Source organism: Streptomyces sp. NPDC093085, assembly GCF_040683935.1.
Classification (GTDB): Bacteria; Actinomycetota; Actinomycetes; order Streptomycetales; family Streptomycetaceae; genus Streptomyces.
The window spans coordinates 114,692-171,148 of sequence record NZ_JBFBFB010000016.1 but is presented as its reverse complement, the minus strand read 5'-3'; the positions used below and the strand labels follow the sequence as shown (position 1 = coordinate 171,148).

47 protein-coding genes and 2 tRNA genes (1 of these 49 running past the window's edge) are annotated in these 56,457 nt (G+C 70.2%); 18 read left to right on the top strand and 31 right to left on the bottom strand.

Annotated features, from left to right (window positions below; translation table 11 throughout):
- Positions 1 to 260 precede the first annotated feature (260 nt).
- Positions 261 to 989 carry a hypothetical protein gene (locus AB0O07_RS31935; protein WP_365639936.1) on the top strand — a complete coding sequence of 243 codons (729 nt, stop codon included), beginning with the start codon at positions 261 to 263 and terminating at the stop codon, positions 987 to 989.
- A 59-nt stretch (positions 990 to 1,048) separates the two neighbouring features.
- Here AB0O07_RS31935 and AB0O07_RS31930 read toward each other — a convergent pair whose 3' ends face one another.
- The 5 genes from AB0O07_RS31930 to AB0O07_RS31910 form a co-directional block, all read right to left on the bottom strand.
- Entirely contained in the window at positions 1,049 to 1,981 is a 933-nt protein-coding gene (locus AB0O07_RS31930; RefSeq protein ID WP_365639934.1) for a hypothetical protein, read from the bottom strand.
- A 556-nt stretch (positions 1,982 to 2,537) separates the two neighbouring features.
- A complete protein-coding gene (locus AB0O07_RS31925; protein ID WP_365639932.1) occupies positions 2,538 to 3,755 on the bottom strand; it encodes a hypothetical protein in 1,218 nt (405 codons plus the stop codon).
- A gap of 130 nt (positions 3,756 to 3,885) precedes the next feature.
- Positions 3,886 to 4,308 carry a hypothetical protein gene (locus AB0O07_RS31920; protein ID WP_365639929.1) on the bottom strand — a complete coding sequence of 141 codons (423 nt, stop codon included), beginning with the start codon at positions 4,306 to 4,308 and terminating at the stop codon, positions 3,886 to 3,888.
- A gap of 67 nt (positions 4,309 to 4,375) precedes the next feature.
- On the bottom strand, positions 4,376 to 6,151 hold the full coding sequence (locus tag AB0O07_RS31915; protein WP_365639927.1) for a ParB N-terminal domain-containing protein: 1,776 nt from the start codon (positions 6,149 to 6,151) through the stop codon (positions 4,376 to 4,378).
- A 174-nt stretch (positions 6,152 to 6,325) separates the two neighbouring features.
- Positions 6,326 to 7,048: a DUF2786 domain-containing protein gene (locus AB0O07_RS31910; RefSeq protein ID WP_365639924.1), complete on the bottom strand. Its 723-nt coding sequence runs from the start codon at positions 7,046 to 7,048 to the stop codon at positions 6,326 to 6,328.
- 564 nt (positions 7,049 to 7,612) lie between these two features.
- On the opposite strand from AB0O07_RS31910, the gene AB0O07_RS31905 reads away from it, so the two are divergent.
- Both AB0O07_RS31905 and AB0O07_RS31900 read left to right on the top strand, forming a co-directional pair.
- Entirely contained in the window at positions 7,613 to 8,062 is a 450-nt protein-coding gene (locus AB0O07_RS31905) for a hypothetical protein (protein ID WP_365639922.1), read from the top strand.
- Positions 8,052 to 8,687 (top strand): HNH endonuclease, encoded by a 636-nt coding sequence (locus AB0O07_RS31900; protein WP_365639920.1) that lies wholly within the window; start codon positions 8,052 to 8,054, stop codon positions 8,685 to 8,687. The genes AB0O07_RS31905 and AB0O07_RS31900 overlap by 11 nt, the downstream gene beginning before the upstream one ends.
- Positions 8,688 to 8,804: 117 nt before the next feature.
- Here AB0O07_RS31900 and AB0O07_RS31895 read toward each other — a convergent pair whose 3' ends face one another.
- Both AB0O07_RS31895 and AB0O07_RS31890 read right to left on the bottom strand, forming a co-directional pair.
- Complete coding sequence (locus tag AB0O07_RS31895; protein WP_365639918.1) at positions 8,805 to 9,350, bottom strand: GNAT family N-acetyltransferase; 546 nt, start codon at positions 9,348 to 9,350, stop codon at positions 8,805 to 8,807.
- Positions 9,335 to 10,594 carry a hypothetical protein gene (locus AB0O07_RS31890; protein ID WP_365639916.1) on the bottom strand — a complete coding sequence of 420 codons (1,260 nt, stop codon included), beginning with the start codon at positions 10,592 to 10,594 and terminating at the stop codon, positions 9,335 to 9,337. The genes AB0O07_RS31895 and AB0O07_RS31890 overlap by 16 nt, the downstream gene beginning before the upstream one ends.
- Before the next feature lie 231 nt (positions 10,595 to 10,825).
- Between AB0O07_RS31890 and AB0O07_RS31885 the strand changes: the two genes are divergently transcribed.
- The 3 genes from AB0O07_RS31885 (at position 10,826) to AB0O07_RS31875 (ending at position 12,492) form a co-directional block, all read left to right on the top strand.
- Entirely contained in the window at positions 10,826 to 11,050 is a 225-nt protein-coding gene (locus tag AB0O07_RS31885; protein WP_365639913.1) for a hypothetical protein, read from the top strand.
- A 163-nt stretch (positions 11,051 to 11,213) separates the two neighbouring features.
- Positions 11,214 to 11,420 (top strand): hypothetical protein, encoded by a 207-nt coding sequence (locus tag AB0O07_RS31880; protein WP_365639912.1) that lies wholly within the window; start codon positions 11,214 to 11,216, stop codon positions 11,418 to 11,420.
- 292 nt (positions 11,421 to 11,712) lie between these two features.
- The gene (locus AB0O07_RS31875) at positions 11,713 to 12,492 is read left to right on the top strand and encodes a class I SAM-dependent methyltransferase (RefSeq protein ID WP_365639910.1); all 780 of its coding nucleotides are present in this window, start codon (positions 11,713 to 11,715) and stop codon (positions 12,490 to 12,492) included.
- 52 nt (positions 12,493 to 12,544) lie between these two features.
- Here the strand turns inward: AB0O07_RS31875 and AB0O07_RS31870 are convergent, their stop codons facing one another.
- From AB0O07_RS31870 to AB0O07_RS31855, 4 genes are all read right to left on the bottom strand, one after another.
- On the bottom strand, positions 12,545 to 13,504 hold the full coding sequence (locus tag AB0O07_RS31870) for a D-alanine--D-alanine ligase (RefSeq protein ID WP_365639908.1): 960 nt from the start codon (positions 13,502 to 13,504) through the stop codon (positions 12,545 to 12,547).
- A 31-nt stretch (positions 13,505 to 13,535) separates the two neighbouring features.
- On the bottom strand, positions 13,536 to 14,843 hold the full coding sequence (locus AB0O07_RS31865) for a PLP-dependent aminotransferase family protein (protein WP_365639906.1): 1,308 nt from the start codon (positions 14,841 to 14,843) through the stop codon (positions 13,536 to 13,538).
- Between the two features lie 686 nt (positions 14,844 to 15,529).
- On the bottom strand, positions 15,530 to 17,395 hold the full coding sequence (locus tag AB0O07_RS31860; protein WP_365639903.1) for a site-specific integrase: 1,866 nt from the start codon (positions 17,393 to 17,395) through the stop codon (positions 15,530 to 15,532).
- A 104-nt stretch (positions 17,396 to 17,499) separates the two neighbouring features.
- Positions 17,500 to 17,572 (bottom strand) — tRNA-Ala (locus tag AB0O07_RS31855).
- A 186-nt stretch (positions 17,573 to 17,758) separates the two neighbouring features.
- Here AB0O07_RS31855 and AB0O07_RS31850 point away from each other — a divergent pair.
- Together AB0O07_RS31850 and AB0O07_RS31845 are read left to right on the top strand one after the other, a co-directional pair.
- Positions 17,759 to 18,307: a DNA-binding protein gene (locus tag AB0O07_RS31850; RefSeq protein WP_365639901.1), complete on the top strand. Its 549-nt coding sequence runs from the start codon at positions 17,759 to 17,761 to the stop codon at positions 18,305 to 18,307.
- Positions 18,308 to 18,468: 161 nt separating this feature from the next.
- Positions 18,469 to 20,058 carry a serine/threonine-protein kinase gene (locus tag AB0O07_RS31845; RefSeq protein WP_365639899.1) on the top strand — a complete coding sequence of 530 codons (1,590 nt, stop codon included), beginning with the start codon at positions 18,469 to 18,471 and terminating at the stop codon, positions 20,056 to 20,058.
- 85 nt (positions 20,059 to 20,143) lie between these two features.
- Here AB0O07_RS31845 and AB0O07_RS31840 read toward each other — a convergent pair whose 3' ends face one another.
- The 11 genes from AB0O07_RS31840 to dnaA form a co-directional block, all read right to left on the bottom strand.
- Positions 20,144 to 21,460: a hypothetical protein gene (locus AB0O07_RS31840; protein ID WP_365639961.1), complete on the bottom strand. Its 1,317-nt coding sequence runs from the start codon at positions 21,458 to 21,460 to the stop codon at positions 20,144 to 20,146.
- Positions 21,461 to 21,796: 336 nt separating this feature from the next.
- A complete protein-coding gene (locus AB0O07_RS31835; protein WP_003958712.1) occupies positions 21,797 to 21,931 on the bottom strand; it encodes a DLW-39 family protein in 135 nt (44 codons plus the stop codon).
- A 190-nt stretch (positions 21,932 to 22,121) separates the two neighbouring features.
- Positions 22,122 to 22,195: transfer RNA gene (locus AB0O07_RS31830), tRNA-Ile, on the bottom strand.
- Positions 22,196 to 22,255: 60 nt separating this feature from the next.
- Complete coding sequence (locus AB0O07_RS31825; RefSeq protein ID WP_365639897.1) at positions 22,256 to 22,951, bottom strand: DUF3566 domain-containing protein; 696 nt, start codon at positions 22,949 to 22,951, stop codon at positions 22,256 to 22,258.
- A 294-nt stretch (positions 22,952 to 23,245) separates the two neighbouring features.
- Positions 23,246 to 25,795: a DNA gyrase subunit A gene (gyrA, locus tag AB0O07_RS31820; RefSeq protein WP_365639959.1), complete on the bottom strand. Its 2,550-nt coding sequence runs from the start codon at positions 25,793 to 25,795 to the stop codon at positions 23,246 to 23,248.
- 206 nt (positions 25,796 to 26,001) lie between these two features.
- Entirely contained in the window at positions 26,002 to 28,116 is a 2,115-nt protein-coding gene (gene gyrB / locus AB0O07_RS31815; protein ID WP_365639895.1) for a DNA topoisomerase (ATP-hydrolyzing) subunit B, read from the bottom strand.
- An 810-nt stretch (positions 28,117 to 28,926) separates the two neighbouring features.
- The gene (locus AB0O07_RS31810) at positions 28,927 to 29,580 is read right to left on the bottom strand and encodes a DciA family protein (protein ID WP_365639892.1); all 654 of its coding nucleotides are present in this window, start codon (positions 29,578 to 29,580) and stop codon (positions 28,927 to 28,929) included.
- A 62-nt stretch (positions 29,581 to 29,642) separates the two neighbouring features.
- Positions 29,643 to 30,803 carry a DNA replication/repair protein RecF gene (gene recF, locus AB0O07_RS31805; RefSeq protein WP_365639890.1) on the bottom strand — a complete coding sequence of 387 codons (1,161 nt, stop codon included), beginning with the start codon at positions 30,801 to 30,803 and terminating at the stop codon, positions 29,643 to 29,645.
- Between the two features lie 54 nt (positions 30,804 to 30,857).
- Entirely contained in the window at positions 30,858 to 31,745 is an 888-nt protein-coding gene (gene gnd, locus AB0O07_RS31800; protein WP_365639888.1) for a phosphogluconate dehydrogenase (NAD(+)-dependent, decarboxylating), read from the bottom strand.
- A 77-nt stretch (positions 31,746 to 31,822) separates the two neighbouring features.
- Positions 31,823 to 32,953, bottom strand: coding sequence for a DNA polymerase III subunit beta (gene dnaN, locus AB0O07_RS31795; protein ID WP_365639885.1), 1,131 nt, complete (start codon positions 32,951 to 32,953; stop codon positions 31,823 to 31,825).
- Positions 32,954 to 33,855: 902 nt separating this feature from the next.
- Entirely contained in the window at positions 33,856 to 35,625 is a 1,770-nt protein-coding gene (gene dnaA, locus AB0O07_RS31790) for a chromosomal replication initiator protein DnaA (RefSeq protein ID WP_365639882.1), read from the bottom strand.
- A 401-nt stretch (positions 35,626 to 36,026) separates the two neighbouring features.
- Here dnaA and rpmH point away from each other — a divergent pair, with 401 nt between their 5' ends.
- The 9 genes from rpmH to AB0O07_RS31745 all read left to right on the top strand — a co-directional run bounded on the left by rpmH (position 36,027) and on the right by AB0O07_RS31745 (position 42,678).
- Positions 36,027 to 36,164: a 50S ribosomal protein L34 gene (gene rpmH, locus AB0O07_RS31785; RefSeq protein WP_003975051.1), complete on the top strand. Its 138-nt coding sequence runs from the start codon at positions 36,027 to 36,029 to the stop codon at positions 36,162 to 36,164.
- 26 nt (positions 36,165 to 36,190) lie between these two features.
- On the top strand, positions 36,191 to 36,562 hold the full coding sequence (gene rnpA, locus AB0O07_RS31780; RefSeq protein ID WP_365639880.1) for a ribonuclease P protein component: 372 nt from the start codon (positions 36,191 to 36,193) through the stop codon (positions 36,560 to 36,562).
- The gene (yidD, locus tag AB0O07_RS31775; RefSeq protein WP_329822809.1) at positions 36,559 to 36,918 is read left to right on the top strand and encodes a membrane protein insertion efficiency factor YidD; all 360 of its coding nucleotides are present in this window, start codon (positions 36,559 to 36,561) and stop codon (positions 36,916 to 36,918) included. The genes rnpA and yidD overlap by 4 nt, the downstream gene beginning before the upstream one ends.
- Positions 36,919 to 36,921: 3 nt before the next feature.
- The gene (gene yidC, locus AB0O07_RS31770) at positions 36,922 to 38,211 is read left to right on the top strand and encodes a membrane protein insertase YidC (RefSeq protein ID WP_365639878.1); all 1,290 of its coding nucleotides are present in this window, start codon (positions 36,922 to 36,924) and stop codon (positions 38,209 to 38,211) included.
- A 14-nt stretch (positions 38,212 to 38,225) separates the two neighbouring features.
- Positions 38,226 to 38,738, top strand: a complete 513-nt coding sequence (locus AB0O07_RS31765) for a R3H domain-containing nucleic acid-binding protein (protein ID WP_365639875.1) — start codon at positions 38,226 to 38,228, stop codon at positions 38,736 to 38,738.
- 107 nt (positions 38,739 to 38,845) lie between these two features.
- Positions 38,846 to 39,562: a 16S rRNA (guanine(527)-N(7))-methyltransferase RsmG gene (gene rsmG / locus AB0O07_RS31760; RefSeq protein ID WP_365639873.1), complete on the top strand. Its 717-nt coding sequence runs from the start codon at positions 38,846 to 38,848 to the stop codon at positions 39,560 to 39,562.
- A gap of 270 nt (positions 39,563 to 39,832) precedes the next feature.
- Complete coding sequence (locus tag AB0O07_RS31755) at positions 39,833 to 40,909, top strand: AAA family ATPase (RefSeq protein WP_365639870.1); 1,077 nt, start codon at positions 39,833 to 39,835, stop codon at positions 40,907 to 40,909.
- Positions 40,906 to 42,015 (top strand): ParB/RepB/Spo0J family partition protein, encoded by a 1,110-nt coding sequence (locus AB0O07_RS31750; protein WP_365639868.1) that lies wholly within the window; start codon positions 40,906 to 40,908, stop codon positions 42,013 to 42,015. The genes AB0O07_RS31755 and AB0O07_RS31750 overlap by 4 nt, the downstream gene beginning before the upstream one ends.
- A 45-nt stretch (positions 42,016 to 42,060) precedes the next feature.
- Positions 42,061 to 42,678, top strand: a complete 618-nt coding sequence (locus AB0O07_RS31745; RefSeq protein WP_365639865.1) for a GNAT family N-acetyltransferase — start codon at positions 42,061 to 42,063, stop codon at positions 42,676 to 42,678.
- Between the two features lie 105 nt (positions 42,679 to 42,783).
- On the opposite strand, the gene trxA is transcribed toward AB0O07_RS31745, so the two are convergent.
- The 7 genes from trxA to AB0O07_RS31710 form a co-directional block, all read right to left on the bottom strand.
- The gene (trxA, locus tag AB0O07_RS31740) at positions 42,784 to 43,113 is read right to left on the bottom strand and encodes a thioredoxin (RefSeq protein WP_365639862.1); all 330 of its coding nucleotides are present in this window, start codon (positions 43,111 to 43,113) and stop codon (positions 42,784 to 42,786) included.
- A gap of 43 nt (positions 43,114 to 43,156) precedes the next feature.
- Complete coding sequence (gene trxB, locus AB0O07_RS31735; protein ID WP_365639860.1) at positions 43,157 to 44,128, bottom strand: thioredoxin-disulfide reductase; 972 nt, start codon at positions 44,126 to 44,128, stop codon at positions 43,157 to 43,159.
- A 117-nt stretch (positions 44,129 to 44,245) separates the two neighbouring features.
- Entirely contained in the window at positions 44,246 to 45,268 is a 1,023-nt protein-coding gene (locus tag AB0O07_RS31730) for a hypothetical protein (RefSeq protein WP_365639858.1), read from the bottom strand.
- Positions 45,265 to 45,969, bottom strand: a complete 705-nt coding sequence (gene sigM / locus AB0O07_RS31725) for an RNA polymerase sigma factor SigM (protein WP_365639856.1) — start codon at positions 45,967 to 45,969, stop codon at positions 45,265 to 45,267. Before sigM ends, AB0O07_RS31730 begins: the two co-directional genes overlap by 4 nt.
- A gap of 26 nt (positions 45,970 to 45,995) precedes the next feature.
- Complete coding sequence (locus AB0O07_RS31720; RefSeq protein ID WP_365639853.1) at positions 45,996 to 47,696, bottom strand: protein kinase family protein; 1,701 nt, start codon at positions 47,694 to 47,696, stop codon at positions 45,996 to 45,998.
- Positions 47,697 to 47,815: 119 nt separating this feature from the next.
- The gene (gene murJ / locus AB0O07_RS31715; protein ID WP_365639852.1) at positions 47,816 to 49,957 is read right to left on the bottom strand and encodes a murein biosynthesis integral membrane protein MurJ; all 2,142 of its coding nucleotides are present in this window, start codon (positions 49,955 to 49,957) and stop codon (positions 47,816 to 47,818) included.
- A gap of 45 nt (positions 49,958 to 50,002) precedes the next feature.
- Positions 50,003 to 52,504, bottom strand: coding sequence for a DUF6049 family protein (locus AB0O07_RS31710; protein WP_365639956.1), 2,502 nt, complete (start codon positions 52,502 to 52,504; stop codon positions 50,003 to 50,005).
- 202 nt (positions 52,505 to 52,706) lie between these two features.
- On the opposite strand from AB0O07_RS31710, the gene AB0O07_RS31705 reads away from it, so the two are divergent.
- Complete coding sequence (locus AB0O07_RS31705) at positions 52,707 to 54,176, top strand: CCA tRNA nucleotidyltransferase (RefSeq protein WP_365639849.1); 1,470 nt, start codon at positions 52,707 to 52,709, stop codon at positions 54,174 to 54,176.
- 62 nt (positions 54,177 to 54,238) lie between these two features.
- On the opposite strand, the gene AB0O07_RS31700 is transcribed toward AB0O07_RS31705, so the two are convergent.
- Both AB0O07_RS31700 and AB0O07_RS31695 read right to left on the bottom strand, forming a co-directional pair.
- Positions 54,239 to 55,501 carry an MFS transporter gene (locus AB0O07_RS31700; RefSeq protein WP_365639847.1) on the bottom strand — a complete coding sequence of 421 codons (1,263 nt, stop codon included), beginning with the start codon at positions 55,499 to 55,501 and terminating at the stop codon, positions 54,239 to 54,241.
- Between the two features lie 178 nt (positions 55,502 to 55,679).
- Positions 55,680 to 56,457: the 3' portion of an inositol-3-phosphate synthase gene (locus tag AB0O07_RS31695; RefSeq protein WP_365639844.1), read on the bottom strand. It continues 305 nt past the right edge of the window; 778 of the gene's 1,083 nt are visible here — the last part of the coding sequence; its start codon lies beyond the right edge, outside the window; it ends in the stop codon at positions 55,680 to 55,682.

Below are 56,457 nucleotides of genomic sequence, written 5' to 3'. Positions count from 1 at the left end.
CGGCGTCCAGGCTCGCGAAGCGACCGCGCAGCGGCCCGGCCTGGACGCCGCGCCCGGGTTCCTGGTACGCCCCTTGGGGTGTCCGACCGAGGAGGGAACCCCGCCCTCACCAGCACCACAACGCCCCCGCACCCGACCAACAAGCCCCCACCCCCTCCGAGAGAGGACCCGCCGGAGGCACACAATCGCCAGTAACAGCTCTGCATCACTTTCACACGACAGGGTGGAGTTGATCCCATACGGAGGGTTATAACCTTGTCATGACACCAGGAACAGAACGATTACTAGTGACATCAAGCATCGCCACCAACATCGCCGCAGTGGCCACTTTTCTCGCCAGCATCGGAAATTCAATTCCTGCCCGATACTTGCCAATCGCGGTATCGGTATTCGGCCTCACCGGCCTTTTCTTACTGCACCGGTTCCTGGCGCCCCAAAGCATTGCGGCCGCCCAACGGGTAGCACTCGCGGCGGCACTGACTCTCGTCTTGGTAGCTGTGTACTGGGCTTCGAACATTGCCTGGCCTGACACTTTCCCTCTGGGACAACCCAGAAAGGCAGCGAACGAACCGACTGCCCACCTCAAAGTGACTTCACCCAGGCCGAACGAATTGGTTGGATACTGTGTCACCATCAGAGGTACAGGAAAAATTCCGCCGGGATATCAGGTATGGTTCGCCCATCTCAAAACTTTGAAAAACAACAAAGCCGACGAGAGGAAATTGTATAATCTCCAGCCAGCGTCTCAGTACGATGACGATACCTGGGGCCTGCAATTTTCCCACTTAGGCAACCCCAAGCCGGGCCAGGGTGAGATTTATTTCCTCTACGCGTATCTGCTGCCAAATAGCGCTGGCAGTCTCATCAGCGGGCTTGAATACGGGAATCAATATGATCCGTTCCCTAACAAGAATGGAGTGCTCACCGGAAAGAAAATTGCAGAGATTCCGGTAGAGCGGACTGACGATAACGCAGATTGCCCCGCATGATCCTGGAATGAAACCGACTTCGTGAGCTGAGCCTGATCCATCACACGCCAGCCCAGCGGTCACCACAGGGCAGGCTGCTCGGCCGAGTACCGACGCGCAAACCGAATGCCCCCGGCCGGCACCGTCTCACCGGAGCCAGCCGTCAGCGCGGGAACGTCCGCTCCGGGGCAGTGACCGCCTTCTTCCTCCCACCGTTCGACGGCTTCGCGCTCAGCGCGCTCGTGCTGTTGGACAAGCGTGACCGGCCTCCGGTAGAGGTTCCGTGCCGTGGAGTTGAGCGCCGGAAGCCGGTGGGCGGCGGCCTTCTGGTCGTCGCGGCGTTTGTGGCGTCGACGGACCTTGGCAAACCGCGCCTCGTAGGCGGCCTGGTCGGTGCCGTACAGCGCAGCCGGGTTGAGGCGCACGAGTTCAAGAGCGACGTGGCCCATCGGGCTGAGGGCAAGTACGCGGGCGCCGTCCTCCTGGCGGACGGCGACGAGGAACCGGGCGGCGAACAGTGCCTGCGTCCGCTCGCGGCTGATCCGGCGGCCACCGTTCCACACACCGTGGCGTGCTGCCTGCCGGGCGCGCCCATCTCGCCAGTAAAGGCGCCCTGACTCGGCCGCCTCCAGCACGCGGACGTGTCCGGCGGTCCAGCAGAGATCGGCAACGAACTCATCGGCGAGATGCCGGTTCCTCACAACGCGGTCCCGGTTCTCGGAGTCCATGCCGGTGGCCGCCCGCTCCTGGGCTTCCTGCTCGGCTTCCCAGCGGCGGCAGGCGCTTTCCCGCTCGGCGTACTCGGCCACCGTCAACCTGCGCTCCAGCTCGGGTCGCAGGTCTGCGGCGGTCGCCTCGACTCCGGCCGCCTTCTGGGCACGAACGGCGTGGTCGACGGCCTTACGGGCGCAGTACACCAGGGCGCCGCTCGGCATGGTGGGATCGGCTGCGTACTGCTCTGCTCGATCGGCGTACCGCTCGGCCTCGACGGCCTCCTTGTGGGTCTCGTGCATGATCGCCTCCAATCGGGAGGTGGCTCCGGACCGGGCACGGCACACGGCGGTCATCGTGTCGTCTGCTGCGGTGGCGGCGAGAAGAGCTGCCTGCCTGGCGACCTGGAGACAGGTCTGCGGAGTTGGGTCTCCGGCCGTTCCACTGTGGGGATAGGTGGCGTACGCGTTCTCGGGCATGGGGTGTCCCTCGTAAGTGTCTCGGTGGTGCGGACGGCGACGTGCCGTCCTCGTGGTGGGTGTGCCGCCCGTGGTCGCGCGGAGCGCGACAGGCAGTGCCGCCGTGCCCGCAGGGCACGTCCTTTGGCCCGGCGTCCGGACGGGACGGGAGGGCCGCCTGCGGCCCGGACGTTCCGGCCGGCTGCGAGCCGGGCCATGCTGAGCCATCCCGAAGGGATGTCCTTCGCACGGCAGCCGGTCAGCGGGGCCGGCCGCCGACGCGGGCGGCCCCGCTCTGCGGTGGGCGGCGCGTGGGGCGGGCGGCTCGATGCCGCCCACCCCACGGCCCCGGCGGCCGGGGGTCCGGCCGGACGGCGACTCCCCGCCCGGCCGGGCTCTGTTACGCGGCGACCGGCTCGCGCTCGGAGACGCGGCACCGGGTGAGTACGGTCTGCGCGATCTCGCCGTACATGCTGTGGTCCTTGACCGTGCCGGTCAGCTCGACCTCGTCGCCCAGGTCGGGGACGGTCCCGGCGCTGCTGAACCAGACGAACACGTTCCCATCGGCGTCCTGGAACTTCACCAGGCGGCGGCGCTGCGTGTGGTAGCCGTACGTCCGGCCCTCCAGCTCGATCACGGTGGTGACGGTGGCGTTCGTGGTGATGCGCTCGCCCACGGATCCCTGCGGCCGGGAGAGCAGGGCGGCGCGCTCGCTGGCCTCCTTCTCCTGGTCGCGGTACCAACCCGCGATGGCCGATACCAGAGTGGGAAGGTGGCGCGGCTCAACCGTCTCCGCCTTGGCCAGTTGCCCGACCTTGTGGCGGTAGTCGGACAGGCTTCCGAAGCCCTGAATCGCCCACGCGCGGACTGCTGCGGCGGTGGTCGACGCGTCGGGTACGGCATCGATGTCGGCCCGCCACTCCTCGGGGGCCCGGCGGTCGAAGAAGTACGCCGCGACGCCATCGGCGGTCGGCTCAGCGTTCTTCCACTCCTCGGACCGGCTGTAGAACCGGCCTTCCAACTGCACGATTGCGGCGGTCACCCGCAGCACCTCGACCACCGGCACGCGGAGGTCGGCCGGGATTCCGCCCTCGTCGCCGTCCCAATCGGAGTCCTTCAGTGTGCCGAACCGCCACAGCGCCTCCAGGCCCTTGATGGGGAGGCCGGTGTACGGCTCGACACAGGTCGTGCCCAACTGCCGTATCTCGCCGTTCTCGTGGCGGGCGAGATAGGTGGCGGTGCGGTGGCGAGCGACGGCGCACCCGTGGCAGAAGTTCTCGATGGCGCGGTACTGGCGCGCGGCCTCGGCGTCCTCCTCGGGCAGACCGGGAAAGAGGCTGGTGATCGTCTCGCCCTCCTCGTCGTGGTCCAGACGGGCGACGACGGTCCAGCCACGGTGACGGGGAACGTCACCGGAGATCGTCACGGTGACGGTGGGGCGCTGGCCGATCAAGCGGCCGTCCCTGTCCTCGTAGTCAGCCAGGAAGGGCGCGGAGATGTCGAGCGTGTACGCGGTGAGCTGATGGACGGCGGCGCGGGCGTTGGTGGCCTCGACAAGCTGACGGACGCGGGACTGAGCCGTTGCGGGGATGGAAAAACGCATGGCTGCGCTGGTCATCGTGGGTGCTCCTGCTGGTGAGAGGGGTTCGCGGGCCCGGCCGGGCGGGTTGCCCTCCGCGTACGACCGGGGTCGGGTCGACTGGCGGCCCGGACGTTGGAAGGGGGTCCACCCCTTCCAACGTCATTAATTAAACCATGTTCTTTGTTCTGGGGAATACATCTCGACCGGGGATATCAAGTGCGGCGCGGTCACGCAGGAACGCGGCGAAGATCGCGGCAACGTAGCTGTCGGCGGTGCCGTACGTGCGGCGGCAGTCCAGCGCCCCGACGCGCTCGCCCCGGTGGCGGACAGGGAACGGCTGGCCCGGGGCCGGGATGGCGAGCGCGTACAGTCCGCGCGGGGTGTCCACGCGTAGAACGACGGCGGCGGCCTGGTGGTCGTAGGCGACCGACCAGCGGGCGGGCCCGATGCCGAACTCCGCGAGTCCGCCCGCGATGGCGCGGGCCTGCATGATGTCGGCGGTGGTGCTGGGGTCGGGCTCGGCGGGGGCGGGGACGCACCCGCAACCGTGGTCGTCGGCGCGGGTCTCGAACAGAGCGGTACGGGTCACTGTGGGGCTCCTGGGACAGCCGGGGGCGGGGCGGATTCCCGCCCCCGGTATCGGACGGCTGACGTGGTCAGGCAGCGGCTTCGTCGTCGCTCGACAGTTCGTCGGCCTCCTCGGCCTCCGGCTCGCTCGCCTCCCCATCGGTGCCGGGCTCCCGCTCGGCCTCCGGCTCGCTGCCGGACGTGATCGCGGCGCGGGGCTTCTTCTTCGACGGGTCGTAGGGCTCCTCGTCCACGACCGACTGTTCAATGGGCGTGAGCGGGTACCCGAGGGACGCGAGCACCCGGAACCACCGGCCGGTGGGCTTCCGCGCCCACGGGGCGTGCTGGCTGTCCGTACGCCACGCGGACCGGTTCGCGCACTTCTCCCGTACGGCGGCGATGGCCGCGAACTGAAGCTGCGGGGCTCGGCGGGGGTCCTTGGCGACGTGCCCGGCAAAGCTGCCCCGGTCCTTGGCCTGCTCGGAGTTCACCCCCAAGAAGGCGGCCAGAATCTCGGTGGTGCCACCCTTGTTCAGATCATCGGCGATGCCCCAACTCCCGTTCAATAGCGCGTCATTGACGTGCCCGATCAGGGCGTTGGTCGCGGTCTTCGGGAGATTGCGCCGCTTGATCAGGTCGGTGATCCACTTCCGGCGCAGAGCTTCGGCGGCGTCCCAATCGATATTCCCCTTCTTGACGGCGGCACGGGCGGCGCGCTCGGCTTCGACTTCAGCAGCGGTCTTCGTGCCGCCGCCCCCGCTGGCGGTCTCGGGCGCCACATGCCCGTAGAGGCCGGGGGCGGAGCAATAGGGCTCGTACCGGTCACCCCGCCGCTCATCGAACACCCACACAAGACCCTTGCACTCGGCGTGCTCCTCGGTGCTGATGCCGCGCAGTCGCCACACAGGCATGGCTCGCTCGGACAGCTCCTCCGCATCCCGGATCTTCTGCCCGGCGGCCTCCAACTCGGCACGTTGGGCCTCGGCCTTGGTCCGCTTGTCGCGCTTGGTCCGCTCGATCGCAATCGCCCAGTCAACGTCTCCGGCGTCGGCGTCGTCCTCGGCGGCGGCCTCGCTGATCGCGGCCAGCGCCTCGGGGTCGTCCGCGAACTCCGAGAGCGCGGCCAGATGCTCAAAGGTCCACGCGTAGCTGCCCGCACCGCTGACGGCGGCCGACAGCTTCTCGTCGGACCGGACCTTGACCAGGGCCTTCACGTCCTTCTGCCGTACGCCTGCGGCTCGCGCGATGCGCCCGACCTGCGCGCCCGCCTCGGCCGCGCTGAACATCGCCTGGTTCATCTCCGACGGAGTAAGGCTCTTACGGTGCTGGGCGGTCGTGATCATGTCGAGAAACTGACCGGCGGCATCGCGGTCGTCGTCGTCCCACTCGTACGGCAGGTGTTTCAACCCCGCGTCCTTCGATCCGTAGAAGCGGCGGTTACCGTCGTTGACCTGGAGGATTCCTCCGTCGAGCCGCTGGATCTTGACCGGGATGCGGCATCCTTCGGCGCGGAGAGATTCCACGAACGGCGTGCTGATGTCGAGATCTTCGCGGGCGTTCTTCGGGTGCGGGGTGAGCGCGTCGATACGGACCACAGGGCGGGGCGTGACCGGCACGGTCTCCAGCCCTGCGGCGACGGCGACGGCCAGCCGCCGGAACCCGTCGATGATCTGCGGCACGTTGCCGTGAGTCCGTACGACGTACAGCGGCTCCTCGACGCCGTTCCTCGTCACGTCGGCCAGCAGATCGGCCGGAGCCTCGATGTCGCGGACGTTGCCGGGGTGCGCGACAAGCTCGGCGACGGTGAGGGTCGGCCACGGAGCAGAGGCCGTCTGGACGCCTGCCTGGGTCTTGAAGTTGGTCATCGGTCCTTCTCTTCCTGGTGAGAGTCTTTCGGGCCGTTCGGCCCGGTGACGGCGTCGGGCAGGGGGTTGCCCTCCCCCTCCGACACCAATAACTAAGCCATGTTCTAGCTTGATCGATCATGAACTGAACCAGGGCCGGGGCGGCGGGCTGCCGCCCCGGCCCGGATGAACGGTTCAGGCCGCGAGCGCTCCGGCTACCTTCCCGCCGATGCGTCGGGTGCCCCCGATGTCGGCGCGATTGCCTGCGGCGGCTCCGTCGCCGTATCCGTTGCCGCTGTACGAACTGCGCGACACCCGGGCATTCGGGTGCGCCCGCCGAAAGGCTGCCTGAACCTTCGCGTCACGGTCGGCCAGAACGAGTTCACCACGGCGGCCGGTGGCCGAGGTCTCGTCGCGGGCGGCGGCGCGGGCGGCCTTCTCGATCGCTCCGAGTCGTTCAAGAACACGTTCGGCGAAGCCGATAGTCCACGAGTTGCGCCATGCTCGCGCACTGCGGACACCGTACGGGACGACCTGTGCGCCGAGTCCGCCGATCATCTGGAGAACGAGGGAGGCACAAAGGATCTCGGTGCGCTGGATGTCGGACTCGTAGCCGACGACGTGGACGCGGCGCACATTCCCGCGTATGCCCATGTAGGCGGCCTTGCACCCGACTGACTCGGCGATGAAGCACACCAGGCGGACACGGGACATGGACCACGGGTTGGGGAGGTCGATGTTCCGGTCGCAGACCTCGTCACGTGACGGCCGACCGTCACTCAACAGCGCCTCGTCCACGCCGTACTTCGCCATCATCTCCATCGCCCGCGTACGGGCAAGCTCGGCTTCCGCCTCGGACGTGGCGGCGTCCTCAGCCTTGGCCAACAGGGCCTGAATGGTGGCCAGCTTGGGGTTCACGTCAGCTCGGGAAGATCCCATTGCTCTGCTCCTGGTGAGAGGGATTGTCGGCGGCCGGTCGGCCTGCCGACGTCGGCCGAGGGTTGCCCTCCCCTTCCGACATGACTAATTAAACCACGTTTCAGGGGGTCGGGGCAACCCAGAAATAGCGCCTGACCTGCCCTTTCTCTCCCCTGCCGACCCGCACCCACCCGACCGGGCCCGCCCACAACGGACCTGGGCGGGGTTCCCTCCTCGGTCGGACAGCTCCGCCGTACCAGGGTTCCGGGCACGGTGTCCAGGCTCGCGAAGCGACCGCGCAGCGGCCCGGCCTGGACACCGTGACCGGGTTCCTGGTACGCCCCTTGGGGTGTCCGACCGAGGAGGGAACCCCGCCCTCACCACCCGCACCACAACGCCCCCGCACCCAACCAACAAGCCCCCACCCCCCTCCGAGAGAGGACCCGCCGGAGGCATCAAGTCTTTGAGGCCGGCACCGATGAGCTGATGGTTCGAGATGTCCGCGGACCTGTGTCTACGGTGCGCGCGAAGAGCAGTGTTGTCGAACAGGACTTGGGGGCAGGCGTGAGCACCACTTCGGCAGGGCCGGTGAGCGCGGCGGAGCTGCGCCGGCGGGTTCGCGCCGCTGAAGCGCTGAAGGCGAAAACGCGGGAGTTGGCCGCCGCGACCGCGTTGACCGCACGTGAAGCTGCGGCGAAGGCGACGAAGGCGAAGGAAGAGGCCGACGTCACGGCACGGGAAGCTGCCGCTGTCGTTCTGCGGCTGTTCGACGGCGATGCCGAGCTGGTCTCGGAACTGCTGGGGGTACCGGCGGAGGAGTTGGAGCGGGAGGCGAAGCCTGTTACCGCAGCTCGCGCGAAGGAGGTCATCGAGTCGCTGCGGGCCCGTGTCGAGCGCCCTCGCCCGTCCCGAGGACGTAAGCCTCGGGCAGAGGCGTCGGATCAGTCTCTCTCGCTTTCGGGCGCCCCGGCTCCGGCCGTCACTCCGGACGGCAGCCGGGCTGATGCCGCCTGAGAACAGCCTCGGGCCCGGACTCTTCCCGCTCTCGGCGGTGAACGGGTCCGGGCCCGTTCACGTTGATGAGCAGCTTGCCCTCATCGGCGAGCCAACACCCGTACGTATTCCGGCTGTTGAGTGGGAGACCTGGCTGGCTGACGAATCCGTTCAGGCCCGTTACTGGGCCAAGGTCTACCGCACCGATTCGCCCGATGGCTGCTGGTTCTTCTTCGGGGGCATCTCCAGCACCGGACATGCCAGTTTTCGGGCAGCGTCGCGGCCTGGCCGGACTCGGCGCGGCACGGTCCCCGGCCATCTGTACGGCTACCAGCTCGCGCACGGCGTGATTCCTCGGCTCGGGTGGGACAACGACAGCCCGACGGTCTGCCATACGTGCGACAACCATTCGTGCCAGCGGCCGGAACACCTGCGGCTGGGAACTCCGGCGGAAAACCGAGCCGAGTGGATCGCGCGTCGCCGCAACCCCAGCAGCCCTCTGGCCGACCTTCGCGGGCCGGCCGGCCGCTCGCGCGCTATCGGCGAGACCATACGGAGCGGGCTCGCCAACAGGGCGTCCAAGACGGAGATGGCTCTCCGTATCCGGACAGCAGCGGCGGCAGGCCGCCCTCTGAGTCTGTGGTGAACACCCACCCCTGCCGGACAAGACGGTCCCCTGCCAGACCTCGGCAAGCCGGGCAGGGGACCGCAGCCCCCTGCGGAAGTGCGGATGGCTCCTGCGGGAGGCGGTTGTTCGGGGAGGTCAGGCCGTGTGCGTGCGGTCGAGCAGCATCACGGCGTACAGCGGGGAGTCCGGAAACGGCTGGTTTTCGCCGATCTTCCGGTATCCCCAGCTCTCGTACAACGCCTGGAGCCGGGGACGTCTGGTGTCCACGGTGAGCACGGTCAGGGCCTCCGCCCGGTCGGCGAGCAGGGCGGTGTGCAGCCGTTCCCCGAGCCCCTGCTTCCGCCACTCCGGCCTCAGCATCAGTTCCGAGATGGAGAACGTCGACGGGTCGGCCGGGTCCACGGCCACGTGTTCGCGCCACCATTCGCGTCCCGGTTCGCCTGGTGCCCCGTAGGTGAAGCCGATTGGCTGTCCGTTCTCGTAGGCGACCACGCAGGCGAAGCCGTCACGTCCGCCCCAGTGGTCCACGAACCAGGGGAAGCGCTGTACGAACTCCTCGTGCCGCCGGTCGAAGTAGGCGTCGGCATGGACGTCGAGCAGGGTCTGCCGGATGCCGGGCAGGTCGTTGTGTCCGTAGCGGCGCAGGTCGATGGCGGATGCCGTGGTCACGCGGAACTCCATTCGGATCGGTAACGGTCGGCCCACTCACGCGCCACGGTGGTGGTGGACGCGAGCGTGAGGAGATCACGGTAGAAGTCGCCGAGCAGGACGCGCAGACGGCCGGGCAGCGGCCCCCCGGACATCAGGGTGAAAGCGATCTCGGTCGTGGCGCAAGCCTGCTCCACGTCACCCTGGTGGAGCTGGGCGACGGCGAGGTCCACGACCGTCATCGCGCGGTTGCGCCGATACGTCGCGGGGAGCATGGCCAGGGCATGGTGGGAGGCGGTCTCGGCCTCCGCGTGCTGGCCGAGACGTCTGCGGACGATCCCGGTCAAGGCGTACAGTTCCGCGGGCCCGTAGAAGGCGACCCACGCCGGACGGGGGCGCGTATCGGCTCGCTCAAGGGCTTCCTCGGCGTATCCGATCGAGCGGATCGCGGCCTGCCGATCGCCCTGGTCGGCGTGTGCTACTGCGGCACGGGCGTGCGCGAGGGATCCGAACAGCGGATCGCGGCGCGTGATCGTACAGGACTGGGCGGCCTGAGCCGCTGCCACGCTTTCGGCGTGGCGGCCGAGCTGGTGCGCGAGGATCGAGGTGGAGTTCCACACCCGCATCAGTGCCACGGAGTCCTGCGACAGCCCGGCCAGTCGAAGCGCCTCGTTCACGTGTTGCTCGGCGTGATCGAGCCGTCGGGCGTCGATGCACGACCAGGCGGCGGCCGTGGTGTAGGCAGCAGCCACGCCGAACAGCCGTTGCCGGATCGTCTGCGAGGCGGACCGGTCCTGCATGCCTATGGCCTCGGCCGCGCCGGCGAGCGCGGCGCGTTCGAGGGCGGCGTGTCCGCCCTGCTTCTGATCGAGAAGGGTGAGCCGGTCCAAACCGCCCCGCAGACGGATCACGTCCGAGGTGCCCACGGCGGTGGGACGGGTGTCGACGGCCGGCAGGGCGGGGGCGGCGAGCGCGAAGGCGGCGGTGCAAAAGCGTCGTCGAAGCATGACTTCGGGGTCCTCGTAGGGCGGTGCGGCCATGCCCGGCGGATAGAAGCCGAGGCACGCGGGTGTGCATCCGAATACTGCCGTGAGGGCGTCGCGCCGGCGCTGGTGCGGCCAGCGGGATTTTCCGGTGACCCAGTTGCGGACCGTGCGGTCGCCGACGGTCCCCCGGTAACCGGCCGCCATCAGCTCTTCGTTCACCCGCTCGGCCAACGAGCCCTGTTTGAAGGCGTGTTCGATCATGTGGGCCTGAAGCCGGGAATTGCCTTCCACACGCTCACCGTATCCGTTTGATCACGAGGCGTGGAGGGGTTGCGCGGATCCCGTCCTTCACAAATTTCCGGTCACCGCGAGTAGCAACAGCGCGCTTTTTCCTGCCCGTTGACCACTCTCCGGCGTTGTACTGGACAGCGCTCTCCTGTGAACGCCGCAGACGCCGAAGGCCGTCTTCGGTCTCCCCGCGGGAGATGGCCGTCGCAAGCTTCCCGACCACGAGGCACCCCTATGACGACGCGCAGCAGACAGCCCTCCACCGGCGTGTACGTGGACGCCCCGGCAATCCACCGCGAACGGCTGAGCCCTCAGCAGATTGCGGGCCACTCGTGTTGCTGGTGCGGCGCGACTCCGGACCCCCAATACCCGGTGCCGATTCTGCACGGTGCCACCCTGCTCGCCTGCGACCCGTGCGCGTCGATGTACGGCGTCCCGGCCGTGGACGCCGACCGGTGAGCGGCGAGGACTTCCCTGCCTGGCTGGACCACTGGGCCGCCGGCGACTGGGCGGACTACCGGGCCCGCGTCGGGCAGGGCGAGGGCTGCGCGAGGGCGATCGACGCTGTCGAGAGCCAACGCCGTCGCACGGCGCGGAGCGAGATGTCGCAGGAGGGTGGGCAGTGACCCGCGCGGCGGTGCCTCGCCGAGCGGGGGTGGGCGACCTCGTCCGCGACACCTCCCGGGGCTGTAGGGCCGTGCTCACCGACGTACGCGACGGTGTCCCCTACCTCCGCCGCCAGTTCGACGGCGGAGGCGCCGAGCCCTGGCCCACGGAGTGGAAGGCGGTCGAGCTGATCGCCAAGCGCGGCACCTGGGACGTTTGGTGACGGGCAGGCGCAGGGCGCCGAGCACATCCGCCCGCACGGTGGTGCTGCTCCCCCTCGGCTTCCCTCCCGGCGGGGGCTTGCGCCGCCGGAGGTTCAGGCCGGCGCGGCGTTACGGGCCGACGCCGTGCCGGTCGGAGTCTCCCGGCCGGATACGCCGGCCGACACCCGGGCCTGCGGACGGCAACCTCACCGGCCGGCCCGCAAAGCGCACCAAGACGCGCACCAAGAAGCGCACCAACCGGAGTGGCATTCCGCCCCCGGCCGTGCTGAACCCCCGACGAAGGGAATCTCCGTGACATACGACAGTGACACCTACGGCGAGCGTACGGCTGATGAGTACGACGGCCTGTACGGCGACTTCGTGCCGTCGACCGCGCAGATCCGATTATTGGCCGAACTCGCGGGCGCCACACCCGCCGTGGAGATCGGCTCCGGTACCGGGCGGGTCACGCTGCCGCTGGCCGAGCACGTTCCGGTCCTCGCGGTCGACGCGTCCAAGGAGATGACGCGGCAACTCGCGAAGAAGGTAGGTGCCCTGCCCGTCACGCCGATCACGGCGGATGCCGCCCACTATGTCGCGGACAGGCGGACGGATCTCGTGTGCGCCCTGTTCAACACCTTCTTCCTGCTGGCCTCCGAGGCAACGCAGCGGGCGTTCCTGCACAACGCCGCCCGCATGCTCACCGGCACCGGCACGCTCCTGATCGAGACGTTCGTACCGCGTCCCGGACAGCGGCTGCCCGACGGCCCGCATCCGGGGGTGTTCCCCGCGGAGGAGAGCGTGGTGGCGCTCAAGCGGCGGACCACCGACACCGTGGTGGTCTTCGCCGCCGAGAACCGCGACGAGGAGCAGGAGTTCCACTACTCCGAGGTCGTCCTGCGGGACGGGCAGCCGGTGCGGGTGCTGCCGGGTCAGATGCGCTACTGGCGGCCCGAGCAGATCGACGCGCTCGCCGGAGAGGCGGGACTGCTGCTGCGCGAGCGGTGGGAGGACTGGGAGCGCACCCCGTACGACGCGGACACCAGCGGCCGGCACATCTCGCTGTACCGGCTCGCCGGACCCGGCCAATAGCACGCGCGGGGGCCGCCGCACCCCGCCCGGGTACGGCGGCCCCCGCGTGCCATCAGGCAGACGGGCCGTGCCGGTGGGCGGCCTGGGCCGCGAGGTCGCGGCAGAAGACGCCGAAGTCGAGGCCGACAGCCGCGAGTGCCATGGGGTAGGTACTGGTCTCCGTCATCCCGGGGGCGACGTTCGTCTCCAGGACGAAGACCTCACCGGTCGCGGTGACGATCGCGTCCGTACGCGACAGATCCAGCAGTCCGAGCGCCTGGTGTGCGGCGACAGCCACCCGGGCGGCCTCCTGGGCCACCTCGGCGGAAAGGCGGGCCGGGCAGTGGAACTCGACGGCCCCGGGCGTGTAGCGGGCGGTGTAGTCGTACAGGCCGCTTCCCGCGTCGATCTCGACCGCGGGCAGCGCGCGCGGCCCGTCACCGAGATCAGCCACCCCCACGGCGATCTCCGTGCCCCTCACCCGCCGTTCGATCAGCGCTTCGTCGTGGTACGCGAAGCACGCCATCAGGGCCTGCGGGAGGTCCTGGGGCGACTCGACCCGGCTCACACCGAAGGCCGAGCCGCAGGCGCGCGGCTTGACGAACAGATCCGGTCCCAGCCGCTCGACGATCCGGCCGGTCAGCGCGGGCGCGCTCAGGTCGTGGAACGCCTGCTTCGGCAGCGTCACCGACTCCGGGGTCCGCAGCCCGGCGTCCTGGAGGATCGCCTTGGCGGTGGTCTTGTCGAACGCCGTACGGCACGCGTGCGGGCGGGCTCCGACGTAGGGCACGCCGGCCAGCTCCAGGACCTCCTTTATGGTCCCGTCCTCCCCGGCGACGCCATGCAGCACGGGGAAGACCACGCCCGGCGGGTCCTGGGCCAGGGCGGGCAGCAAATCCTTGTCGACGTCGCGGAGCTCCACCTCGACCCCGGCCCGGTGCAGCGCGTCGACCACCCTCGCCCCGGAGCGCAGTGACACCTCGCGCTCCGGTGACAGCCCCCCGGCGATGACGGTGACGTTCAGGTCGCTCATGCTCATCCGTTTCTCTGGCAAGTCGGCGGGGTCAGGAGTGGTCCGGGCCCGGTGTCTGCGGCCCGGGGCTGTGCGAACGCGCGGTGGTGCCGAAGGTCTCCCACAGCTCCAGCTCGCCGCGAACCACCCCGGCCAGGGTCCGCACGCCCTCGATGATCCGCGCGGGCGGCGGATAGCAGTACGACAGGCGCATGGTCCGCTGCCCGGCGCCGTCGGCGTAGAAGCCGGTCCCCGGCACATAGGCCACTCTGTTCTGGACAGCGCGAGGCAGCATGGCCTTCGAGTCCAGCCCCTCCGGCAGCGTCACCCACACGAAGAAGCCTCCACCCGGCCGCGTCCACGACACCCCGGCCGGCATGTGCTCCTCCAGGGCGCCGAGCATCGCGTCACGCCGCTCCCGGTACATCTCCCGGAAGGCTTTCAGCTGCTCCTGCCACGGCTGGGTGCGCAGGTACCGGTCCACGGCCATCTGGGCGAAGGCAGAGTGGGAGAGCATCGCGCTCTCGGCGGCCAGCACCAGCTTGTCCCGCACCGCGGACGGCGCCAGGGCCCAGCCGACCCGCAGGCCCGGGGCCAGGGTCTTGGAGAACGACCCCAGGTAGACGACATCCGCAGGGGCATCCGCGCGCAGAGCCCGCATCGGCTCGCCCTCCAGGTGCAGCAGCCCGTAAGGGTTGTCCTCCAGCACCAGCACCCCGGCCCGCCTGCACACCTCCAGAACCCGTAGCCGCCGTTCTGCAACCAGCGTGACCCCCGCCGGATTCTGATAGGTCGGCACGGTATAGAACAGCTTCGCCGCCCGCCCGGCGCGCTCCAGCCGGGCGAACGTCTCCGCCAGGGCTTCGGGGAGCACGCCCTGCTCGTCCATGTCGACGTGGACGGCGCGGGCCTGGTACGCGGCGAACGTCCCCAGCGCGGTGACGTACGTCGGGCCCTCGGTGACCACCGTGTCGCCCGGATCGAGGAACACCCGCGCGACCAGGTCCAGCGCCTGCTGCGAGCCGACGGTGACCACCACGTCATCCGGGCGCGCGTCGATGCCCTCGGCCGCCATCACCGTGCAGATCGTCTCCCGCAGACTCGGATCCCCCTGAGCGGACCCGTACTGCAAGGCAACCGCCCCGCGCTCCGCCACCAGGTCGGCCATCATCGCCGCGACGGCATCCATGGGCAGAGCGGACACATTCGGCATCCCGCCCGCCAGTGACACGACCTCCGGCCGCGACGCCACCGCGAACAGCGCCCGCACCTCACTCGCGACCATCCCCTCGGCCCGCTGCGCATAGTGGCCGAGCCAAGGATCAACCCGTGACCCCCGGGATGGTTCATCAGACCGCATCCGTCCGCTCCCTGTCCGTAAACACCAGGGCCACCGACACTACTGGTCCCGCACCGGGCAGCGTTGCGCAACCGGCCGTTGGGGACCAGCCATCCTCGGCATCGCCCGGATGCACAGCCTCGCCCTCGCCTGATACACGAGCGGCCCGCACGACGGCCAACGGCGCCCGAAAAGACCTGGAGATCCTTTACGGGACAGACCTGAAGCAGGTTCGCGGTCACCGTGGCCATCCGAGCCAGACACGAGGCTGAAGAGTCCCAAGCTCAGATCCTGACAAGGACCCGGGCAGCGATCGCGGCAGGCTGTCACCCCTCAGCCTCTGGTGACGAGGCCGGGCTCGGGTGTCACTCGGGTTCAACTACGGTCCGAGGAGCGAACACGTTCGAGCTCATACCTCAGCCCGTAGCTTCTGGCGAACGCCTCCCGCGCAACTGCGGCACGTTCTGTGGTAGGGAGCGCGCCGTCCCCGGATGGCGACCTGTAGTTCGCTGTGTTCTCCGGAGAGTACGGCGAGGTGGGCCCGTGTAACTCGCGCAAGCTACGTGAGGCCGCGACTCGGCGAAACCAGTGCGGCGCTGCACGGCGGCACCTCGGCAGAGCCACTGAGTATCGCCCGGGGAGGGAGGCTGTCTCCCACCCCCGACTCACTCGTTACGGTGGAACACCCTTCGGGGGGTGGCACGGTGTCATGCCTGTGTACCAGCTAGGTCAGCGTTCCGGTTCTTGACGCACACCTCCAGAGCCTCCCCCCGGGCCCGCTCAAAAGCCCTGGAGACAGCCGACCTGTTGATGCCCCGGGCGTGCGCCTCCATGGCGCCGTGGCGGGACTCGGTCCGGAATTCCGCGGACCGCGTGGTGAAGCCGTCGTGCTCGAACTCCCACCTCCACCGGCCGCTCACCGGAAGCGGCTCGTACGTCAGGGTGCCGTCCGCTTCGTACGACGCCAGGGCGGAGTACACGAATTGCCGCTCCGGCATCCGGGTCCAGACGGGCCCTCCGCCGGGCCGGCGTTCGCGTTCCTCCGGGGCAAGGGCTCCGTGACGGGCGATCTTCTCCTCGGGCCAGCCGTCCGCCCGCATGGCCGCGCTCTCCTCCTCGTGGTCGTCGTTCCACTGATCGACGACATCCTGTGCGTGCCGGCGGTCCGCGAACGGCACCTCCCGGCCTCCCAGGGTGATGACGAAGACCGGGCCGTTCCCGTGCTCCACGAAGTCCTCCTGCGGTGTGTCGCCAGCGTCCTTCCAACTCTCCTGAGCCAGTCCTGAGGGCTGACGGGGGACCCGGGGGAGTCCGTCCGTCGCGGAGGCAAGGCCGGAGTCCGCCAGGAAACCGGGCAACGGAGCGGTCGGGTCCATGGCCCATTCGACGGCGGCCACGACTTCATCGTCCAAGGCGTCAAGGAGGTGCCCGTAGCGGTCCACGGTGGTCGTGATGGACTCATGGCCGAGCCGCCCCTGGATGGCCGGCAGCGGCACCTTGGCGGCGATCAGCCACGACGCGTGGGAGTGACGGAGGTCATGGATGCGCGGTCGCTTGATGAGGCCGTACCTCTCGGCGGCCAGCTCGATCGCCGGTATCCACCGCAAGCGGCGGAAAGTGCCGGGGTCCCACTTGCCCCCTTCGGGGCCGGTGAAGATCAGGGCGTCCTGGGCCAAGCCCTTGGCGCGACGCCGGAGCATTCGGTCCAGCTTGTGCGTGATGACGGCCGTACGGCGCGACTTCTTGGTCTTCGGGGCGCCGAGCACGGACTTGCCGTCCTCGTCCTTCTTCCAGGCCCTCTGCACCCGGATGGCGGGGCGCCCGTTGCGCCGCCGGAGATCGCGGGGCTGGAGAGCGGTGGCCTCGCCCCACCGGAAGCCGGTCTCCGCCATGGTCTCGGCAAGGTCTTTGGCGTCATCGCGAAGGCATGCGTAGATCCAGGCCCACTCGTCGCGTTCGAGGAAGACCATCTCCTCCTCGTCCTCGGCTCCGTCGAGCCGAGGCAGCCGGGTCTTCGCGCACGGATTGGCCGCCCGCAGCGACGGTTCCGCGTCCACAGCCGACTGAAGGATCGCACTGAGAAGGCCGTGCTTGTTGTGCACAGTCTTCGGCGCGTACGCGGTCCGGGGCTTCCGGTCACGCGGGTCGAGCGGAGCGAGGCGTCCGGCTTCAAGGTCGTTGACCCACTCCTGAACCATGGTGCGGACGATGCCGCCCTCGCCGCCCTCCACGGAGTACGGCCCGAACCACGGGGCCATGTTCTCCCGTATTTCCTTTTTGTACTTGCTACGCGTATCACCCTGAATGCCGGTGAGCCGGTCGACGTAGGCGAGCGCGAACGGCTCGAACATTACGTCCGCACGCCGCCGATCGACGACAAACCCCTGACCGCGGGTCCACCCCGGGGGCCACTGCTGGCCGTGGCCGTTCACCAGATCACGGAAGCGCTCGGCGGCTGCCTCGCCCTCGAAAACCTCGGACTCCTGCTTGCCGCCACGAACTCCGCCGGCCCTCCACATGACCGTGAAGCTGGCCGATCCGTCACGCTTGTCCCGCTTCTTGATGTACGCCACGTGGGGAAACGTAAATCAGATCGGTGCTGACACGGTGCTGACGTTATGAACACAGAGAGGTCCCCTGACCGGCGTTTCCGCTGGTCAGGGGACCTCTATTGATGTGGAGCCTAGGAGAGTCGAACTCCTGACATCTGCCATGCAAAGACAGCGCTCTACCAACTGAGCTAAGGCCCCGGGGAAGACGGGTACGCCGACCAGTGGAGATCGGATCCCCCCATCACCGGAAACCAGAGTACCGGGTGTTCCGGGGGATCCCGCAAAACGATGGGGGCTCCCCGTGTGCGACCACGCTCCGTAAGATGCCCCACGAGGTTCGCAGCAGCGAAGCCGCCGCATTGGGGAAGCGATGGGGAGACGCGTATGGATGCCGCACAGCAGGAATCGACGGCCAGAGCCAGAGAGCTGCAGAGAAGCTGGTACGGGGAGCCTCTGGGGGCGCTCTTCCGCCGCCTCATCGATGACCTGGGGCTGAACCAGGCGCGGCTCGCCGCTGTGCTGGGGCTGTCGGCTCCCATGCTGTCGCAGTTGATGAGCGGCCAGCGCGCGAAGATCGGCAACCCCGCCGTCGTCCAGCGGGTCCAGGCGCTCCAGGATCTGGCGGGGCAGGTGGCGGACGGCAGCGTCAGCGCCGGGGAGGCCACCGACCGGATGGAGGAGATCAAGAAGTCCCAGGGCGGCTCCGTCCTGACCGGCACCAGCCAGACGACGAACAGCACGGGCGCGCCCACCGTGCGCCGGGTCGTGCGCGAGATCCAGTCCCTGCTGCGCTCGGTCGCCGCGGCCGGCGACATCATAGACGCGGCGGACTCCCTCGCACCGACCCAGCCCGAACTGGCAGAGTTCCTCCGGGTCTACGGTGCCGGGCGTACCGCCGACGCGATCGCGCACTACGAGGCGCACCAGAGTTAGGCGTCGGGACGTCCGGCGGGGACGTCCGACGGGACGCCTGGCAGGGTTTCCCGGCAGGAACGTCCGGCGGGGGCGTCCGGCGGGGAAGCCCGGCGGGGGCGTTCGCCGGGAACAGCAGGACTTACAGGGCAATCGGGACTACGGGGAGCGGGCGCTGCGCCATGGGTGAGGTCTTCGCGGGGCGGTACGAGCTGATCGACCCGATCGGCCGCGGCGGGGTGGGTGCCGTCTGGCGCGCCTGGGACCACCGGCGACGGCGGTACGTGGCGGCCAAGGTCCTCCAGCAGAGCGACGCCCACACCCTGCTGCGGTTCGTCCGCGAGCAGGCGCTCCGGATCGACCACCCGCATGTCCTCGCCCCGGCGAGCTGGGCCGCGGACGACGACAAGGTGCTGTTCACCATGGACCTGGTGACCGGCGGGTCGCTGGCGCATGTCATCGGCGACTACGGCCCGCTGCCGCCCCGGTTCGTCTGCACCCTGCTCGACCAACTGCTGGCCGCCCTCGCCGCGGTGCACGCGGAGGGCGTCGTGCACCGGGACATCAAACCCGCCAACATCCTGCTGGACGCCACCGGAACGGCCCGCCCGCACCTGCGCCTCTCCGACTTCGGGATCTCCATGCGCAAGGGGGAGCCGCGCCTCACGGAGACCAACTACGTGGTGGGGACGCCGGGTTACTTCGCGCCCGAGCAGATGATGGGCGCGGAGCCCGACTTCCCCGCCGACCTCTTCGCGGTCGGCCTCGTCGCGCTCTATCTGCTCCAGGGCCAGAAACCCGACTCCAAGGCGCTCGTCGAGCACTTCGCGGCCCACGGCACCCCGGGGGCGCCCCAGGGCATCCCCGAGCCCCTCTGGCAGGTTCTGGCGGGGCTCGTCCAGACGGACCCGGACGCCCGGTTCCGTACGGCCACGGGCGCGCGCAAGGCGCTGGCGGCGGCCGTCGATCTCCTCCCCGAGGGCGGGGAGGACGAGGAGCCGGTCGAGATCTTCGACCAGATCGGGCCGCTGCCGGACGGGTTCGGCCCGTCCGGCCCCGTACGGAAGCCCGCGCCATCACCCGCGCCCGCCCCCACGGCCGCGCCCGCCGAAGCGGGGGCCGCGTCCGTGCCCGTATCGGGGGACCCGTCCGCGCCCGTACCGGCTCCTGAGCCGACCCCCACGCCGACACCCACCCCTGCCCCCGCCTCCACCCCCGGGGCGGAGGCCGCGGCTCCGGGGACGGCCGCCGGCCCGCACACGCCGCCCCCGACCGACATGCCGACCGCCATGTCGGAGACGGGGAGCTTCCACCTTCCCCCGCCACCGGCCCAGCAGCAGGCCCCTCAGACGCCCCAAGCCGCTCAGGCGCCCTATGCATCCCCTGCACCACAGGCACCTCACGCGCCCCGGATATCTCCGTCGCAGCCCCTGCCGGAGCCCTCCCCCCAGCCGCTGCCCCAGCCGTTCCCGCAAGGCGCCCCGCTCTCGCCCGCCGAACTCGCCCAGGCCGAGACCTCGGCCGTACGGCAGGAGTACTCGCTCACCCGGCCCTACACCCAGCAGACCCCCGGGACCCCCCGGACCCCCCAGGCGCCTCAGCCCCACCCGCACCAGGGCCACGACCAGCACGAGGGGCACCCGGCGCACCGTACCGTCGCGCACCACGCGCCCCGGAGACGGCCGGGACCGCCCCCCAAGGTGGCGATCCCGGTCCTGCTGCTGGCCCTGGCCTGCTTCGCGGTCGGCTTCTGGGCCCTCACCCAGATCTGACCCGGGGCTCAGAGGCGCACTCCGCCCCCGCCTCCGCCACGCCCCTGCTCACGCCCGCGCGTCACGCCTCCGCCCACGCCTCCGCTCACGCCCGCGCGCCCCGCCGCCGCGCCAGCAGCGTCCACACGCCGAGCCCGGCCAGCAGCACCGTGCCCGTGCCGATCCCGCCCGCCGCGACCAGGGCCATCGTGTCGCCGCGCGCCGTGTCCGCCACCGCATCGCCGCTGCCGGCCGCGTCCCGGTCGTCGTCGGTCACGGAGAACACCCCCGCGGGTCCGTCGTACCCGGGGGCGGCCTTCGGCGTCCCCTTGATGTTGACGCGGAGCGTCAGCCCGTACGGCTTCTGCCCGAACTTCTCGCCCACCTCGGGGCTGAGTCCGACCTTCAGGTAGTACCAGCCCGCGAACCGCATCTCCCGGTCGCCCGACCGGTTGGCGAAGCGGTTCTCGTAGGCCACCGGCGGCAACGGGTCCAGCGCGGTGCTCTTCTGCTTGCCGTCGTACGCGGCGAGGCTGCCGCTGTCGACGAAGCCGAGCGCCGGGTTGTACAGCGCCAGGGAGAGCGCGCCGCTCACGTACCCCTGCCCGTCCGAGCTGCCGATGTCGGCGCTGGCGAAGAGCTGCTGGCCCCAGTCGACGGGCACCCGGTAGAAGACCGAGGCACCCGGTTCGATCTTCGTCGTCCACTCGCCCGGCTCCACCCCCTTGGCCTCGGCGAAACCGCTGCCGCCCGCCCGCTCGCGCACCGGGCCCGTGACGGGCTCGGGGGAGGCGCTCGGCCACTGCGAGGGGGCCTGGGTCGGGCCGGTCTCCGTGAGCCCCGGTTCGACGAGATGCCGGAGCTCCACCGCCCAGGGCGCGGCCGAGGAGCCCTTCGCCACGTCGCTGGTCCGCTCGACGACGACGTAGTACGTCCCCGTCTCCTGGCAGGTGGGCGACCCCTCCTTGAGCTGCCGGTAGGCGTAGGCGGCCAGCGGCCTGGCGTACTGCCCCTGCGACCCGAAATTCGCGTAGTTCGAGGAGCAGTTGGTGCCCTCCCGGTTCTGGACGGTGACCTCGATCTTGTCCCCGTAGGCCACCTTCGTCCCGGGTTCGGGCACGGCGACCGCCGAGACGTAGTCGCTCGTGCGCTTCGGGATGTCCAGCCGGTAGAAGCGCTTCTCGCCCGGTTCGATGGTGTCGCGGTACGGGCCCTCCGTGTCCAGCGGGGGCGCCTCGCTGGTGGTGGTCGCGCCGGTGACGCTCCGCGCGCCGGGGTCGAAGGCGTACGGGGCCGGGTCTCCCGCCGCTGCCCAGGCCGGCCCGGGCAGCGCCATCCCCACGCCGAGGGCCGCCGCCACGCACATCGCGGATGCCGCGGCCGACACCGCCCGCGCCCTGCCGCCCCTGCCGCTCTGCCCCATCACGTCCTGCTCCCCCTGCCCGTGGCCGCCCGGGTGCCGGTGGCACCCGTACGCCCGTATGACCGCGCGTCCGTATGACCGTATGCCTGCACGACGGTGTGCCTGTGTGGCCGTATGCCTGTGTACCTGTACGTCCGTATGCCCGATGCCCGCGTCTCCGCGCACACAGGGACCCGTACCGCCTGCGAGGGACCATCCTGCCCCGCCGCCCGCGCCCCTGTCTGCCCACCCCGTACGCACACGACAACCGCAGACGACCACGCACCCCGCCCGCCCCCGGGCAGCACGAAGCCCCGGCCGCTCAGCGACCGGGGCTCGCCTCAGGACTGCCGCGTCTCACACACCCGAACCTGCGGGCACGGAGTCGGTCGCCTCCGTCCACAGATCCTGCTCGGCGCGGTCCGCCTGGATCTGGCGGTACACGAGGAGCCCGCCGATGGCGGCCAGTGCGACCAGGAGAAGCTTCTTCACCGCGCGACCTCGTCTTTCCTTGACGTAAGGGACTACTGGCGCCCGACTATACACACCGACCGATACCGTTCGGTGACCTGTCCGCGCCTCAACTACCGTCTTCTGCCGCGTGAACCATGCGTGAATCACGTAGGGGCGACGCATGAACCAAAGGCCCCCAGCCGTCAAACGGCTGGGGGCCTTCACGCGGTGGGGCTAACAGGATTTGAACCTGTGGCCTCATCCTTATCAGGGATGCGCTCTAACCAACTGAGCTATAGCCCCGCGCTGCCCCTGAAGATTAGCGCACTTCAGGGCCAGCCCCAAAATCGGTAAACCCCGTGGTCACTCGTCCTCGGCGAGCGTCAGCTCGACGCCGCCCACGAAGCCCGCGGAGAGGTTGTAGATGAAGGCCCCGAGCGTGGCGAGCGCGGTGGCGAGCACCACGTCGATCGCGGCGATGACCGAGGTGAAGAGGAGCACGCGCGGCAGCGACAGGAACGACTGGAGGTCGAACCCGTTGCTCTCGTTGGACCCCGTCGCCTCACTGATCGTGCCGCCGACGGTCGAGAAGACGCCCATCGCGTCCATGACCATCCACAGCACCGCCGCCGCCACGATCGTGCAGAGGCCGAGCGCGATCGAGAGGAGGAAACTGACCTTCATCACCGACCACGGGTCGGCCTTCGAGACCCGCAGTCGTGCCTTGCGGGTGCGCGGGGTGGTGCGCGCCCCCGTCCTCGGCAGGCGTACGGCCGCTGTCGCTGCGGCGCCCGGGCCGGCCGGCGGGGCGGCGGTCGGGGCGCCACCGGCTGCTGCGGCGGCGGGGGGGACAGATGTCACGGATGCTCCCTGCTGACCCTGATGGCTCTGCTGACCCTGGTGTCCGGCCTGCGCCGGCATGGGGCCCGTTCCGGCTTGCGTGGCCCCGCCGCCCGGAGACGGATACGCCTGCGGCGGGTGGTACGGCTGGGCGGCCGGCTGCGGCTGCCCAGCACCGTAAGTCTCGTACGGGGACTTCTCGCCCCGAGTGTCGGTCACCGTAACTCCCTGGGAGTCGGCGGTGGAGCCACGGGCGCCGTTCCCGCCGGCGCTCCCGGCGGGCGTACGGCCGGAGGTCCCGGCGGAGGTGCCCCCGGACGCCCCGCCGGACGGAACCCCTGAGGCCCCTCCGGCCGGAACACCGGACACCCCGCCGGGAACCCCCGACGGAACACCGGCCGTCCCGCCCGGAACACCGGCCGTCCCGCCCGGAACGCCGCCCGGCACCCCGGAGGTCCCCCCTGAGGTCCCCCCGGAAGCGGGGGATCCGGCGCCCGTGGCTCCACTCACGCGTTACTCCTCGTGCTGCCCGGCCGGGGGCCTGCTGCCCCCGGCGACCTCCGCCGCACCGGCCGCTTCGGCCCCCGGGTCCCCGTCCCCGTCGACCTCTTCGGCCTCGCGGCCCGCCTCGGCGTTGCGCGCGATGCCGACGACGGCATCCCGCTTGCCCAGGTTGATCAGTTGGACGCCCATGGTGTCACGGCCCGTCTCCCTGACTTCGTTGACTCGCGTGCGAATCACACCACCGCCGAGGGTGATCGCCAGGATCTCGTCGCTCTCCTCGACCACCAGCGCGCCGACGAGCGAACCCCGGTCCTCCACGATCTTGGCGGCCTTGATGCCGAGCCCGCCACGCCCCTGGACGCGGTACTCGTCCACGGCCGTCCGCTTCGCGTACCCGCCGTCCGTGGCGGTGAAGACGAACGTACCGGGCCGGACGACATTCATCGAGAGGAGCTCGTCGCCCTCGCGGAAACTCATCCCCTTCACCCCGGACGTGGCGCGCCCCATCGGCCGCAGCGTGTCGTCCGTCGCCGTGAACCGGATCGACTGCGCCTTCCTGCTGATGAGCAGCAGGTCGTCGGCGGCCGACACCAGCTCGGCGCCGATCAGCTCGTCGTCAGCGCCCGCGTCGGTCTCCCGCAGGTTGATCGCGATGACACCGCCCGAGCGCGGGGAGTCGTAATCCTTCAGCGGGGTCTTCTTGACCAGGCCCGCCTTGGTCGCCAGGACCAGGTACGGGGCCGCCTCGTAATCCCGGATCGCGAGGATCTCGGCGATCTGCTCGTCCGGCTGGAACGCGAGCAGGTTGGCCACGTGCTGGCCGCGCGCGTCCCGTCCGGCGTCCGGCAGCTCGTACGCCTTCGCCCGGTAGACCCGGCCCTTGTTGGTGAAGAACAGCAGCCAGTGGTGGGTCGTGGAGACGAAGAAGTGGTCGACGATGTCGTCCTCCTTCAGCTTCGTCCCGCGTACGCCCTTGCCGCCGCGCTTCTGCGAGCGGTAGTCGTCCGTCTTCGTCCGCTTGACGTAGCCGCCCCGCGTGATGGTGACGACGATGTCCTCCTCGGCGATCAGGTCCTCCATGGACATGTCACCGTCGAAGGGCACCAGCTTGGAGCGCCGGTCGTCGCCGAACTTCTCGACGATGACGGCCAGTTCCTCCCGTACGATCGCCCGCTGCTTCTCCGGCGAGGCCAGGATCGCGTTGTACTCGTTGATCTTCGCCTGGAGCTCGTCGTGCTCCGCGACGATCTTCTGCCGCTCCAGGGCCGCGAGCCGGCGGAGCTGCATCTCCAGGATCGCGTTCGCCTGGATGTCGTCGATCGCGAGCAGCCCCATCAGGCCGGTGCGCGCCGTCTCCACCGTGTCGCTGCGCCGGATCAACGCGATGACCTCGTCGATCGCGTCCAGCGCCTTGAGCAGCCCGCGCAGGATGTGCGCCCGCTCCTCCGCCTTGCGGAGCCGGAAGCGCGTACGGCGGACGATGACCTCGATCTGGTGGCTCACCCAGTGCCGGATGAACGCGTCCAGCGAGAGCGTCCGCGGCACCCCGTCCACCAGCGCCAGCATGTTCGCGCTGAAGTTGGTCTGGAGGTCGGTGTGCTTGTAGAGGTTGTTGAGGACGACCTTGGCGACCGCGTCCCGCTTCAGGACGACGACCAGGCGCTGTCCGGTACGGGAGGACGTCTCGTCCCGGACATCCGCGATGCCGCCGATCTTCCCGTCCTTGACCAGATCGGCGATCTTCTGAGCGAGATTGTCCGGGTTGGTCTGGTACGGCAGCTCCGTGACCACCAGGCACTGGCGGTTCTGGATCTCCTCGACCTCGACCACCGCGCGCATCGTGATCGAGCCGCGCCCCGTACGGTACGCCTCCTCGATGCCCTTACGGCCCACGACCAGTGCCCCCGAGGGGAAGTCCGGGCCCTTGATCCGCTCGATCAGCGCGTCCAGCAGCTCCTCGTACGAGGCGTCCGGGTGCTCCAGCGCCCACATCGCACCGGCCGCGACCTCGCGGAGATTGTGCGGCGGGATGTTGGTGGCCATCCCGACCGCGATCCCCGCCGAACCGTTGATCAGCAGGTTCGGGAAGCGCGCCGGCAGCACCGTCGGCTCCTGGTTGCGGCCGTCGTAGTTGTCCGTGAAGTCGACGGTCTCCTCGTCGATGTCCCGGAGCATCTCCATCGACAGCGGCATCAGCTTGCACTCGGTGTACCGCATCGCGGCGGCCGGGTCGTTCCCCGGCGAACCGAAGTTCCCGTTGGAGTCCACCAGCGGCATCCGCATCGACCACGGCTGCGCGAGGCGCACCAGCGCGTCGTAGATCGAGGAGTCGCCGTGCGGGTGGTACGTCCCCATCACGTCACCGACGACGCGGGCGCACTTGTAGAAGCCCTTCTCGGGCCGGTACCCGCCGTCGTACATCGCGTACAGCACCCGCCGGTGCACGGGCTTGAGGCCGTCCCGTACATCCGGCAGCGCACGCGAGACGATGACGGACATCGCGTAGTCGAGGTACGAGCGCTGCATCTCCGTTTCGAGCCCCACGGGCTCCACGCGCATCGCCAGCCCCTCGACCGGCTGGACCTCCTGGGCCACAGCGGCCCCGGCGGCCCCGGGGGCCCCAGGGGTCGCGGGGGCGGCGCCGTCGCCGGAGGAGCCCGGAGCGTCGGGGGTACCCGGGTTGTCGGGGGATACGGGGTTGTTCTCGTCGGCCATCGCTGGTCAGTGTTCCTTTCGGCCTTGTCGAATCCGTCAGCAGTGACCGACTAGATGTCGAGGAAGCGGACGTCCTTGGCATTGCGCTGGATGAAGGACCGCCGCGCCTCGACGTCCTCGCCCATCAGCACCGAGAACAGATCGTCGGCCTGGGCGGCGTCGTCCAGCGTGACCTGGCCGAGCACCCGGTGGTCGGTGTCCATCGTGGTGACGCGCAGCTCCTCGGCGTTCATCTCGCCCAGCCCCTTGAAGCGCTGGATCGAGTCCTCCTTGATCCGCTTCCCGTTCTGCTTGCCCAGCTCCACCAGCGCGTCGCGCTCCCGGTCGGAGTAGGCGTACTCGTGGTCGTCCCGGCCCCACTTGATCTTGTAGAGCGGCGGGCGGGAGAGATAGACGTGCCCGGCCTCGACCAGCGGACGCATGAAACGGAAGAGGAACGTCAGCAGCAGCGTGTTGATGTGCTGCCCGTCGACATCGGCGTCCGCCATCAGAATGATCTTGTGATAGCGGAGCTTCTCGATGTCGAAGTCCTCGTGCACCCCGGTGCCGAACGCCGAGATCAGCGCCTGCACCTCGGTGTTCTGGAGGATCTTGTCGATCCGCGCCTTCTCGACGTTGAGGATCTTGCCCCGGATCGGCAGGATCGCCTGGTACATCGGGTTGCGGCCGGACTTCGCCGAACCACCGGCGGAGTCGCCCTCGACGATGAAGATCTCGCACTTGGACGGGTCGTTCGACTGGCAGTCGCTCAGCTTGCCCGGCAGCGAAGCGCTCTCCAGCAGCCCCTTACGGCGCGTCAGATCCCGCGCCTTGCGCGCCGCGACCCGCGCCGTCGCCGCCTGGATCCCCTTGCGGATGATGTCCGCCGCCTCGACCGGGTTACGGTCGAACCAGTCCGTCAGATGCTCGTGGACGATCTTCTGGACGAAGGTCTTCGCCTCCGTGTTCCCCAGCTTCGTCTTCGTCTGCCCCTCGAACTGCGGCTCGCCCAGCTTCACCGAGATGATCGCCGTCAGACCCTCGCGGATGTCCTCGCCCGCCAGGTTGTCGTCCTTCTCGCGCAGCAGCTTCTTCTCCCGCGCGTACCGGTTGACCAGCCCGGTCAGCGCCGCGCGGAAGCCCTCCTCGTGCGTACCGCCCTCATGCGTGTGGATCGTGTTCGCGAACGAGTAGACCCCCTCGCTGTACTGGGCGTTCCACTGCATCGCGATCTCGACCGAGAGCAGCCGCTCCTTGTCCTCGGCCTCGATGTCGATGACCGTCGGATGGATCAGCTCGCCCTTCCGCGAGTTCAGGTACTTCACGAAGTCGACGATGCCGCCCTCGTAGAAGTACGTGACCGAGCGGGCCGGCGGCTCCTCGTCCCGGCTCTCCACCGCGTCCGTACCCGCGACGTCCGCGCCCACGACCGCCTTCGCCGCCGCGCGCTCGTCCGTCAGCTTCAGCGTCAGGCCCTTGTTGAGGAAGGCCATCTCCTGGAAGCGCCGCGACAGCGTCTCGAAGGAGTAGTCGGTCGTCTCGAAGACATCCGGGTCGGCCCAGAACGTCACCGACGTACCCGTCTCGGACGTCGCCTCGTTACGGGCCAGCGGCGCCGTCGGCACACCGAGCTTGTAATCCTGCGTCCAGCGGTAACCGTCCGTCTTGACCTCGACCGCGACCTTCGTCGACAGCGCGTTGACGACGGAGACGCCCACGCCGTGCAGACCACCGGAGACGGCGTACCCGCCACCGCCGAACTTGCCGCCCGCGTGCAGCACCGTCAGGACGACCTCGACGGCCGGCTTGTTCTCCGACGGCACGATGCCCACCGGGATACCACGGCCGTTGTCGATCACCCGGACCCCGCCGTCTGCGAGGATCGTGACGTCGATGGAGTCGGCGTAGCCGGCCATCGCCTCGTCGACCGCGTTGTCGACGACCTCCTGCACAAGGTGGTGGAGCCCGCGCTCACCGGTCGAGCCGATGTACATGCCGGGCCGCTTGCGGACCGCGTCCAGGCCCTCCAGGACGGTGATGGCACTGGCGTCGTACGCGGTGGTCACCTCGCCCTTCTCATCGGCCGGACCGGACTCGGGGGAGCCGGGCGCACCGGTGGAGACGGACGGGGTCTTCTCATTGGGGTTGCCGGAATCGGCCACGAAGCGCCCTTTCTGGCACAGCACAGGCCGTTCTCCGAGCGACCGGGAGCGGGCTGCGTCGTTCGACTTGTGTCAGCATCTGTAGACGGTTCCCGCAAGCGCCGCGGGATTTTCCATCAGTCTACCGGTAGCGCCGACCCGAATGGGGGTTTGCCGGTACCTGAGTCCGCATGTGCCGCCCTGGACGAGCGGCCTCCGACTCCCCATATTCGGGAAGGGGCTCCAAGAGGCTCACAGCGGCATTGAGCGCTTCGGCCTGTCAACCCCCGGCTACCGTCCGGGACGCCCCAGCCTCCCCAGCCGTTTCCCCAGGTCACAGCGGTATACGAGGGTACGGACGGGGTACGGGCGAGGACCTGCCGGCGAACGGCCGCCACGGGACGGCGAACGGACCCTCCCCCCGGGCAGGAAGACGCCCGCACACAAAGACCGGTGCCACCCACGGGGTGCGCTCCGTCACGTACCCGCGAAGCCCCCGGAAGCGCACCGCGAAGGCCGCCGCGGGGGAGCCGCACGGGAACGGTACGGGGACGACGCGCACCCCGGGCCGGGGCACGGGACGCCGAGCGCGGGGGTACGACGCAGGCGGGCTCACGCGGAGCCCCGGCGAGCGCCGGGCGCGCGGCGGGGCGCGGAGTCCCCGGAGTCAGGGGCCCGTGGAGCGGGGCGTTCCGGAGCGGGCGCACGTCAGCCGCACGCGGGAGTACGCGGGGTACGCGGGCGGGGGCCCGTCCGCTGGAGCGCGCGGGCCCACGGGCTCGCGGCGCGGCGCGTCCGGGGTGCGCGGCGCGCCAGGGGCACGTAACGCGACGCCGTACGCGCGCGGGGCGCGCCTCAGCCGTACGTGTCGCCCGGACCCGAGGAGCCCGGCGCCCGGAGGGGGCCGTACCGCTGGGCCGGGCCCCCCGGCCCCAGCACCTTGATCATCCGTACCGTGCCCTGCCCCAGGTCCTCGTTGAGCCGGGCCACCAGACGGGGCGCCAGCAGCCGTAGCTGGGTCGCCCAGACCGTCGAGTCGCACTGCACCGTCAGCACCCGGGCGTCCTCGGCGTCGTCGTACCGCTGCGGCACACAGTGCTTCGCCAGATCCTCACCGACGATCTGCGGCCACCGGCCCATCACCCCGCCCACGGCGGCCGGCGTCTCCCAGCCGCGCTCCGTGATCAGCCGGTTGATCGCCGCACCCAGCGGCAGCGGGTCGCGGCCATCGGCCCGCGCCCCCGACCGGAGCCCGCCACCCCGTCTGGCCTGCTTCTTCTGCTGTACGGCGGTCCCCCGCGCCCGGGCCTGCTCCTTCGCCGCCCGCAGCGCCACCCGCGCCAGATCCACCCCGGACGCCTCGGGCACCGGGACACCGGCGGGCCCGGCCGGGACCCCGGAGCGGGTCCCGGCCCCGGACGGCTCGGGCAGCTCCGAGGGCCGCCCCACGCCTCCCGCCGACCTCGAAGACCCAGCAGCCCCGGCAGCCCCAGCAGCACCGGAAGGCATGGCAGACCCCAAGGGCCCCGGCAGCCCCGAAAGCCCCGAAGCCCCCGGTGTTCCCAACGGACTCATACGCGCTCCACCGCACCCTCGGCCACCGTGAACCGCGCACCCGCCAGCACACCCGGCACATCGTCGTCCACCGCAGCCGTCACCAGCACCTGCTCCCCCGGAACCACCAGCTCCGCCAGCCGCTCCCGGCGCCGCGCGTCCAGCTCGGCGAAGACGTCGTCCAGCACCAGCACCGGCTCATTGCCCTCCGCGCGGAGCAGATCGTACGAGGCCAGCCGGAGCGCCAGCGCGTACGACCAGGACTCGCCGTGGCTCGCGTACCCCTTCGCCGGCAGCCGCCCCAGCTTCAGCACCAGGTCGTCCCGGTGCGGGCCCACCAGCGTCACACCCCGCTCGATCTCCTGCTTCCGCACCTCGCCCAGCGCCGCCAGCAGCACCCCGTACAACTCCTCCCGCGAGGCCCCCGCCCCCGGATCACCGGGACCGGTGCCCCCCTCGGCGCCCTGGCCCGCGGCGGAGGAACGGTACTCCAGCGCGACCGGACCGCCCCCGGGCGCCAACTGCTCGTACGCCTTGTCGGCCAGCGGCTGCAATGTCGCGATCAGATCCGCCCGCTGCGCCAGCACCTCCGCCCCCGCCCGCGCCAGATGCTGGTCCCACACATCCAGCGTGGAGAGATCCATCCCGCGCCCGCCGTGCCGCCGCGCCATCGCCGCCGACTTCAGCAGCGTGTTCCGCTGCCGCAGCACCCGGTCGTAATCCGACCGCACCCCCGCCATCCGCGGCACCCGCGCCGTGACCAGCTCGTCCAGAAACCGGCGGCGCTCCCCCGGATCGCCCTTCACCAGGGCCAGATCCTCCGGCGCGAAGAGCACCGTCCGTACGATCCCCACCACATCCCGGGGCCTGACCTGCGAGGACCGGTTGATCCTGGCCCGGTTCGCCCGCCCGGGGTTCAGTTCGAGCTCCACGAGCTGCGACCGCTCGCCCTGGGTCACCGCCGCCCGGATCACCGCGCGCTCCGCGCCCATCCGCACCAGCGGCGCGTCCGAGGAGACCCGGTGGCTGCCGAGCGTGGCCAGATAGCCGACCGCCTCGACCAGATTCGTCTTCCCCTGCCCGTTCGCCCCCACGAACGCGGTGACGCCCGGGTCGAGGCCCACCTCGACCCGGGCGTAGGACCGGAAGTCCGCCAGCGACAGATGTGTCACATGCATAGCGGTGCGCGGACCTCCCCCGGTGCCACGGTCACTTCTCGCACTTCTTGTCGGCTACTTCTTCTCGTCGGACGACTCGACGGCATGGCCGCCGAACTGGTTGCGCAGCGCAGCGACCATCTTCATCTGCGGCGAGTCCTCCTGGCGCGAGGCGAACCGCGCGAAGAGCGACGCGGTGATCGCGGGCAGCGGCACCGCGTGGTCGATGGCCGCCTCGACCGTCCAGCGCCCCTCGCCCGAGTCCTCCGCGTACCCCTTCAACTGCTCCAGGTGCTCGTCCTGGTCGAGCGCGTTGACCGCCAGGTCCAGCAGCCAGGAACGGATGACGGTGCCCTCCTGCCAGGAGCGGAAGACCTCCCGTACGTCCGTGACGGAACCGGCCTTCTCCAGCAGCTCCCAGCCCTCGGCGTACGCCTGCATCATGGCGTACTCGATGCCGTTGTGGACCATCTTCGCGAAGTGCCCCGCGCCGACCTTGCCCGCGTGCACCGAGCCGAAGTTCCCCTCCGGCTTCAGCGCCTCGAAGACCGGCTCGACCTTCGCGACATGCTCCGGGTCGCCGCCGTACATCAGCGCGTACCCGTTGTCGAGGCCCCAGACGCCGCCGGAGACCCCGCAGTCCACGAAGCCGATGCCCTTGATGCCCAGCTCGACCGCGTGCTTCTCGTCGTCCGTCCAGCGGGAGTTCCCGCCGTCCACCACCACATCGCCGGGGGAGAGCAGCTCGGCCAGTTCGTCGATGGTCGCCTGCGTCGCGGCCCCGGCGGGCACCATCACCCAGACGACCCGGGGGCCCTTGAGCCGGCCGACCAGTTCCCCCAGGCTGTGGACGTCCGCGAGATCCGGATCGCGGTCGTATCCGATGACGGTGTGGCCGGCGCGGCGGATGCGCTCGCGCATGTTGCCGCCCATCTTGCCGAGACCCACAAGACCGAGCTCCATCAGGCGTTCCTTAAACATTGAGGTGATTCGTACCCGGGTCCGAGACTACGCCCGGACCCGGCCACTCACCTGTGGGGTCAGCCGCTCAGGCGTACCGGCATGATCAGGTACTTGTACGCCTCGTCCGCCTCCGCGTCGACGGCCGGGCGCCCGCTCAGCAGCGCCGGCTTGGTGGAGGTGGTGAAGGAGAGCTGGGCCACCGGGGAGTCGATCGCGCTCAGACCGTCCAGCAGGAAGGTCGGGTTGAAGGCGATCGAGATGTCGTCGCCCTCCAACTGCGCGTCCACCCGCTCCACAGCCTGTGCGTCGTCGCTCGACCCCGCCTCCAGGATCAGCACGCCCTGCTCGAAGCTGAGCCGTACGGGGGTGTTCCGCTCCGCGACCAGGGCCACGCGCTTGACGGCCTCGACGAACGGGGCGGTCTCGATCACCGCGACCGAGTTGAACTCGGTGGGGAAGAGCGTCCGGTACTTCGGCAGATCGCCTTCCAGCAGCCGGGTGGTGGTACGCCGCCCCGCGCCCTCGAAGCCGATCAGCCCCTCGCCGGCGCCGGAGCCCGAGAGCGCCAGCGAGACGGTGTCGCCGTTGGTGAGCGCCTTCGCGGTGTCCAGCAGCGTCTTGGCGGGCACCAGGGCGACCGCGGAGATGTCGGGGACCTCCGGCTTCCACAGGAACTCACGGACCGCGAAGCGGTAGCGGTCGGTCGAGGCCAGGGTGACCGTGTCGCCCTCGATCTCGATCCGTACGCCGGTGAGCACCGGCAGCGTGTCGTCCCGGCCCGCCGCGATGGCGACCTGGGCGGCGGCGGAGGCGAAGACCTCACCGGGGACGGTGCCGGTGGCCGTGGGCATCTGCGGCAGCGCCGGGTACTCCTCCACCGGCAGGGTGTGGAGGGTGAAGCGGGAGGAGCCGCAGACCACGGTCGCCCGGACCCCGTCCGTGGAGATCTCCACCGGGCGGTTGGGCAGCGCGCGGCAGATGTCGGCGAGCAGCCGGCCGGAGACGAGGACGGTGCCGTCCTCCTCCACCTCGGCGTCGACCGAGACCCGCGCCGAGACCTCGTAGTCGAAGCTGGAGAAGGAGAGAGCGCCCTCCTCCGCCTTCAGCAGAAGGCCGGCGAGCACCGGCGCGGGCGGACGGGCCGGAAGGCTGCGGGCCACCCAGGCCACCGCCTCCGCGAGTACATCGCGCTCCACCCGGATCTTCACCGGAACCGCCTCCTGCTGTCGCTGGCTCGCCCTGCTGGCCTTCGTCGTCGGCTGTGATGCCGGGGACCAGTCTGACGTACCGCACCGACAGTCGGTGCTGTCGCGGGTCAAGTCGGGGCGAGGCGTTCCGGAGCGCCGAGCGCGAAGTTGTGCACAGGCCCCACTTCCAAACGGCTTCCTCGCTGACTCTGAGTGGTAGTAGTAGTAGGCCTTGTGGAAACCGTGGAAAACGCCGTAAGCGCAGGTCAAGCCCGGTTTTTTATCCACCGGGCTTGTGGGCGGGGCCGTGGAGAAACCGGCTCTTCTGTGGACAGCCGAAAGTTGTGCACACCCCATACACAGGACACGGTGACTTCTCCCCAGGCGCGTCCCCAGTTTTACCCACGTTCCCCACAGGCCAACCGGGCACCTTGGTGTGATGCCTTTCACTCGACTCAGCGATCCCGGGTGTTTCGTTGCCGAACAGTGGACAGGGCTGTGGAGAAGCTGTGGGCGACGGACGGCTGCCTGTGGGCCGCCGGTGGACAACTCCTTCCGCCCCCTGTGGACAGAAAATCCGTCCACACCCTGTGGAGCGCGGTCAGCCACAAATCCACACCCCGCTGAGCTGGCCCGATGCACAGATGGCGGTACCTCCTGTGGACAGGGTCGGGACAACTCCGGGGTCCCCAGGCTGTGGACGGCAGATTCTGCCCGAATCTGTGGAGAAGAGGCCCCACCGCGATGTATTCGAACAGCCGGGGCGGTCCACCGAGCTGCCCGCACCACGTCCGCGGGGGCCGGGAGAACGGAAAAGGCGCCCCGGGAGCGTGCCGTACGGAGGCGTACGGAGCCCGGGGCGCCCTGATGCGCGAGGCGCGGTCGGCCGTGAGCGGGCCGGCCGGCGCGGTCAGCCGGCGCGGTCAGCCGTTCTTGATGCGGTTCGTCAGCTCGGTGACCTGGTTGTAGATGGAGCGACGCTCCGCCATCAGCGCCCGGATCTTGCGGTCCGCGTGCATGACGGTCGTATGGTCCCGGCCGCCGAACTGCGCGCCGATCTTCGGCAGCGAGAGATCCGTCAGCTCCCGGCAGAGGTACATCGCGATCTGCCGGGCCGTGACGAGCACCCGGCTCCGTGAGGAACCGCACAGATCGTCCACCGACAGCCCGAAGTAGTCGGCGGTCGCCGCCATGATGTTGCCCGCGGTGATCTCCGGGGCCGCGTCCTCCGTACCGGGGATCAGATCCTTCAGCACGATCTCGGTGAGCCCGAGGTCCACCGGCTGCCGGTTGAGCGAGGCGAAGGCCGTGACCCTGATCAGCGCGCCCTCCAGCTCGCGGATGTTCCGCGAGATCCGCGAGGCGATGAACTCCAGCACCTCCGGCGGCGCGTTCAACTGCTCCTGGACGGCCTTCTTGCGGAGGATCGCGATCCGGGTCTCCAGCTCCGGCGGCTGGACATCGGTGGTCAGCCCCCACTCGAAGCGGTTGCGGAGCCGGTCCTCCAGCGTGATGAGCTGCTTGGGCGGCCGGTCCGAGGAGAGCACGATCTGCTTGTTGGCGTTGTGGAGCGTATTGAACGTGTGGAAGAACTCCTCCTGCGTCGACTCCTTCGACGCCAGGAACTGGATGTCGTCGACGAGCAGGATGTCGACATCGCGGTACCGCTTGCGGAAGGTGTCGCCCTTGCCGTCCCGGATCGAGTTGATGAACTCGTTCGTGAACTCCTCGGAGGAGACGTATCTCACCCGCGTACCGGGGTAGAGGCTGCGCGCGTAGTGCCCGATGGCGTGGAGCAGGTGCGTCTTGCCGAGTCCGGACTCGCCGTAGATGAAGAGCGGGTTGTACGCCTTGGCCGGGGCCTCGGCGACCGCGACCGCCGCCGCGTGCGCGAACCGGTTGGACGCGCCGATCACAAAGGTGTCGAAGAGGTACTTCGGGTTGAGCCGGGCCTGCGGCTCACCGGGGCCCGGCGCCGGGGCGGGCTGGGCGCCCAGCGGCCCCGGCGCGCCGCCGGGCGCGCGGACCACGCTCTGCCCGCCGCCGTGCGGCGGGGCCGGCGGCTCCGGGAGGTCGTGGCGCTCACGCCGGTCGGGGGCCTGCTCGTAGAGGGAGCGGTCCGGGCCCTGGGGCCGGTGGTAGTCGTGCTGCTGGGGCCTGGCCGTGGCGTACGGGTCGCGGTCCTGGTAGCCGCCGGGAGCGGAGTGCCAGGAGAGCTCCTCCTGGGTGCGCGGCCAGGCGCCGGGCTCGGGGCGCTGCTGCTGGTAGTCGGGGTAGGCGGGGCGGACCGAGGGCAGCGGGTCGTCGGCGGGGCGGCGCCCGTAGCCGTCGTACGGCTCCTCCTGGCGCGGCTCGTCGTGCGGCGGGCCCGGGTAGCGGTGCTGCCGGGGGACGGGCGGGGCCGGCGGGGTGGGTTCGCCCGCCGAGTCGTCCACGGTGATCGCGATCCGGATCGGCCGGCCGCACTCGTGGCTGAGGGTCTCGCTGATCAGCGGGGCGAGACGGCCCTCCAGGACGCGCTTGCCCCATTCGTTGGGGACGGCGAGCAGCGCGGTGTCGGCGACCAGGGCGAGCGGCTGACACCGTTCGATCCACTGTTTGTCCTTGGGCTCGACACCCTGCTGGCCCTCCCTGAGGAGCTGCTCCAGCACGCGTGGCCACACTGCGGCAAGATCGGCGGGTACATCAGCCACAAGGCACGCTCTCTCGCTGGTCCCACGAATGTGTGGTTCTACGGGACGGGGTGGGAAGGCCGGCGGACAGGGAAAGCCGGGGTGAAGTCGGACCGGCGGACAGGGGTCGCCTCCGCCACGGTAGTCAGGCCGGGGCGCGCGGTTCAAGTTGTTGTCCACAGCCTGTGCACAATGGGGGGCGGTGCGGAGCTGGTTTGACCGGATGGCGTAGCCGCGCGTACCGTGACCAGGTCGAGTTGTCGATGGCTGCTGCCGCCTGCCTCCGATGGGCAAAGATCACGATCTGTGGTTGTGAAGCGGTGCACTCGGGCGTGATCGCGAGCTTCTCAAACTTCTCGTGGGCGCACGGTGACAGCCAGGCGATGTCCCGCCGTCCACACATCTTTTTCTGGAGCCCCCGAGTGAGCAAGCGCACCTTCCAGCCGAACAACCGCCGTCGCGCCAAGACCCACGGGTTCCGGCTGCGGATGCGTACCCGTGCCGGCCGCGCGATTCTCGCGACGCGTCGCAGCAAGGGTCGCGCCCGCCTGTCCGCCTGATCACCTGCTGACACACAGGTCATGACGTGCTGCCTACCGAGAATCGGCTGAGGCGGCGCGAGGACTTCGCGACCGCGGTACGGCGGGGACGCAGGGCCGGGCGCCCGCTTCTCGTCGTCCATCTGAACAGCGGTGCTACGGACCCGCACGCGTCCGGGGAGAACGCTCCCCCGCCGCGTGCGGGTTTCGTCGTAAGCAAAGCGGTGGGTGGCGCGGTCGTCCGCAACCGTGTGAAGCGGCGTCTGCGCCATCTCATACGCGACCGCTTGTTCGAGCTGCCCCCCGGTAGCCTGGTGGTCGTACGGGCGCTGCCCGGATCGGGCGACGCCGATCATGCACTACTGGCCCGGGACCTGGACGCCGCTCTCCGGCGGCTGCTGGGAGGGGGCGCGCGATGAAGTACCCGCTGCTGGCTCTGATCAAGCTGTACCAGTGGACGATCAGCCCGCTTCTCGGGCCTGTCTGCCGGTACTACCCGTCGTGTTCGCACTACGGATATACGGCCATCGACCGTCATGGCGCGGTGAAGGGCACGGCCCTGACCGCCTGGCGCATTCTGCGGTGCAATCCGTGGTCGCCGGGGGGCGTGGACCATGTCCCGCCGCGTAAACGGCCTCGGTGGCATGAACTGCTGCGCAACGCGTGGCGCGGCGGTAAGGGCGGGCGGCCCGCCGCTGGCGTGCCTTCCGGGGGATCGGCCCCCGACACCCCCAGTCCGGCCGCAGAGACCTCGCCCAAAGCTCAAGGAGCCTGATTAGTGGACACGATTGCCAGTCTGTTCAGTTTCATCACCACCCCAGTTTCCTGGGTCATCGTCCAGTTCCACTCGCTGTACGGGATGATCTTCGGCCCGGACACGGGCTGGGCCTGGGGACTGTCCATCGTGTCCCTGGTGGTACTGATCCGTATCTGCCTGATCCCGCTCTTCGTGAAGCAGATCAAGTCGACGCGGAACATGCAGGTGCTCCAGCCGAAGATGAAGGCGATCCAGGAGCGCTACAAGAACGACAAGCAGCGTCAGTCCGAGGAGATGATGAAGCTGTACAAGGAGACGGGTACCAACCCGCTCTCCTCGTGCCTGCCGATCCTCGCGCAGTCGCCGTTCTTCTTCGCGCTGTACCACGTGCTCTCCAGCATCGCGAGCGGCAAGACCATCGGCGTGATCGACCAGCGGCTGCTGGACAGCGCCCGTCAGGCGCATATCTTCGGCGCCCCGCTGGCCGCGAAGTTCCTGGACAGCAGTGAGAAGGTCGCCTCGCTCAACGCGTCGCTGACCGATGTGCGGATCGTCACCGCCATCATGATCATTCTGATGTCGGCGTCGCAGTTCTACACGCAGCGCCAGCTCATGACGAAGAACGTCGACCTGACGGTCAAGACGCCGTACATGCAGCAGCAGAAGATGCTGATGTACATCTTCCCCGTGATCTTCGCGGTCACCGGTGTGAACTTCCCCGTCGGTGTCCTCGTCTACTGGCTGACCACCAACGTGTGGACCATGGGCCAGCAGATGTACGTGATCAACCAGAACCCGACCCCGGGCAGCAAGGCGCAGGACCAGTACCTTCAGCGTCTGCTGAAGGCCATCACCACCCGGGGCGAGGTGCGCTCGCGCCGCAAGCGCTCCGTCGTCCAGGCGATCGTGGCCAAGGGGCCGGACCGTAACGACAACGAGCGCAAGTTCATCGTGAGCCTGGGCAAGGCCGGTCTGGCCGCCCAGCCCGACGGCACGGTGATCAAGAGCGACACCGCCGCCGCCGAGGCGGAGGCGAGCGCGTCGGCCAAGCGCCAGCAGCCCAAGCGGCAGACCAAGGCGCAGCGCCAGTCCGCCGGCTCGCAGAGCGGTACGGACCGGGCGTCGTCCGGTGGTTCCGAGCAGGGCGGGGCGGGCAGCACGGAGGCGAAGCCCTCGCTGCGGAAGCAGGAGGAGCCGCAGGACTCTCCGTCCCAGCCGGCGGCCAAGCCCGCCGGGGGTGCCACACGTCAGAAGGCCAAGTCGGGTCAGCGCAAGGGCCAGCAGCGGCCCAAGCACCCGTCCAAGAAGTAAGAAGGAGTCTCACCGTGACGGAAGGCACCGTCTCTGCCGCCCCCGAGGGGGGCGACACCCTGACCCGCCTGGAGCAGGAGGGGGAGATCGCGGCCGACTACCTTGAGGGCCTGCTCGATATCGCCGATCTCGACGGCGATATCGACATGGACGTCGAGGCAGACCGGGCCGCCGTCTCGATCATCAGCGACACGGCCGGCGGGGATCTCCAGAAACTGGTCGGGCGGGACGGTGAGGTCCTGGAGGCGCTTCAGGAGCTGACGCGTCTCGCGGTCCACCGTGAGACCGGGGACCGCAGCCGGCTGATGCTGGACATCGCGGGGTTCCGGGCGAAGAAGCGCACCGAGCTGGCCGAGCTGGGCGCCAAGGCGGCGGACGAGGTGAAGTCCACCGGTGAGCCGGTGAAGCTCTCCCCGATGACGCCCTTCGAGCGGAAGGTCGTGCACGACGCGGTCGCCGCGGCGGGTCTGCGCAGCGAGTCCGAGGGCGAGGAGCCCGAGCGCTTCGTCGTGGTGCTCCCTGCCTGAGCGGTTCAACGTTTTCTCGGCCCCGTCTGTCGCGCAGGCGGGGCCGATCTTTGTCAGCCTGATAGTTCAGCCACCGGTGGGTGGTTCGGTATGGAAGGACGGTTCCCGTGACGGAGGCAGCAGAGCTTCCCCCCGCACCGGACGAGGCACGCACGGTGTTCGGTGAGTTCTTTCCGGAGGCTGTCCGCTACGCGGAGCTGCTGGCGGACGCGGGGGTACGGCGCGGTCTGATCGGCCCCCGGGAGGTGCCGCGCCTCTGGGAGCGCCACCTGCTGAACTGCGCGGTGCTCTCCGAGGTCGTCCCCGACGGGGTGACGGTCTGCGATGTCGGCTCCGGCGCGGGGCTTCCCGGGATCCCGCTCGCCCTGGTGCGGCAGGACCTGAAGATCACGCTGCTGGAGCCGCTGCTCCGGCGGACGAACTTCCTCCAGGAAGTGGTCGAGCTGCTGGGGCTGGACCATGTGACGGTGGTACGCGGCCGGGCCGAGGAGGTCCTCGGCACGTTGCAGCCGGTCCATGTGGTGACGGCACGTGCGGTGGCGCCGCTGGACCGGCTGGCGGGGTGGGGGGTGCCGCTGCTCCGTCCGTACGGGGAGATGCTGGCCCTGAAGGGCGACACGGCCGAGGAGGAGATCAAGGGGGCCCGCGCGGCGCTGAGCAAGCTCGGCGTGGTGGACACCTCGGTGCTCCAGGTCGGGGAGGGCGTCGTCGACCCGCTCGCCCGGGTGGTGCGGGTGGAGGTCGGGGAGTCCCCCGGCGGTGTGAGGTTCGCGACGAAGCGGGCCAAGGCCGCACGGGCCGGCCGTGCACGGCGCCGGCGCTGAGGCCGTACAGTCCTCTCTGGCCATCAGCCGGTGATGGTCCATACAAGCTGCCGTACCCGAGCCGTGCGGAGTGTCGTGATGGCCTAGCCCTGCGGCGCGTGCATCGTGTTTCACGTGAAACGTCGCTCACTGCTTCAGGGCATCATCACCCGAGGCCGCGCGGCCGCCACACCGCGCGGCCGTAAACCCCTCGTTCGGGGGGCGGGGTTGTCCACAGACGCGGATTCATCCACAGATCCACGGGCCTCGCTGGTTCATGACCCCGAAAGCATGGCAGGCTCTGTCCATTGCGAGTCTGAAGTCGAGGAGAGTGAATCCTTGCGGTCCGACGCCAACATCGCGGGACCGATGGCCGATCCGGTCCCCGGTCCCCGCACCGAGTCGCTGGGGGAGGATGTTTCACGTGAAACACCGCCCCCGATGGACGACACCCCCATTGGCCGCGCTGCCCAACTGGCGGTGGAGGCACTGGGACGGGCCGGCGAGGGCCTGCCACGCCCCGAGCAGACCCGCGTCATCGTTGTCGCCAATCAGAAGGGCGGCGTAGGCAAGACCACCACCACGGTCAACCTCGCCGCATCGCTCGCGCTCCATGGCGCGCGCGTCCTGGTGGTCGACCTCGATCCGCAGGGCAACGCCTCCACGGCGCTGGGGATCGACCACCACGCCGAAGTTCCTTCGATCTATGACGTCCTCGTGGAGAGCAAGCCGCTCTCCGATGTGGTCCAGCCGGTCCCGGACGTCGAAGGTCTCTTCTGTGCCCCGGCCACCATCGATCTCGCCGGTGCGGAGATCGAGTTGGTGTCGCTGGTGGCACGGGAGAGCCGACTGCAACGGGCGATCGAGGCGTACGAGCAGCCGCTGGACTACATCCTCATCGACTGCCCGCCCTCGCTCGGCCTGCTGACCGTCAATGCGATGGTCGCGGGGGCAGAGGTCCTGATCCCCATCCAGTGCGAGTACTACGCGCTGGAAGGGCTGGGCCAGTTGCTGCGGAACGTCGATCTGGTGCGGGGGCATCTCAACCCCACGCTCCATGTGTCGACGATTCTGCTCACCATGTACGACGGGCGGACCCGGCTCGCCTCGCAGGTGGCGGACGAGGTCCGGAGTCACTTCGGCAACGAGGTGCTGCGGACGAGCATTCCGCGCTCCGTCCGGATCTCGGAGGCTCCGAGCTACGGACAGACGGTGCTGACCTATGATCCGGGTTCCAGTGGTTCCCTCTCGTACCTCGAAGCCGCCCGCGAGATCGCCCTGCGGGGGGTGGGGGTCCACTATGACGCCCAGCAGGCCCATGTGGCCATCCAGAACAGCCAGCAGAGCATGTCGGAGGGGATCCAGTGAGCGAGCGACGTAGGGGACTGGGGCGTGGGCTCGGTGCACTGATCCCGGCCGCTCCCCAGGAGCAGCCGGCGCCCGCCTCCGGGGTGGCCACGGCCGCTCCGGGAGCCGCGCCGGTACTGACTGCGGACCGGGGGGTGGCCGCCGCGAAGGTGACCTCGCTGCCGACCGCGACCGTCTCCCCGGAGACGGAGCCCGTCGTACCGGAGCGGACGGCCCCACCGGCACCGGCGCCCGAACCGGTGGTGGCCGGGGCCTACTTCGCCGAGGTGCCGATCGACGCGATCACGCCGAATCCGCGCCAGCCCCGTGAGGTCTTCGACGAGGACGCGCTCGCCGAGCTGGTCACCTCCATCAAGGAAGTCGGGCTCCTCCAGCCGGTCGTCGTACGGCAGGTGGGCGCGGAGCGCTTTGAGCTGATCATGGGCGAGCGGCGCTGGCGGGCCTGCCGCGAGGCCGGCCTGGAGACCATCCCGGCGATCGTGCGGGCCACGGACGACGAGAAGCTGCTCCTGGACGCGCTGCTGGAGAACCTGCACCGGGCCCAGCTCAACCCGCTGGAAGAGGCCGCGGCGTACGACCAGTTGCTGAAGGACTTCAACTGCACGCACGACCAGCTCGCCGACCGGATCGGACGGTCGCGCCCGCAGGTCTCCAACACGCTCCGGCTGCTGCGGCTCTCCCCTCCGGTACAGCGCAGGGTCGCGGCCGGGGTGCTCTCCGCCGGTCATGCCAGGGCACTGATCTCGGTGGACGACTCCGAGGAGCAGGACCGGCTGGCGCACCGCATTGTGGCCGAGGGGCTCTCCGTACGGGCGATCGAGGAGATCGTGAACCTGATGGGGACGCACCCGCAGAGTGCCCCCAAGCCGAAGGGCCCGCGGGCCGGTGCCCGGCTCTCGCCGGCGCTGAGCGATCTGGCCTCGCGGCTCTCCGACCGCTTCGAGACCCGGGTGAAGGTCGACCTGGGGCAGAAGAAGGGGAAGATCGTGGTCGAGTTCGCCTCGATAGACGATCTGGACCGGATCCTCGGAACCCTCGCCCCCGGCGAGGGCCGCGTCCTGGAGCAGGGGACGGCCGAGGAGGGCGGGGAGACCGAGGAGGGCTGAGGCCGCCCACGGTGCGGCAGGGGAGAGAAGTGAGGAACGGCCTCCATGGGGCGTCGGCTCGTACCGGTCACGCTGGACAACCTGGCGTACCTCCCCCAGCGCTGCCGTACCTGCGTCTTCTGGGAGCTGGATCCGGTCAGCGGTGAGGCCGCGGTGGCGGCGGGGCGTGCGGAGGCGGAGAAGGAGGCATGGATCTCCGCCGTACTGCTGGAGTGGGGATCCTGCGGCCGTATCGTCGTCATCGACGATCTGCCGGTCGGCTTCGTCCTCTACGCGCCGCCCGCCTATGTCCCGCGCTCCCTGGCCTTCCCGACCAGCCCGGTCTCCCCGGACGCCGTACAGCTGATGACCGCCTGGATCATGCCCGGCTATCAGGGGCAGGGGCTGGGCCGGGTGATGGTGCAGACGGTGGCCAAGGATCTGCTGCGGCGGGATGTCAGGGCCATCGAGGCGTTCGGGGACAGCGGCTGGAAGGAACCGTCCTGTGTTCTGCCCGCCGACCATCTCACCGCAGTGGGGTTCAAGACGGTCCGCCCGCATACCCGCTACCCCCGGCTGCGGCTGGAGCTGCGGACCACGCTCTCCTGGAAGGAGGACGTGGAGATGGCGCTCGACCGGCTGCTGGGAGCGGTGAAGAAGGAACCGGCGCTGCGGCCGCTCTGAGGCGGTCGACGCGCCGGCGGAAACGGAGAACGGGTCCGTCCCCCACCTGGGGGACGGACCCGTTTCACGTGAAACATCGAGCGTCTGCCGACGCCCGTCGCTCCGTCAGGCGATGTAGTCGTCGAGGTCGCGGAGGAGCGCGGCCTTCGGCTTGGCGCCGACGATGGTCTTCACGACCTCGCCGCCCTGGTAGACGTTGAGGGTCGGGATGGACATGACGCCGTACTTGGCGGCGGTGCCCGGGTTCTCGTCGATGTTCAGCTTGACGATCTCGATCTTGTCGCCGTGCTCGGCGGCGATGGCCTCCAGCGACGGGGCGATCTGGCGGCACGGTCCGCACCAGGCGGCCCAGAAGTCCACCAGGACGGGCTTGTCGCTCTTGAGGACGTCCTCGTCGAAGGAGCTGTCGGTCACGTGCTTCAGGTCGCCGGCCACGGCGGCCTCCTTACGGGGTTGAGGGGTGTGCGGGGGAAAGGGGTCAGACGGTCTGGGGCTGCTCGGATGCGGCCTTCTCGCTGTCGCTCAGCGCGGCGAGGAAGCGCTCGGCGTCGAGGGCGGCGGAGCAGCCGGTGCCGGCGGCGGTGATCGCCTGCCGGTAGGTGTGGTCCACGACGTCACCGGCGCCGAAGACACCGGTGACGTTGGTCCGCGTCGACGGGGCGTCGACGGTCAGATAACCCTCGGCGTCCAGGTCGAGCTGGCCCTTGAAGAGTTCGGTGCGCGGGTCGTGGCCCACCGCGATGAAGAGGCCGGTCACCGCGAGCGGCGAGGTCTCGCCGGTCTTCGTGTTCCGCAGGGTCAGTCCGGAGAGCTTCTGGTCGCCGTGGATCTCGGCGACCTCGCTGTCCCAGGCGAACGAGATCTTCGGGTCGGCGAAGGCGCGCTCCTGCATCGCCTTGGAGGCGCGCAGGGTGTCCCGGCGGTGGACGATCGTGACGGACTTGGCGAACCGGGAGAGGAAGGTGGCCTCCTCCATCGCGGTGTCACCGCCACCGATCACGGCGATGTCCTGGTCCTTGAAGAAGAAGCCGTCGCACGTGGCGCACCAGGAGACACCGCGCCCGGAGAGGGCGTCCTCGTTGGGCAGGCCGAGCTTGCGGTGCTGGGAGCCGGTCGTGACGATCACGGCCTTCGCCCGGTGCACGGTGCCCACGGTGTCGGTGACCGTCTTGATCTCGCCCGTGAGGTCGACCGAGACGACATCGTCCGGGACCAGCTCGGCACCGAAGCGCTCGGCCTGGGCGCGCATGTTGTCCATCAGATCCGGGCCCATGATGCCGTCGCGGAAGCCCGGGAAGTTCTCCACATCGGTCGTGTTCATCAGCGCGCCGCCTGCGGTGACGGCGCCCTCGAAGACCAGCGGCTTCAGCGATGCGCGCGCGGTGTACAGCGCGGCCGTGTAGCCGGCGGGTCCGGAACCGATGATGATCACATTGCGGACGTCGCTCACGGGTTTTTTCCTTGTCTCTGCGACTGCACTACGGGGCCGGATCAACGCTTTCACCCCACCCAACGGATCCTACGGGTCCCGCATTCCCGAGTCGCCCGACGCTCCACCCGGGGGGCGTCAGCGGCGCGGGTAGGAGTGCGTCAGCAGAACGGTGCCGGCGGCCGAGGGGGCGTCCGTCACACAGGACGCGTCGACCACATAGGCCTGGACCCGGGTGCTGTCGCCGGAGACCGGCACCACGACGAGATACGCGGCGGTGTCCTGGTAGGTGCCCTGCTCCACCGCGAGCGCCGACAGCTCGCTGCCGATGCCCCGCTCGATACAGGGCGGCACGGAGGGCGCGGACTGGAACAGGGGGGAGTTCGAGGTGGTGTTCTGCTCGCTCTCCAGGGCGCGCGGCCGGCCCGCCTTGGTCTCGCCCGCTGTGGCGCCACCGCCACCTGCGGCGAGAAGGGTGTCCACCCGCTTCTGGAGCGGCGTGCCGGAGAACTGCCGGCTCTCCTCCGAGGCGTGGCCGGTGACCGGAGCGGCCTGGCCCGTGACATCGCCGGTGTCGGAGGCGGAGAACGACGGGACCAGCAGGACGCCGAGCCCCACGAGGGCGGTACCGAGCACGGCGCTCAGCACGGCTGCGCGCCGTCGCCGCGGACGCGGCCGTCCGCCGCGCCCGGGTCCGGTGCTGCCCGCCTTCGGCCGCCCTGCGGGGCGATCGGCGGGCCGCTCCGTGCCGGGACGGTCCACGGAGGGGCGATCGGCACGTACGGTGTCCGTCACGTCATCGGGTGCGTCGGCCCGGGGGGACGGTGTGGTCGCGGGCACTGTTTCACGTGAAACATCGGCTGTGGCCGATGGCGTCTCCGCCTCGGCGGCCCCCTCGGGTGTGGTCGCGTCGAGGAGTGCCTCCGCGGCGAGAGCGGCGTCGATACGGCCCGCGACATCGGCGGGCATCCTCGGCGGCCCCGGAAGGGTGCCCAGCAGGCCCCTGATCTCCTCCAGGGAGTCGTGGACATCGGCGCAGAGCACGCAGCCGTCGAGGTGCTTCCGCAGATCGGCGGTGCGCTCCGGTGACAGCACCCCCTCGGCGAGGTCGGCGATCTCCGAGACGTCCGGGTGCTGAGCGGTGTCGGTCGTCGAGGTCACGCGCGCCCACCTCCGCCCTTCACTCCGGCGGGATCGCTCGATCCCGCGTCCTTTGGTGCCGATGCCGGTGGGACGGATCCCCGCGGCGTCCGGTTCCTTCCCCGGTCGGAACCGCTGTTATCCCTGGTGTTCCCGCGTAGATGCGTGAGCAGGGGGAGAAGTCTGGCCCGGCCACGGGCACAGCGGCTCTTCACCGTGCCGACCGGCACACCGAGGACGGCGGCGGCCTCCGCCACGGGGTAGCCCTGCATGTCGACGAGGATCAGCGCGGCCCGCTGGTCGACCGGGAGGGTGGCCAGCGCCGCCAGCAGCTCCCGGTGGAGGTCCTGCCGCTCGGCGGGTGCCTCGGCCGACTCATGGGGTTCGAGGAGCTGCTCCAGCCGCTCCGTGTCGTCCATGGGGGAGGTCTTGCGGGAGGCCGCCTTGCGGGCCCGGTCGAGGCAGGCGTTGACGGTGATGCGGTGGAGCCAGGTGGTGACCGCGGAGTGGCCCCGGAAGGTGTGGGCGGCCCGGAAGGCCGAGACCAGGGCGTCCTGGACCGCGTCGGCGGCCTCCTCCCGGTCCCCGAGCGTCCGCAGGGCGACTGCCCAGAGCCGGTCACGGTGGCGCCGTACGAGCTCACCGAAGGCCCGGGGATGGCCCGCGACATGAGCGCTCAGCAGGTCCTGGTCGCTCGATTCGCCCAGGGAGATGTCGTCCACCGGTGGGCCCCCTCCCCTGTCTCCGGTCAGCCCGTGATCTGGATCTCCGAGATGCCCCCGCGGAAGCGGTTCGAGGATCCGTCCGGCGGCAGCTCGGTGATGTGGATCAATACGTACCGGGTCCGCAGGGGCTTGTCGAGGGTGGTCTTGAGGGTGGAACCCACCGTCTCCAGCTTGGTGAGCCGCTGGGAGAAGTCCCCGAGGGAGGTCGGATCCGAGGTGTCCGGGTCGGCGGCCAGCACCTCGGCCCGCTGTCCCGACCGGTACATCTGGACGTTGACGCCCGACACGTCCTGGACACTGCCGAGGTCGACGACGATTCCGCTGCCCTGCTTGAGGAGATTACCGAAATTGGGGTAGTTCCAGTACTGCTTGGTGACCCAGGCCGTCCCGTTGTCGCCGTCGACGGTGTTCGCCGCCTGCTCCGGCTTGATCGCGGAGCCCTCGGGCATGAACTCCTTCGCACCGCTGATCTTGAGCGGCGTGGCGGGCTTCGCGGACTTGTCGTCCTCGCCGGTGGTGATCTGGCTCGGGGTGGGTTCCGGGGTCCGGTCCCCCTCCAGCAGCCGGTCGGCGACCTGCCAGCTCCCCAGGCCCAGCGCGGCGATCAGCAGCGCGGCGACGGTCCACTTGAGGAGCTTGCCGGTGCGGCTCTGCAACGGGGGCGGCGGCGGTATCACCGGCACCGGGGAGGTCGGCCCGCCCGGCGGGGTCCGTCCGTAGCTGCCCTGCTGGTAGGTGGTTCGCTGGTACTCCGGCGGGGCCGCGAAGACGGGCTCCGGCGGCCGGATACGGGGCATCTCCGCGACCGCCGCCGCCAGCTCGTCCGGGGTGGTGCAGGGCGGCTCCTGCCGGGAGGCGGTGGCACCGTCGTTGATCAGGGCGCGCATCGCGAGTTCCGAGAGCCCCCGGTGGACGCCCGCGCGCACCTGGTCGGGGGCGATCAGCCCGACCCCCTTGGGGAGGCCGGAGAGCCCGTGGGCGTCGGTGTCGTACGGCCAGCGCTGGGTGAGGGCGGCGTACAGGAGCGCGCCGATCGCCTCGGTGTCGGTGCGCTGCGGGCGCTCCGCGCGGATGCCGCGCAGCGCGGCGTTCACGGCGAGGCCGCGGATCCGGTACTGGCCGGTGGAGGTCCGCAGCACGGCGCCGGGCGTCAGCCGCAGATGGGCCAGGCCCTCGCGGTGCGCGGCGGCCATGGCCTGGGAGACCTGGCTGACGAGCTGGTACGCGTCGTGGGCCTCCAGCGGGCCCGAGGCGAGGAGCGTGGTGAGCTCCACGGCATCCGGCAGCCACTCGTGGACGACGTAGACGAGGCTGTCCTCCTCGACGGCGTCGAGGACCTGGACGAAGCGGGGGTCGCCGAGGAGGGCCGCCGAGCGGGCCGCGGCGAGCACGGAGCGGGCACGGGGGTGGTCGGCGGGGAGCAGATGGACCCCGACGGCACGGCGCAGTTTCTCGTCGACCGCACGCCAGCTGCTGAAGCCGTCCAGACGGGTGACGCACTCCTCCAGGCGGTAGCGTCTGGCGAGTCTGTGGCCGCTGTGGACCGGCTCCGGGGTGCCCGGCTCGTCGTCCCGCCGCTCACTGCCCGTGGTCCGGGCGGAGTGCTCCGCCGTGTCCTGGGCTTTCGCCGACCCGTCGGTCGTGGCCTTGTCCGCCTTGGCGGCCGACGGCTTCTCGCCGCCGCTGTCGGCCACGTCGACGGCAGCCGTGCTACGTTCCGCCACCGTCGCTCCTGCCTCCCCATCCATTGCGCCCTGTCCAACAGCCAAGCCAATTGTGCCCACAGCCGGACGCTATGCACGACACGCGGCGGCCCGTGATGGTTGTGCCCGGCCGGGCCATCTCACCGTCCGAGGCGGCCCCTGACCATCCCGACCATGGCGTTCATCTCCTCGATGCGCATCTTCTTCGCCGCGACGAAGAAGAGCCCCAGCAGGACGACGCCGCCGGCGACCAGGGCGAGGACCGAGGCGAGGGCCGTGCTGCCCAGGTTCTCCAGGACGAAGTAGGAGACCGCGCCGGCCGCGAGGGCGCCGGGGACGGACGCCAGGCAGAGCCGGGCGTAGGTCCGCAGCACCCGTCCGCCGTCCAGGTCGCCGCCGAGCCGCTTCTTCAGCCGGCGCCAGGCCACCCCGACACCGACGGCGTAGGCCAGCCCGTAGGCGCCCGCCATGCCGACCACGGCCCAGCGCGCGGGCAGGACGACATAGGCGACGGCGGAGGCCGCCGCGTTCACCGCGGCGACGATGACCGTGTTGTAGAAGGGCGTCCTGGTGTCCTCGTACGCGTAGAAGCCGCGCAGGACGACGTACTGCACGGAGTACGGGATGAGGCCGAGGGCGAACGCCATCAGGATGAAGCCCATGGAGCGGGCGGACTGCACACCGCTGGAGGAGAACATGAGGATGGCGAGCGGGACACCGAGGGCGAGGAACCCGAAGGAGATCGGGACGATCGCGACCGCCGAGTTGCGCAGCCCCTGGGAGATGTCGTCGCGGACCGCGCCGGGGTCGCCGTCGCTGGCGGCGCGGGAGATCCGCGGCAGCAGGGCGGCCATCACGGAGACGGTGATGATGGCCTGCGGCATGCCCCAGATGAGCTGGGCGTTGGTGTAGGCGAGGATGCCCGCGCCGTCCGTGCCGGAGGCCTTGCCCGCGGCGGTGGCGAGCTGGGTGACGACCAGGACACCGGCCTGGTTGGCGAGGACGAACAGGACGGTCCACTTGGCGAGCTTGACCGTCTTGCCGAGGCCGTGGCCCTTCCAGTCGAACCGGGGACGGAACGAGAAGCCGGTCTCGCGGAGGTACGGGATCATCGCGAGCGCCTGGACGATGAGTCCGAGGAGCGTCCCGATGCCCAGCAGCCGCACGCCCTCCGGCGGGATGTTCGTGACGGTCATCCCGGAGTCGGCGGCGGTGCCGTACACCCAGATGAAGAGCCCGAACGTGGTGATCATGACGATGTTGTTGAGGACCGGGGTCCACATCATCGCGCCGAACTTGCCGCGCGCGTTGAGGATCTGGCCCATGACCACGTGCACGCCCATGAAGAAGATCGTGGGCAGGCAGTACCGGGCGAAGGTGACGGCCACGTTGTTGGCGGCCGGGTCGCTGGCGATCGGGTCCGACATCGCCTGGACCAGCCAGGGAGCCGCGAAGACGGCGAGCGCCACGATCGTGCCGAGCGCCACCATGACGAGGGTCAGCAGCCGGTTGGCGTAGGCGATGCCCCCGTCGTCGTCGTTCTTCATCGCCCGCACGAGCTGCGGTACGAAGACGGAGTTCAGGCCGCCGCCGACGGTGAGGATGTAGATCATCGTCGGAAGGGTGTAGGCGACGGTGTACGAGTCACCGAGGATCGCGGCGCCGAGCGCGGCGGTGATCACCAGGCTCCGTACGAAGCCGGTGAGCCGGGAGACCAGGGTGCCCGCGGCCATCAGCGCGCTGGACTTGAGCAGTCCGGCCGCCTTGCCGCCGGACTTCTTGGGGGGCGGCGGGGCGGGGGCCGCCTCGGGCTCCGGGGCGGCCACGGCCTGCGCCGAGGCCTGCTGGTCCTTGTAGAGGTGGGCGAAGGCGTCCGGGGCTCGGTCCTCGTCGCCGGCCCGGGTGACCAGGTCGTCGACGCCGGTGAACTCGGTGGTCCGCGCGTCGTCCCCGTACGAGAGCATCCGGGAGGGGCCGGAGGGCTCGGGCGGCGGGGTGCCGGCCCAGACCCGCGGGTCGGGGGCGGGGCGCTGGGGGCGCGGCGACCGGTAGAGGTCCTGGGCGTCCGGGTAGGTGCCGGGGGGCGGCGGCGGATGCGCGGCACGGTCGTACAGGGCCTCCCCCACCGGGTCCTGCGCGGAGAGGTCCTGGCCCCGGTAGGGGTCCTGTGCGTAGGCGTCCTGGACATACGGGTCCTGGGCGGGTGGCGGAGTCGGCGGGACCTGGCCTGCCGGATCGCCGCCCGTGCCCGGCCCACGGTCACCGTCGTACGGCGCGTTCATGGTTACCCCACCTCATCGTCCCCGGCCGACCGGCCACGACATCGCTCAACGGTCCACTTTCTCACCCGCGCCCGACGCGTCCGTGCTTTCCCGACCGGTGTCCGGTGTCGGGTCACTCGGCTGCCCGGGATCCGTGCCCTCGGCGGCCTCGGGTCCGGCCGTCCGCTCCGTGCCGTGCGTGTCCTGGCCGCCGCCCGTGGCGCCCGCGCCGTCCGGGGCGGGGCCGCCGTTTCCCGGCCCGGTGGCGTCCGTACCGTCCCGGTCGCCGTCACCGTCCCGGGGGCCGCCGTCGCCGTCCACCGGGGTGTCACCGGTGGTGCCGTCGCCGCCGTCCGCGGCAGCGGCGCCGGCCTTGCGGGCCACGGCCCGCTTGCGCTGGCTGTACATCTTCACCCCGGCGAGCACCAGCAGCAGCACACCGCCCGCGATGACGAGCATCACCGTCGGCGTGATCTCCGAGACCTTCACCTGGAAGGTCATCGGGTCGCCGTAGGGCTTGCCGTCCACCGTGTAGAGCTGCGCGGTCACCTGCACCGGACCGTTGGCGTTGCCCGCGCCGGTGAACTTCACCGACTGGCTGTGCCCGCCGTCGATCTTGATCGGCCGCTCGGCGACCGCCAGATCGCCGTCGAGCCGGAGCCGGGTCGGGTTGTCCGACTTCAGCCGCAGCACCAGGTTCTGTACGCCCTGGAGGAGCTGGTTCTGGACGGTCACCGGGATGGTCGCGCTGCGCCCCGAGAGGGTGAGCACGGACTTGGGGATGAGCCGTACCTCGTCGGTGAGGCTCTGGAGATAGGTGTCGACGGTGTCCCGGTACTGCTGGGCTTCGGCCGGCTCGCCGCGCCAGGATGTCGACATCGCCCGGCTGATCGCGTTCCCGAAGGGCGCTGCGACCCGGTCGGGCGCGCTGAGGATGGCCTTGAACTTGTCGAACCGGTCCTGGGTGTTCTTGATGTCGAGGAAGGTCTTGGCCGGCAGTTCCTGGGCGCGCAGCTTCTTCGGGTAGCGGGCGGCGCTCGGCACCTTTGTGGTGGCGTCCGTGTCCGGGCTCACCGCGGCCGCGGCGATCAGGTCCGTCGGCTCCGTCCAGCGTTCGGCGTCCAAGGCGCGCAGCGCGCGCGCCATCGACTGGGCCTGGGCCGCCGTCGGGGTCCGCTGCGGGGCGACCACCACGGTGCGCTGGTTCTCGGGCTCCTGGAGGGTGACGGCGAGCGACTGGGCCAGGAACTTCTGGACGGCGAGCGTGGAGCTGCTCGATGTCGCCATGTCGTCCTGGAAGGCGGTGGAGAGCCGGTAGTCCGCCACGACGGCCGTGGTGCCGCCGCCGATCGGCCGGGCGGCGTTCGGGGTGTACGGCAGGTTGTCCTGGAGGCTGTCGCTGCGGGTGATGACCTTGTGGGCGCCCGCGGAGGTCGCCACGTCGACGATCGACGGGTCGATCGCTCCCTCCACGGGCCAGGCGAAGTCCACGGACGGCTTGACGTGGAGGACGGTCTCCACGGTGTCGTCGGCCACGTCCGTGGCCGGCTGGAGGTTGCTGAGGGCGCCGGAGACGCTCTTGCCGCGGTGGGCGAGCGAGGCGAGGTCCGGGTCGGCGAACGGCAGCGCGACGACCTTGGCGTTCTTGACCGCCTTCTCCAGCGAGTCGAGCCACTTGACGGCCACGGCCTGGTTGCGCCCCGGCACCGTCGTGTCGCCGCTCCTGACCCGGTAGTTTCTGGTCATGGCGTCGGCGGTGGCGATCAGATCGGGGTCGATCACCCAGGTCACGGGGGACTGGGAGCCGAGCGAGACCATCTGCTCAAGACGTCCGCCGGACGCCAGCTCCTCGGCCAGGTCGTCGTTCTCGAAGACCGGGGTCTGCTGATCGTCGCGCCCGGTTTCGGCGGAGAGGTGGGTGGTGGAGATCAGCGGCCACAACATGGTGACCTGGGTGCGCTTGTCCGTCCGGTCCGGCTGCCAGGGGAGGAAGGTCCGCTGGATGCCGAGGATCCGGTCGTACGGGGCGGCCGGGGTCCGACCGGTCACCGAGACGCCGAGCTGGTAGACCCCGTCCTCGTCGAGCCCGAGCTTGCTCACGGGCACGGAGAGGGCGAAGTCCTGGGGGATGCCGGCCGGCAGCTCGGGGATGGTCACCTTGTACGCGCCGCCGAGCGGGGCCACGTCGCCGGAGACGCCGGTACGCGCCGCCGCGTCGTCGATGGCCGTCCGGCCGGCCATCCGGGGGCCGACACGGAGATCCACCTGCGCGTCGGTCACGGCGGTCTTGCCGGTGTTGGTGACCGTTCCCGAGATGGTCAGGGTGTCGCCCTTCACCGGGGCGCTGGGCGCCAGTGTGTCGAGCGCCACACGGACCGTACGGCCCTCGGAGGCCTGAAGGGCTTGCGGGGTCCGGGGGGCTTGGGGGGCCGTCGGGGCGGCGGTGGCCGGCGTACCGGCCAGCAGAGTCGCCAGGAGCGGCACCCCGGCGAGGAGAGGGGCTGTACGCCGCAGCCATCGGCGGGCAGGAGAATGGCCCGTCCCCTGGAAGTCTGCCGCCTCGGCCACGCGCTCGCCCGTCCCTCGTCTGCTGCCGTCGGTGGTTGTCGTTGCTGCGTCCACGCATGGTAACGATGTGCGCTGAGGCGAAGTGCTGGGGACCGCCCCACATGATCGGAAGAATCTCATGGGCGGCGGGAAACCCGTGAATCGACGGGTGGCCCGGAAACCGGGACGACCGGATGGGTCACGGCACGTACCCTTTTCTGCTGTGCCGAAAGCCAATGAAGACAACCCCAGTGCCCTCAGCCAGGTGCAGCGCCGCGCGGTCAGTGAACTGCTGCGGGTCTCCCCCGTCGCCGACGATCTCGCGCGCCGCTTCCAGGAAGCCGGCTTCGGGCTCGCCCTGGTCGGCGGCTCGGTCAGGGACGCCCTGCTGGGCAGGCTCGGCAACGACCTGGACTTCACCACCGATGCCCGCCCCGAGGACGTGCTGAAGATCGTGCGGCCCTGGGCGGACGCGGTGTGGGAGGTCGGGATCGCCTTCGGGACGGTCGGCTGCCAGAAGGACGCCCGGGTCGGGGAGGCCGACCAGCGCTTCCAGATCGAGGTGACCACCTACCGGTCGGAGGCGTACGACCGGACCTCGCGGAAGCCCGAGGTGTCCTACGGCGACTCCATCGAGGAGGATCTCGTCCGCCGGGACTTCACGGTCAACGCGATGGCCGTGGCCCTCCCCCAGAAGGATTTCATCGACCCTCACGGGGGTCTGGAGGACCTGGCGGCCCAGGTGCTGCGCACGCCCGGGACCCCTCAGGAGTCGTTCTCCGACGATCCGCTGCGGATGCTGCGGGCCGCGCGCTTCGCCGCCCAGCTCGGCTTCGAGGTGGCCCCGGACGTGGTTGCCGCCATGAACGACATGTCCGGACGTATCGAGATCGTCTCCGCCGAGCGGGTGCGGGACGAGCTGAACAAGCTGATCCTCGCCCCCCACCCCCGCCAGGGGCTGGCGCTGCTCGTCGAGACCGGGCTCGCCGAGCGGATCCTGCCCGAGCTGCCGGCGCTGCGGCTGGAGAGCGACGAGCACCACCGCCACAAGGATGTCTACGAGCACTCGCTGACCGTCCTGGAGCAGGCCATCGACCTGGAGGAGAGCGGCCCGGACCTGGTTCTGCGGCTGGCCGCCCTGCTGCACGACATCGGCAAGCCCCGGACCCGGAGGTTCGAGAAGGACGGACGGGTCTCTTTCCACCACCACGAGATGGTGGGCGCGAAGATGACCAAGAAGCGGATGACCGCGCTCAAGTACTCCAACGAGATGGTCAAGGACGTCTCGCGCCTGGTCGAGCTGCATCTGCGCTTCCACGGCTACGGGACGGGCGAGTGGACCGACTCGGCGGTCCGCCGCTATGTACGCGACGCGGGCCCGCTGCTGGACCGGCTCCACAAGCTGACCCGCTCGGACTGCACCACCCGCAACAAGCGCAAGGCGACCGCGCTCTCCCAGGCGTACGACGGTCTGGAGGAGCGCATCGCCCACCTCCAGGAGCAGGAGGAGCTCGATGCCATCAGGCCGGACCTGGACGGCAATCAGATCATGGAGATCCTGGATGTCGGCCCCGGTCCGGTGATCGGGAAGGCCTACGGCTTCCTGCTGGAGCTGCGGCTGGAGAACGGCCCGATGGAGAAGGGCGAGGCCGTGGCCGCGCTCAAGAAGTGGTGGGCGACGGCCCAGGGGTGAGAGCGGGCGGGGCATGTTTCACGTGAAACATCGCCTCCCCGCAGCTTCCACGAGGCGGTGTTTCACGTGAAACACCGCCTCCGTCGTGTCAGGGCCGCGGCGGCGCCCGCGTAGAGAAGTGCCACCAGCAGTACCAGCGGCGTGGACCGGCCGTCCGGCGGCAGCATCAGTGCGGCCACTCCGGCGGCGCCCACATAGGCGACATTGAACAGAACGTCGTAGAAGGCGAAGACCCGGCCACGGAACGCGTCGTCCACCGACGTCTGCACCACCGTGTCGGTGGAGATCTTCGCGCCCTGGGTGGTGAGCCCGAGGAAGAACGCGGCGGCCATCATCGGCGCGAGCGCGAACGACAGCCCGAGGACCGGTACGAGCACCGCCGCCGCGGTCGCGCAGAGCGCCATCCAGCGGTGCGGGCCGAGCCGGCCCGCCGCCCACGGGGTGAGAAGCGCCGCCGTGAAGAACCCGGCCCCGGAGATACCGAGGGCGACCCCGAGCAGCGCCAGCCCGTCGGACTCCCGCGCCGTCCAGGCGTACCGGCAGAGCATCAGCACCATCACCGTCAGCGCCCCGTAGCAGAAGCGCATCACCGTCATCGCGGCCAGCGCTTCGGCCGCCGCGCGCCGCTCGCCGAGATGGCGCACGCCCTGGGCGAGCCCCTGCGCGGTGGAGGCGAGTGCGGCGCCCAGCCGGGGGCGCCCGGGTATCCGGTCGGGGCCGAGCAGGCCGCGCGACAGCAGGAGCGAGGTGAGCGCCGAGGCGGCGTAGAGGGCGGTGCCCAGCGCCATCGCCGCCGCGTCAGAGCCGGAGGCGGAGAGCCGTACGGCCAGGGCGAGCCCGCCGCCCGCGGTCGCGGCGAGGGTGCCCGCGGTGGGGGAGAGCGCGTTCGCCAGGACGAGGCGCTCGTCGTCGACGACCCGGGGCAGGGCGGCCGAGAGGCCGGCGAGGACGAACCGATTGACGGCGGTCACCGCGAGCGCCGAGGCGTAGAAGAGCCAGTCGGGCACGGAGGCGAGGATCAGCAGGGCGGTGCACCCGGCCAGCAGGGCGCGCACGAGGTTGCCGTACAGGAAGACCTGGCGGCGCTGCCAGCGGTCCAGGAGGACCCCGGCGAACGGGCCGACCAGCGAGTACGGCAGCAGCAGGACCGCCATCGCGGAGGCGATCGCCCCGGGCGAGGCCTGTCTCTCGGGGGAGAAGACGACGTACGCCGCGAGCGCGACCTGGAAGACGCCGTCGGCCGTCTGGGAGAGCAGCCGGACCGCCAGCAGCCGGCGGAAGTCCTTGAGGCTCAGGAGCAGGCGCAGATCCCGTACGACAGGCATGTGGGCCAGCGTCACATACGCCCCGACGGCGCGGACGAGAGGGGCACCGGACCGACGAGGGGGGCACCGGAGCGACGAGAGGGGCACCGGACCGACCGGCCCGGTGCCCCTTCTCGTACGGCGTCCGCCTCCTGCGACGTCCGCTCCGTACGGCGTCCGCGTGGTGCGGTGTCCGCTGTTAGCGCTCGACCTCGCCCGCGATGAACTTCTCGACGTTCTCACGCGCCTGGTCGTCGAAGTACTGCACGGGCGGCGACTTCATGAAGTAGGACGAGGCGGAGAGGATCGGGCCGCCGATACCGCGGTCCTTGGCGATCTTCGCGGCGCGCAGCGCGTCGATGATCACGCCCGCGGAGTTCGGGGAGTCCCAGACCTCCAGCTTGTACTCCAGGTTCAGCGGGACATCGCCGAACGCACGGCCCTCCAGGCGGACGTAGGCCCACTTGCGGTCGTCGAGCCAGGCGACGTAGTCGGACGGGCCGATGTGGACGTTGTCGGCGCCCAGGTCGCGGTCGGGGATCTGGGAGGTGACGGCCTGCGTCTTGGAGATCTTCTTGGACTCCAGGCGCTCGCGCTCCAGCATGTTCTTGAAGTCCATGTTGCCGCCGACGTTGAGCTGCATCGTGCGGTCCAGGACGACGCCCCGGTCCTCGAAGAGCTTCGCCATCACCCGGTGGGTGATGGTGGCGCCGACCTGCGACTTGATGTCGTCGCCGACGATCGGGACACCGGCCTCGGTGAACTTGTCCGCCCACTCCTTGGTGCCGGCGATGAAGACCGGGAGGGCGTTGACGAAGGCGACCTTGGCGTCGATGGCGCACTGCGCGTAGTACTTCGCGGCGTCGTCGGAGCCCACCGGCAGGTAGCAGACCAGGACGTCGACCTGCTTGTCCCTGAGGGTCTGGACGATGTCGGCGGGCGCCTCCGGGGACTCCTCGATCGTCTGGCGGTAGTAC

Bases quoted from the DNA above. Each gene is read 5' to 3' on its own strand.
- AB0O07_RS31850 (WP_365639901.1), top strand. From the start codon at position 17,759: ATGGATGCCGCACAGCAGGAATCGACGGCCAGAGCCAGAGAGCTGCAG.
- AB0O07_RS31745 (WP_365639865.1), top strand. From the start codon at position 42,061: ATGGGGCGTCGGCTCGTACCGGTCACGCTGGACAACCTGGCGTACCTC.
- AB0O07_RS31925 (WP_365639932.1), bottom strand. From the start codon at position 3,755: ATGACCAGCGCAGCCATGCGTTTTTCCATCCCCGCAACGGCTCAGTCC.
- AB0O07_RS31915 (WP_365639927.1), bottom strand. From the start codon at position 6,151: ATGACCAACTTCAAGACCCAGGCAGGCGTCCAGACGGCCTCTGCTCCG.
- AB0O07_RS31935 (WP_365639936.1), top strand. From the start codon at position 261: ATGACACCAGGAACAGAACGATTACTAGTGACATCAAGCATCGCCACC.
- murJ (WP_365639852.1), bottom strand. From the start codon at position 49,957: ATGAACGCGCCGTACGACGGTGACCGTGGGCCGGGCACGGGCGGCGAT.
- recF (WP_365639890.1), bottom strand. From the start codon at position 30,803: ATGCATGTGACACATCTGTCGCTGGCGGACTTCCGGTCCTACGCCCGG.
- yidD (WP_329822809.1), top strand. From the start codon at position 36,559: ATGAAGTACCCGCTGCTGGCTCTGATCAAGCTGTACCAGTGGACGATC.
- AB0O07_RS31845 (WP_365639899.1), top strand. From the start codon at position 18,469: ATGGGTGAGGTCTTCGCGGGGCGGTACGAGCTGATCGACCCGATCGGC.
- AB0O07_RS31755 (WP_365639870.1), top strand. From the start codon at position 39,833: ATGGCAGGCTCTGTCCATTGCGAGTCTGAAGTCGAGGAGAGTGAATCC.
- AB0O07_RS31930 (WP_365639934.1), bottom strand. From the start codon at position 1,981: ATGCACGAGACCCACAAGGAGGCCGTCGAGGCCGAGCGGTACGCCGAT.
- AB0O07_RS31810 (WP_365639892.1), bottom strand. From the start codon at position 29,580: ATGCCTTCCGGTGCTGCTGGGGCTGCCGGGGCTGCTGGGTCTTCGAGG.
- AB0O07_RS31895 (WP_365639918.1), bottom strand. From the start codon at position 9,350: ATGGAGTTCCGCGTGACCACGGCATCCGCCATCGACCTGCGCCGCTAC.
- AB0O07_RS31885 (WP_365639913.1), top strand. From the start codon at position 10,826: ATGACGACGCGCAGCAGACAGCCCTCCACCGGCGTGTACGTGGACGCC.
- gyrA (WP_365639959.1), bottom strand. From the start codon at position 25,795: ATGCGCGTGGAGCCCGTGGGGCTCGAAACGGAGATGCAGCGCTCGTAC.
- AB0O07_RS31900 (WP_365639920.1), top strand. From the start codon at position 8,052: ATGCCGCCTGAGAACAGCCTCGGGCCCGGACTCTTCCCGCTCTCGGCG.
- AB0O07_RS31870 (WP_365639908.1), bottom strand. From the start codon at position 13,504: ATGAGCGACCTGAACGTCACCGTCATCGCCGGGGGGCTGTCACCGGAG.
- AB0O07_RS31865 (WP_365639906.1), bottom strand. From the start codon at position 14,843: ATGCGGTCTGATGAACCATCCCGGGGGTCACGGGTTGATCCTTGGCTC.
- AB0O07_RS31840 (WP_365639961.1), bottom strand. From the start codon at position 21,460: ATGGGGCAGAGCGGCAGGGGCGGCAGGGCGCGGGCGGTGTCGGCCGCG.
- gnd (WP_365639888.1), bottom strand. From the start codon at position 31,745: ATGGAGCTCGGTCTTGTGGGTCTCGGCAAGATGGGCGGCAACATGCGC.
- AB0O07_RS31700 (WP_365639847.1), bottom strand. From the start codon at position 55,501: ATGCCTGTCGTACGGGATCTGCGCCTGCTCCTGAGCCTCAAGGACTTC.